The organism is uncultured Bradyrhizobium sp., from assembly GCF_936943645.1.
GTDB lineage: Bacteria > Pseudomonadota > Alphaproteobacteria > Rhizobiales > Xanthobacteraceae > Bradyrhizobium.
Window position 1 is genome coordinate 1 of the sequence record NZ_CAKZJO010000050.1, and the last position, 54,588, is coordinate 54,588.

General features: G+C 65.0%; 57 protein-coding genes (1 of these 57 only partly in view). 24 read left to right on the top strand and 33 right to left on the bottom strand.

Features of this window, described 5'->3' with window-relative positions; all coding sequences use genetic code 11:
* Window positions 1-104 precede the first annotated feature (104 nt).
* Window positions 105-995 (top strand): crotonase/enoyl-CoA hydratase family protein, encoded by an 891-nt coding sequence (locus Q0743_RS08895; protein WP_298241167.1) that lies wholly within the window; start codon window positions 105-107, stop codon window positions 993-995.
* Between the two features lie 33 nt (window positions 996-1,028).
* Here the strand turns inward: Q0743_RS08895 and Q0743_RS08900 are convergent, their stop codons facing one another.
* From Q0743_RS08900 to Q0743_RS08915, 4 genes are all read right to left on the bottom strand, one after another.
* Window positions 1,029-3,074, bottom strand: a complete 2,046-nt coding sequence (locus Q0743_RS08900) for a nitrate- and nitrite sensing domain-containing protein (RefSeq protein WP_298241168.1) — start codon at window positions 3,072-3,074, stop codon at window positions 1,029-1,031.
* 111 nt (window positions 3,075-3,185) lie between these two features.
* Entirely contained in the window at window positions 3,186-4,163 is a 978-nt protein-coding gene (locus Q0743_RS08905) for an NADPH:quinone oxidoreductase family protein (protein WP_298241169.1), read from the bottom strand.
* Window positions 4,163-4,771, bottom strand: a complete 609-nt coding sequence (locus Q0743_RS08910; protein ID WP_298241170.1) for a 2-hydroxychromene-2-carboxylate isomerase — start codon at window positions 4,769-4,771, stop codon at window positions 4,163-4,165. The genes Q0743_RS08905 and Q0743_RS08910 overlap by 1 nt, the downstream gene beginning before the upstream one ends.
* Before the next feature lie 142 nt (window positions 4,772-4,913).
* On the bottom strand, window positions 4,914-5,615 hold the full coding sequence (locus Q0743_RS08915; RefSeq protein WP_298241171.1) for a glutathione S-transferase N-terminal domain-containing protein: 702 nt from the start codon (window positions 5,613-5,615) through the stop codon (window positions 4,914-4,916).
* A 145-nt stretch (window positions 5,616-5,760) separates the two neighbouring features.
* On the opposite strand from Q0743_RS08915, the gene Q0743_RS08920 reads away from it, so the two are divergent.
* The gene (locus Q0743_RS08920) at window positions 5,761-6,783 is read left to right on the top strand and encodes a methionine synthase (protein WP_298241172.1); all 1,023 of its coding nucleotides are present in this window, start codon (window positions 5,761-5,763) and stop codon (window positions 6,781-6,783) included.
* 16 nt (window positions 6,784-6,799) lie between these two features.
* Here the strand turns inward: Q0743_RS08920 and Q0743_RS08925 are convergent, their stop codons facing one another.
* From Q0743_RS08925 to Q0743_RS08935, 3 genes are all read right to left on the bottom strand, one after another.
* Window positions 6,800-7,417, bottom strand: coding sequence for a hypothetical protein (locus tag Q0743_RS08925; protein WP_298241173.1), 618 nt, complete (start codon window positions 7,415-7,417; stop codon window positions 6,800-6,802).
* A gap of 107 nt (window positions 7,418-7,524) precedes the next feature.
* Window positions 7,525-8,052 (bottom strand): xanthine phosphoribosyltransferase, encoded by a 528-nt coding sequence (gpt, locus tag Q0743_RS08930; protein WP_063195254.1) that lies wholly within the window; start codon window positions 8,050-8,052, stop codon window positions 7,525-7,527.
* Window positions 8,053-8,094: 42 nt separating this feature from the next.
* Window positions 8,095-8,832, bottom strand: coding sequence for a molybdopterin-binding protein (locus Q0743_RS08935; RefSeq protein WP_097658358.1), 738 nt, complete (start codon window positions 8,830-8,832; stop codon window positions 8,095-8,097).
* Between the two features lie 282 nt (window positions 8,833-9,114).
* On the opposite strand from Q0743_RS08935, the gene Q0743_RS08940 reads away from it, so the two are divergent.
* The 6 genes from Q0743_RS08940 to Q0743_RS08965 all read left to right on the top strand — a co-directional run bounded on the left by Q0743_RS08940 (window position 9,115) and on the right by Q0743_RS08965 (window position 14,514).
* The gene (locus Q0743_RS08940) at window positions 9,115-10,533 is read left to right on the top strand and encodes a circularly permuted type 2 ATP-grasp protein (RefSeq protein WP_298241174.1); all 1,419 of its coding nucleotides are present in this window, start codon (window positions 9,115-9,117) and stop codon (window positions 10,531-10,533) included.
* 4 nt (window positions 10,534-10,537) lie between these two features.
* The gene (locus Q0743_RS08945; RefSeq protein WP_100176763.1) at window positions 10,538-11,482 is read left to right on the top strand and encodes an alpha-E domain-containing protein; all 945 of its coding nucleotides are present in this window, start codon (window positions 10,538-10,540) and stop codon (window positions 11,480-11,482) included.
* Window positions 11,483-11,528: 46 nt separating this feature from the next.
* A complete protein-coding gene (locus tag Q0743_RS08950) occupies window positions 11,529-12,371 on the top strand; it encodes a transglutaminase family protein (RefSeq protein ID WP_298241175.1) in 843 nt (280 codons plus the stop codon).
* A 66-nt stretch (window positions 12,372-12,437) separates the two neighbouring features.
* Window positions 12,438-12,845: a carboxymuconolactone decarboxylase family protein gene (locus tag Q0743_RS08955; RefSeq protein ID WP_298241176.1), complete on the top strand. Its 408-nt coding sequence runs from the start codon at window positions 12,438-12,440 to the stop codon at window positions 12,843-12,845.
* Between the two features lie 81 nt (window positions 12,846-12,926).
* Window positions 12,927-13,685 carry a proteasome-type protease gene (locus tag Q0743_RS08960; protein WP_298241177.1) on the top strand — a complete coding sequence of 253 codons (759 nt, stop codon included), beginning with the start codon at window positions 12,927-12,929 and terminating at the stop codon, window positions 13,683-13,685.
* Between the two features lie 70 nt (window positions 13,686-13,755).
* A complete protein-coding gene (locus Q0743_RS08965; RefSeq protein ID WP_298241178.1) occupies window positions 13,756-14,514 on the top strand; it encodes an SDR family oxidoreductase in 759 nt (252 codons plus the stop codon).
* Window positions 14,515-14,723: 209 nt separating this feature from the next.
* Here Q0743_RS08965 and Q0743_RS08970 read toward each other — a convergent pair whose 3' ends face one another.
* Window positions 14,724-15,962 carry an MFS transporter gene (locus Q0743_RS08970; RefSeq protein ID WP_298241179.1) on the bottom strand — a complete coding sequence of 413 codons (1,239 nt, stop codon included), beginning with the start codon at window positions 15,960-15,962 and terminating at the stop codon, window positions 14,724-14,726.
* Between the two features lie 162 nt (window positions 15,963-16,124).
* On the opposite strand from Q0743_RS08970, the gene Q0743_RS08975 reads away from it, so the two are divergent.
* Window positions 16,125-17,393: a nucleoside transporter C-terminal domain-containing protein gene (locus tag Q0743_RS08975; protein WP_298241180.1), complete on the top strand. Its 1,269-nt coding sequence runs from the start codon at window positions 16,125-16,127 to the stop codon at window positions 17,391-17,393.
* Window positions 17,394-17,414: 21 nt separating this feature from the next.
* Here the strand turns inward: Q0743_RS08975 and Q0743_RS08980 are convergent, their stop codons facing one another.
* Both Q0743_RS08980 and Q0743_RS08985 read right to left on the bottom strand, forming a co-directional pair.
* Window positions 17,415-17,753 carry a hypothetical protein gene (locus tag Q0743_RS08980; RefSeq protein WP_298241181.1) on the bottom strand — a complete coding sequence of 113 codons (339 nt, stop codon included), beginning with the start codon at window positions 17,751-17,753 and terminating at the stop codon, window positions 17,415-17,417.
* Window positions 17,754-17,991: 238 nt separating this feature from the next.
* Window positions 17,992-18,519, bottom strand: a complete 528-nt coding sequence (locus Q0743_RS08985) for a cupin domain-containing protein (protein ID WP_298241182.1) — start codon at window positions 18,517-18,519, stop codon at window positions 17,992-17,994.
* 186 nt (window positions 18,520-18,705) lie between these two features.
* On the opposite strand from Q0743_RS08985, the gene Q0743_RS08990 reads away from it, so the two are divergent.
* On the top strand, window positions 18,706-20,835 hold the full coding sequence (locus Q0743_RS08990; RefSeq protein ID WP_367184867.1) for a tetratricopeptide repeat protein: 2,130 nt from the start codon (window positions 18,706-18,708) through the stop codon (window positions 20,833-20,835).
* 209 nt (window positions 20,836-21,044) lie between these two features.
* Here Q0743_RS08990 and Q0743_RS08995 read toward each other — a convergent pair whose 3' ends face one another.
* A complete protein-coding gene (locus Q0743_RS08995) occupies window positions 21,045-21,332 on the bottom strand; it encodes an usg protein (protein WP_028177340.1) in 288 nt (95 codons plus the stop codon).
* A 375-nt stretch (window positions 21,333-21,707) separates the two neighbouring features.
* On the opposite strand from Q0743_RS08995, the gene Q0743_RS09000 reads away from it, so the two are divergent.
* Both Q0743_RS09000 and groL read left to right on the top strand, forming a co-directional pair.
* Entirely contained in the window at window positions 21,708-22,022 is a 315-nt protein-coding gene (locus Q0743_RS09000; RefSeq protein WP_014494241.1) for a co-chaperone GroES, read from the top strand.
* 48 nt (window positions 22,023-22,070) lie between these two features.
* A complete protein-coding gene (groL, locus tag Q0743_RS09005) occupies window positions 22,071-23,711 on the top strand; it encodes a chaperonin GroEL (RefSeq protein ID WP_298241184.1) in 1,641 nt (546 codons plus the stop codon).
* A 125-nt stretch (window positions 23,712-23,836) separates the two neighbouring features.
* Here the strand turns inward: groL and lepB are convergent, their stop codons facing one another.
* Window positions 23,837-24,586, bottom strand: a complete 750-nt coding sequence (gene lepB / locus Q0743_RS09010; protein ID WP_298241185.1) for a signal peptidase I — start codon at window positions 24,584-24,586, stop codon at window positions 23,837-23,839.
* A 128-nt stretch (window positions 24,587-24,714) separates the two neighbouring features.
* Window positions 24,715-25,554, bottom strand: a complete 840-nt coding sequence (locus Q0743_RS09015; RefSeq protein WP_298241186.1) for a LysR family transcriptional regulator — start codon at window positions 25,552-25,554, stop codon at window positions 24,715-24,717.
* A 131-nt stretch (window positions 25,555-25,685) separates the two neighbouring features.
* On the opposite strand from Q0743_RS09015, the gene Q0743_RS09020 reads away from it, so the two are divergent.
* The 4 genes from Q0743_RS09020 (at window position 25,686) to Q0743_RS09035 (ending at window position 29,291) form a co-directional block, all read left to right on the top strand.
* Entirely contained in the window at window positions 25,686-26,279 is a 594-nt protein-coding gene (locus tag Q0743_RS09020) for a cysteine hydrolase family protein (RefSeq protein WP_298241187.1), read from the top strand.
* Between the two features lie 11 nt (window positions 26,280-26,290).
* A complete protein-coding gene (locus Q0743_RS09025) occupies window positions 26,291-26,920 on the top strand; it encodes a glutathione binding-like protein (RefSeq protein ID WP_298241188.1) in 630 nt (209 codons plus the stop codon).
* Window positions 26,921-27,029: 109 nt separating this feature from the next.
* The gene (locus tag Q0743_RS09030) at window positions 27,030-28,385 is read left to right on the top strand and encodes a caspase family protein (RefSeq protein ID WP_298241189.1); all 1,356 of its coding nucleotides are present in this window, start codon (window positions 27,030-27,032) and stop codon (window positions 28,383-28,385) included.
* A gap of 81 nt (window positions 28,386-28,466) precedes the next feature.
* Entirely contained in the window at window positions 28,467-29,291 is an 825-nt protein-coding gene (locus Q0743_RS09035; protein WP_298241190.1) for an SDR family NAD(P)-dependent oxidoreductase, read from the top strand.
* Between the two features lie 61 nt (window positions 29,292-29,352).
* Here the strand turns inward: Q0743_RS09035 and Q0743_RS09040 are convergent, their stop codons facing one another.
* Window positions 29,353-30,441, bottom strand: a complete 1,089-nt coding sequence (locus Q0743_RS09040; protein ID WP_298241191.1) for a tlde1 domain-containing protein — start codon at window positions 30,439-30,441, stop codon at window positions 29,353-29,355.
* A 657-nt stretch (window positions 30,442-31,098) separates the two neighbouring features.
* On the opposite strand from Q0743_RS09040, the gene Q0743_RS09045 reads away from it, so the two are divergent.
* Window positions 31,099-31,620 (top strand): FecR domain-containing protein, encoded by a 522-nt coding sequence (locus Q0743_RS09045; RefSeq protein WP_298241192.1) that lies wholly within the window; start codon window positions 31,099-31,101, stop codon window positions 31,618-31,620.
* A 58-nt stretch (window positions 31,621-31,678) separates the two neighbouring features.
* Window positions 31,679-33,565, top strand: a complete 1,887-nt coding sequence (locus tag Q0743_RS09050; protein ID WP_298241193.1) for a CHASE2 domain-containing protein — start codon at window positions 31,679-31,681, stop codon at window positions 33,563-33,565.
* A 209-nt stretch (window positions 33,566-33,774) separates the two neighbouring features.
* Here the strand turns inward: Q0743_RS09050 and Q0743_RS09055 are convergent, their stop codons facing one another.
* The 4 genes from Q0743_RS09055 to Q0743_RS09070 all read right to left on the bottom strand — a co-directional run bounded on the left by Q0743_RS09055 (window position 33,775) and on the right by Q0743_RS09070 (window position 37,408).
* Window positions 33,775-35,277, bottom strand: coding sequence for a glycosyltransferase family 39 protein (locus Q0743_RS09055; RefSeq protein ID WP_298241194.1), 1,503 nt, complete (start codon window positions 35,275-35,277; stop codon window positions 33,775-33,777).
* Window positions 35,278-35,284: 7 nt separating this feature from the next.
* Window positions 35,285-36,418 (bottom strand): glycosyltransferase family 2 protein, encoded by a 1,134-nt coding sequence (locus tag Q0743_RS09060; protein ID WP_097658314.1) that lies wholly within the window; start codon window positions 36,416-36,418, stop codon window positions 35,285-35,287.
* Between the two features lie 260 nt (window positions 36,419-36,678).
* On the bottom strand, window positions 36,679-36,882 hold the full coding sequence (locus Q0743_RS09065) for a hypothetical protein (protein ID WP_298241195.1): 204 nt from the start codon (window positions 36,880-36,882) through the stop codon (window positions 36,679-36,681).
* 145 nt (window positions 36,883-37,027) lie between these two features.
* Window positions 37,028-37,408, bottom strand: a complete 381-nt coding sequence (locus tag Q0743_RS09070) for a hypothetical protein (protein WP_298241196.1) — start codon at window positions 37,406-37,408, stop codon at window positions 37,028-37,030.
* A gap of 119 nt (window positions 37,409-37,527) precedes the next feature.
* Between Q0743_RS09070 and Q0743_RS09075 the strand changes: the two genes are divergently transcribed.
* Together Q0743_RS09075 and Q0743_RS09080 are read left to right on the top strand one after the other, a co-directional pair.
* Window positions 37,528-38,349 (top strand): DUF72 domain-containing protein, encoded by an 822-nt coding sequence (locus tag Q0743_RS09075; protein WP_298241197.1) that lies wholly within the window; start codon window positions 37,528-37,530, stop codon window positions 38,347-38,349.
* 8 nt (window positions 38,350-38,357) lie between these two features.
* Window positions 38,358-38,819, top strand: a complete 462-nt coding sequence (locus Q0743_RS09080) for a DUF488 family protein (RefSeq protein WP_298241198.1) — start codon at window positions 38,358-38,360, stop codon at window positions 38,817-38,819.
* A 177-nt stretch (window positions 38,820-38,996) separates the two neighbouring features.
* Here the strand turns inward: Q0743_RS09080 and Q0743_RS09085 are convergent, their stop codons facing one another.
* From Q0743_RS09085 to Q0743_RS09115, 7 genes are all read right to left on the bottom strand, one after another.
* Entirely contained in the window at window positions 38,997-39,911 is a 915-nt protein-coding gene (locus Q0743_RS09085) for a PhzF family phenazine biosynthesis protein (RefSeq protein WP_298241199.1), read from the bottom strand.
* 201 nt (window positions 39,912-40,112) lie between these two features.
* Entirely contained in the window at window positions 40,113-40,328 is a 216-nt protein-coding gene (locus tag Q0743_RS09090) for a hypothetical protein (RefSeq protein ID WP_298241200.1), read from the bottom strand.
* A gap of 144 nt (window positions 40,329-40,472) precedes the next feature.
* Window positions 40,473-41,780 (bottom strand): adenylate/guanylate cyclase domain-containing protein, encoded by a 1,308-nt coding sequence (locus Q0743_RS09095; RefSeq protein ID WP_298241201.1) that lies wholly within the window; start codon window positions 41,778-41,780, stop codon window positions 40,473-40,475.
* Window positions 41,781-41,809: 29 nt separating this feature from the next.
* Window positions 41,810-42,985: an ABC transporter permease gene (locus Q0743_RS09100; RefSeq protein WP_298241202.1), complete on the bottom strand. Its 1,176-nt coding sequence runs from the start codon at window positions 42,983-42,985 to the stop codon at window positions 41,810-41,812.
* On the bottom strand, window positions 42,982-43,914 hold the full coding sequence (locus tag Q0743_RS09105; protein WP_298241203.1) for an ABC transporter ATP-binding protein: 933 nt from the start codon (window positions 43,912-43,914) through the stop codon (window positions 42,982-42,984). The genes Q0743_RS09100 and Q0743_RS09105 overlap by 4 nt, the downstream gene beginning before the upstream one ends.
* Window positions 43,911-44,699, bottom strand: a complete 789-nt coding sequence (locus Q0743_RS09110; protein WP_298241204.1) for an efflux RND transporter periplasmic adaptor subunit — start codon at window positions 44,697-44,699, stop codon at window positions 43,911-43,913. The genes Q0743_RS09105 and Q0743_RS09110 overlap by 4 nt, the downstream gene beginning before the upstream one ends.
* Window positions 44,696-45,382 (bottom strand): TetR/AcrR family transcriptional regulator, encoded by a 687-nt coding sequence (locus tag Q0743_RS09115; RefSeq protein ID WP_298241205.1) that lies wholly within the window; start codon window positions 45,380-45,382, stop codon window positions 44,696-44,698. Before Q0743_RS09115 ends, Q0743_RS09110 begins: the two co-directional genes overlap by 4 nt.
* A 99-nt stretch (window positions 45,383-45,481) precedes the next feature.
* Between Q0743_RS09115 and Q0743_RS09120 the strand changes: the two genes are divergently transcribed.
* Genes Q0743_RS09120 through Q0743_RS09130 form a run of 3 tightly spaced genes read left to right on the top strand, consistent with a single transcriptional unit; the run spans window position 45,482 to window position 46,704 of the window.
* The gene (locus tag Q0743_RS09120; protein ID WP_298241206.1) at window positions 45,482-45,817 is read left to right on the top strand and encodes a helix-turn-helix transcriptional regulator; all 336 of its coding nucleotides are present in this window, start codon (window positions 45,482-45,484) and stop codon (window positions 45,815-45,817) included.
* The gene (locus tag Q0743_RS09125) at window positions 45,814-46,278 is read left to right on the top strand and encodes an SRPBCC domain-containing protein (RefSeq protein ID WP_298241207.1); all 465 of its coding nucleotides are present in this window, start codon (window positions 45,814-45,816) and stop codon (window positions 46,276-46,278) included. The genes Q0743_RS09120 and Q0743_RS09125 overlap by 4 nt, the downstream gene beginning before the upstream one ends.
* Window positions 46,279-46,290: 12 nt before the next feature.
* Entirely contained in the window at window positions 46,291-46,704 is a 414-nt protein-coding gene (locus Q0743_RS09130; RefSeq protein WP_298241208.1) for a GFA family protein, read from the top strand.
* 29 nt (window positions 46,705-46,733) lie between these two features.
* Here the strand turns inward: Q0743_RS09130 and Q0743_RS09135 are convergent, their stop codons facing one another.
* The 4 genes from Q0743_RS09135 to Q0743_RS09150 all read right to left on the bottom strand — a co-directional run bounded on the left by Q0743_RS09135 (window position 46,734) and on the right by Q0743_RS09150 (window position 50,085).
* On the bottom strand, window positions 46,734-48,014 hold the full coding sequence (locus Q0743_RS09135; RefSeq protein ID WP_298241209.1) for an alpha-glucosidase/alpha-galactosidase: 1,281 nt from the start codon (window positions 48,012-48,014) through the stop codon (window positions 46,734-46,736).
* 19 nt (window positions 48,015-48,033) lie between these two features.
* Window positions 48,034-49,059 (bottom strand): alcohol dehydrogenase AdhP, encoded by a 1,026-nt coding sequence (adhP, locus tag Q0743_RS09140; RefSeq protein WP_298241210.1) that lies wholly within the window; start codon window positions 49,057-49,059, stop codon window positions 48,034-48,036.
* Between the two features lie 135 nt (window positions 49,060-49,194).
* On the bottom strand, window positions 49,195-49,605 hold the full coding sequence (locus Q0743_RS09145) for a DUF2000 family protein (protein ID WP_298241211.1): 411 nt from the start codon (window positions 49,603-49,605) through the stop codon (window positions 49,195-49,197).
* 90 nt (window positions 49,606-49,695) lie between these two features.
* On the bottom strand, window positions 49,696-50,085 hold the full coding sequence (locus Q0743_RS09150; protein WP_298241212.1) for a DUF4189 domain-containing protein: 390 nt from the start codon (window positions 50,083-50,085) through the stop codon (window positions 49,696-49,698).
* A 181-nt stretch (window positions 50,086-50,266) separates the two neighbouring features.
* Here Q0743_RS09150 and Q0743_RS09155 point away from each other — a divergent pair, with 181 nt between their 5' ends.
* Window positions 50,267-50,758 (top strand): avidin/streptavidin family protein, encoded by a 492-nt coding sequence (locus Q0743_RS09155; protein ID WP_298241213.1) that lies wholly within the window; start codon window positions 50,267-50,269, stop codon window positions 50,756-50,758.
* Between the two features lie 172 nt (window positions 50,759-50,930).
* Here the strand turns inward: Q0743_RS09155 and Q0743_RS09160 are convergent, their stop codons facing one another.
* The 4 genes in view from Q0743_RS09160 to Q0743_RS09175 are tightly spaced (at most 10 nt apart) and all read right to left on the bottom strand, a layout consistent with a single transcriptional unit that may run on beyond the window.
* Window positions 50,931-52,535: a molybdopterin-binding/glycosyltransferase family 2 protein gene (locus Q0743_RS09160; protein ID WP_298241214.1), complete on the bottom strand. Its 1,605-nt coding sequence runs from the start codon at window positions 52,533-52,535 to the stop codon at window positions 50,931-50,933.
* On the bottom strand, window positions 52,532-53,233 hold the full coding sequence (locus Q0743_RS09165) for an XdhC family protein (RefSeq protein WP_298241215.1): 702 nt from the start codon (window positions 53,231-53,233) through the stop codon (window positions 52,532-52,534). Before Q0743_RS09165 ends, Q0743_RS09160 begins: the two co-directional genes overlap by 4 nt.
* Window positions 53,234-53,235: 2 nt before the next feature.
* Entirely contained in the window at window positions 53,236-53,559 is a 324-nt protein-coding gene (locus tag Q0743_RS09170) for an XdhC family protein (protein WP_097658284.1), read from the bottom strand.
* Window positions 53,560-53,569: 10 nt separating this feature from the next.
* A protein-coding gene (locus Q0743_RS09175) for a VWA domain-containing protein (RefSeq protein ID WP_298241216.1) crosses the window boundary here: on the bottom strand, window positions 53,570-54,588 show its 3' portion. Its footprint extends 184 nt past the window's final position; 1,019 of the gene's 1,203 nt are visible here — the last part of the coding sequence; the start codon falls outside the window, past its right edge; the stop codon is at window positions 53,570-53,572.

Genomic DNA, 54,588 nt, shown 5'->3' on the forward strand with positions numbered 1-54,588 from the left:
ACCCCGCTCGCGCGTCGCGCGATCGACCCTCCCCTCCAGGGGAGGGTGAAGAAATCAGCCTCTGCCGTCTGCGCAGCGAAACGAATAAAGGAAGGAAACCCACCATGGCGTATGAGACGATCAAGTACGAGGTCGCCGAGCAGATCCTCACCATCACGCTGAACCGGCCCGACAAGCTCAACGCCTTCAACGCGCAGATGCAAGCGGAGCTGATCGACGCGTTCGACGCCGCCGACAAGGACGACAACGTCCGCGCCATCATCGTGACAGGCGCAGGACGCGGATTTTGCGCCGGCGCCGATCTCTCCTCCGGCGCCGACACGTTCGACCGCGACGCGCGGCGCGGGCCGGTGAAGCGCCTCGCCGACGGCAAGGTGGACTACAGCGATCCGCAGGTGCGCGACGGCGGCGGCCAGGTGACCTTGCGCATCTTCAAATGCCTCAAGCCCGTGATTGCCGCGGTGAACGGCCCGGCGGTCGGCATCGGCGTCACCATGCAGCTCGCGATGGACATCCGCATCGCATCCGAGGCCGCGCGCTTCGGCTTCGTGTTCTCCCAGCGCGGCATCGTGCCGGAGGCTGCCTCGAGCTGGTTCCTGCCGCGCATCGTCGGCATCTCGCAGGCGCTTGAATGGTGCTATTCCGGCCGCGTCTTTCCGGCACAGGAGGCACTCGCCGGCCGCCTCGTCAGCAAGGTCGTCGCTCCCGACGATCTCCTGCCGACCGCCCGCGCGCTGGCCAAGGAATTTGCCGCGAAAACCGCGCCGGTCTCGGTCGCCCTGATCCGCCAGATGATGTGGCGCATGATGGGCGCCGATGATCCCATGGAAGCCCACAAGGTCGACAGCCGCGGCATCTACGCCCGCGGCCGCTCCGACGACGTCAAGGAAGGCGTGGTGTCGTTCCTGGAGAAGCGGCCCGCAGAGTTCAAGAACAAGGTCTCGAGCGATATGCCGGATTATTTCCCCTGGTGGTCGGAGCGGGACTACAAGTAACGAGCCCGCCCAGGTGGCGTAGGCGAAAGAGGCCTACGCCGCCTTGATGGCGCGAATGAAGGTCTCGACGAACTGACGCATGTTCTCCGACTGACGCGTCAGCTCCTCGGAGGCATCGAACACTTCGCCGGCGGCAGCGCTGGACTCGCTCGATCCGACTTTCACACCCTGGATGCTCTGCGAGATCTCGCCAGTCCCTCGTGCGGCCTCCTGAACATTGCGGGCGATTTCCCGCGTGGCCGCGTCCTGCTCGACGACCGCGGCGGCGATCGACGAGGCGATCTCGTTGATCTCCTCGATCGTGGACGTGATGCCGTGGATCGCGCTCACGGCCTGTCCGGAGCTGGTCTGGATGGCGGCGACCTGATCGCGAATGTCGTCGGTCGCCCTGGAGGTCTGCTCAGCGAGGCTCTTCACCTCGCCCGCCACGATGGCAAATCCCCTGCCCGCCTGCCCCGCCCGCGCCGCTTCGATCGCCGCGTTCAAGGCCAGCAGATTGGTCTGCCGCGCGATCTCGTTGATCAGCTGGAGCACGTCGCCGACCTTCTCCGCCGCCGACGAGAGCCCCTGCACGGTTTCGTTGGTGCGCCGTCCCTCGGTGACGGCCTTCTCCGCGATCTGCGCCGACTGCGTCGCGCGCCGTCCGATCTCCGCAACCGAACTGGACAATTCCTCGGTGGCCGCAGCGACGGTCTGCATGTTCGCCGACGCAATCTCGGTCACGCCCGCCACGCTGGCCGCTTTGTCGCTGGTCTGGCCGGCGGAACGCCTCATCCCGCCCGCGGTCGCCTCCAGCTGCGACGATGCGGAAATGACGGTCTCGATCACTTCGGTCACGTCGACGTCAAAGCGGTCGGAGAGCTCGTCGATGCGCGTCGCGCGCGCGGCCTGTTGCGCAGCAGCCTCACGCTCTCTCGCGTTCAGCTCGACACTTCGAACCAGGCTGTCCTTGAAGAACTGAACCGCGCACGCCATCGAGCCGATCTCGTCCGTGCGGTCGGTGCCCTCCACCTGCTGGTCCAGCTTGCCGTCGGCAAGATGCGTCATGGTGCCGGCGAGCCGCCCGATCGGCACGGCAATGCCCCGCGCCATGATCGCCGCGGTCAACATGCTCGTCAGCAGGGCGAGCAAGGACAGCGCCGTCACGAGACCGAGGCTGAGAGTTGCTTCGGACTTTTTCTTCGCCATCAGGCCGGTGAGCTCCGTCACCAGGCCGTCCTCGATCTTCTTCAGCAGATCGATCCGAGCCGTGGCGGCATCGAACCAGGATTTGCTGCCGAGCGAGCCGAACTCGCCCGCAAGCCCGCCGCGCTCGACGACCTTGCGCATGCCGTCGAACTTGTCGATCGCAGGCCCCGAAAATTCCGAGCTGAACAGATCCCTCGCGTGAGGCGAGGCCACCGCGCGGAAGGCGGCAAAGAAGCTGTCCTGCGCGGCTGCAAGGCCAATCGCCCTGACATAGGCCTGCGGCTCGAAACGTCCGGCGGCGATCGCACCGGCGACGGTCGCGCGTTCCAGGCCGGCGCGTTCCTTGGCCTCCACCAGATTGGCGTGGGCGGCAATCGACCGCGAGATCTCGTCATCCGTTGCGAGCTTGGAAATGCCTGATGTCACCGTGATCAGACGCCCGACGATCTCCGTCAGGGCACCGGTCGCCGCTGCGGGAGCGATGGCCTGCCGATCGATCTGCGCGCGCAGTGAATCAAGGCGTCCCAAGCTCTCGGTTGCCGCCTGACTTGCAGAGGCGAGCCGACCGCGGCCTTCGCTCGTCAGATCCGCCAGCGCACCCAGCGCCATCGCGCGGCCCGCGTCGGTGCGGCCGCGCTGCTGCTGGAGCTCGGCGCCCAATTGCGTGCCCTTGCTGCTCAGAAAGGTCAGGGACAATCCGCGTTCGCGCTGCAGCTCGTGGACCAGGCCGCTCAACTTGCCGACGCCGTCGACGACCGGCTGCATCGCCACCATTTCAGAACGCACGGCCCATTTGGCGGAAATATCGTACAGGGCGAGCGCAGCGAGCGTCGCGAGAGGCAGCAGCGCCGCCAGCGCGATGCGATGAATTATTCTTATATTCCTGAACATCATCCGAGTTCACGATTGCGTACTCGTGATAGGATCGGACTGGTAAAGAAAACGCCTTATACGAGTGAGAAAAAGATAGGCGACGCCTGCTCACGAATGCGGCAAGGCCGATCAGTCCATCGTCAGCGCTACACGCCCGATCGCCTTGCGGTCGATCAAGAGCCGCATCGCCTTTGCATAATCCTGCAGGGGCAGACGGTGTGAAACGTTGGGGCGCAGCTTGCCTTCCTCCGCCCATTGCAGCAGCGCATTCAGACGCAGCTGTCCGAGCGCAGGGTTCTTTCGTACCGCTTCGCCGGCACGTACGCCGAGCACGCTCGCACCCTTGATCAGCAGGAGGTTGGTCCTCGCCGAACCGATGCCACCGGTGAAGCCGATCACCAGGAGCCGCGCGCCCCAGGCGATGCAGCGCATCGAGTCCTCGAAGACCTGGCCGCCGACGGGATCGAACACGACGTCCGCGCCGCGCCCGTCGGTGATGCGCTTGACGGCATCGCGAAACGGCTCGCGGTCGTAGCGGATGAGATGATCGGCGCCGCGCGATTTGGCGATAGCGAGCTTCTCGTCGCTGGAAGCGGTGGCGATCACGGTCGCGCCCAGCATCTTGCCGATCTCGACGGCCGCCAATCCCGTGCCGCCGCCGGCGCCATGCACCAGCAGCACTTCGCCCGGCTCGACCCGGCCGCGATCGATCAGCGCGTGATAGGCCGTGCCATGACCGGCGAGATAAGTCGCAGCTTCCGCGTAGTCGAATGTCGAGGGCTTGGGGGTCAGCTGCGACGGCGTGACGACGGCTTCGTCCGTGAATGCGCCATGACGCATCTTGACGATGACCTTGTCGCCGACGGCAACACCTTTCGCCTCGGTGCCGATCTCCGTGACGTCGCCGGCGGCTTCCATGCCGGGCGTGAACGGCAATTCCGGCTTGAGCTGATATTGCCCGGCGGCCATCAGCACATCGGGGAAATTGAGGCCCGCGGCCCGGATCCTGACCCGCACCTCGCCCGGCTTCAGGGTGCGCGACGGATATTCTTCCAGGCGCAGGGTCTCGGGCTCGCCGAGCGCGTGGCAGACGACGGCGCGCACCATCAGGCCGCGCTCGCCTTGCTGCGCAGAAGCGCCTCGCGGATCAGCGGCAGGCGGTCGTTGCCGAAATACATGTCGGTCTTGTTGACGAAGATCGTCGGCGAGCCGAAGCCGCCGCGGGCGACGACCTCTTCGGTATTCGCCTTGAGTTGATCCTTGATCCCCTGCTCCGAAATGCCAGCGAAGAACTTTGCCGCGTCGATGCCGACCTTCCTGCAGATCTCGGCCAGCACGGCGTCCTGCGAAATGTCCTTGTCCTCGCCCCAATAGGCCTCGAACACGGCCGTCGCGAACGGCACCATGTCTTTGCCGAGCCAGATGCAGCCCCGCATCGCCTTGACGCTGTTCACCGGAAACACCGTCGGCGGCATCTTGATCGCAAGGCCGGCCGAGCGCGCCCAGTCCTGAAGGTCCTTCTTCATGTAGCGCGCCTTCAGCGGCACCGGCTTCTCGCGCTGCGCATAGACGCTCGGATTGACCGTGTTGAAGATGCCGCCGACCAGGATCGGCCGCCAGACGATCTCGGCGCCCGCCTCCCTGGCGAGCGGCTGGATGTTGTGGAAGGCGAGATAGGTCCAGGGGCTGGAGCAGTCGAAGAAGAATTCGATCATGGCGTTTCCTTATGTGTCTTGTCTTGCCCCGCCCTCTCCCCGTCATTGCGAGGAGCTCTTGCGACGAAGCAATCCAGAATCCCTCCGCGGAAAAACTCTGGATTGCTTCGCTTCGCTCGCAATGACGGGGAGAGAGCGGTGCCTACTTCCTTCCCAGCACTTCCTTAGCCCGTTGCCCAAACATGATCTTGCGTGATTCCTCGTCGAACGGCTCCTTGACGAATTTTCCGATCGCAAGCCCCGCCTGCACCTGCGGCCTCGCCCGCACCTCGGCGTACCAGCGTTTGACGCTCGGATAGTCGTCGAGCGTGAAGCCTTGCGCCTTGTGGGTCATGGTCCAGGGGAAACAGGCGATGTCGGCGATGGAATAGTCGCCGGCGACATAGGCGCCGGTCTTCTTCAGCTGCCGGTCGAGCACCCCGTACAACCGCGCGGCCTCGTCGCGATAGCGCTCGATCGCGTAAGGAATCTTCTCGGCGGCATAGAGCGCGAAATGGCCGTGCTGGCCGAGCATCGGCCCGAGGCCAGCCATCTGCCACATCACCCACTGGATCGCAGTGGAGCGGCCGCGCAGATCGGTGGGCAGGAAGCGGCCGGTCTTCTCCGCCAGATAGATCAGGATCGCGCCGGTCTCGAAGACCGAGAACGGTCCGCTGCCGTCGGCGGGATCATGATCGACGATCGCGGGAATGCGATTGTTCGGGGAGATCGCCAGGAACTCGGGACTGAACTGCTCGCCGGCGCGGATGTTGACGGGCTTCACCGTATAGGGAAGCCCGAGCTCCTCCAGCACAATCGAGATTTTCCAGCCGTTCGGCGTCGGCGCGTAATAGAGGTCGATCATGACCTGTCCCTTGGCACTTCCCTTGGGGTCTTCCCTGGCATTTCCTGTCGCCGCCGCCGGAATAGAGAGCGACTTTCGTTGTTCTGTACCTCGACGTTAGGACATGGCAGGAAGGGGCGCAACATCACCTGCCGGGAGGGCCGCCATGCTGTTTCCAACCACGATCGCCGGCTCCTTGCCGAAGCCGGAATGGCTCGCCGAGCCGAACATGCTCTGGGCGCCCTGGAAATCCCAAGGCGACGAGTTGCTGCGCGCCAAGCGCGACGCGACGCTGATCTGGCTGAAGATCCAGGAGGACGCCGGCATCGACATCCTCACCGAGGGCGAGCAGGCCCGTCAGCACTTCGTCCACGGATTCCTGGAGAAGATCGAAGGCATCGATTTCGCCCACAAGGTCGAGATGGGCATCCGCAAGGATCGCTACAAGGCGATGGTGCCGCAGGTGGTCGCCCCGCTCCGCCTGAGGGATCGCGTACACGCCTTCGAGGCCCGCGTGGCACGCACGCACACCAAGAAGAAGCTGAAATTCACCCTGCCCGGCCCGATGACCATCATCGACACCATTGCCGATCGCTATTATGGCGATCGCGTCAAGATGGCGTTTGCCTTCGCCGAGCTGCTCAACGAGGAAGCCAAGGCGCTGCAGGCCGACGGCGTCGATTTCGTGCAGTTCGACGAGCCCGCCTTCAACGTCTACATGGACGAGGTCAACGATTGGGGCATCAAGGCGCTGGAGCGCGCCGCGCAGGGACTGACCTGCACCACGGCCGTGCACATCTGCTACGGCTACGGCATCAAGGCCAACACCGACTGGAAGGAGACGCTCGGCGCGCAATGGCGGCAATACGAGCAGATCTTTCCGGCGATCGATGCGAGCCCGATCCAGCAGGTCGCGATCGAGTGCCGCAATTCCAAGGTGCCGCTCGACCTGCTCGCGCTTCTGAAGAACAAGGTCGTGCAGGCCGGCGTGATCGACGTTGCCAGCGACACCGTCGAGACCGCCGAGGACGTCGTGAAGGTGATCGACGCGGTGTCGAAATTCGTGCCCAAGAGCAACATCATCGCCACTACGAATTGCGGCATGGCCCCGATGCGGCGCGAGATCGCCGAAGCCAAGCTGATGGCGCTCGGCGCGGGCGCCTCGCTGGCGCGGGAGAAGCTGGGATGATCCGAAGGCGGGTCCGCTAGTCCAGCGCGCTCGGATGCTGCGTCGGCTGATAGCCGGCGCTGAACGCCCGCAGTGTGGACGGGGGCGTCAGCAGCATCGGGCTCTCTAGCTCGCACTCGGCGCGGGCATAGCCGGCGGGCGACCACAGCAGCGGCTGGCCCTGTCTCATCAGGAAGCTCTCCTCGCCCTGCTGCACCATCGCGCCGTCGGGCAATTGCGCTGGTGGCATCGGCAAGTCGTGCAGCCGCTTCTTGCCGCGATCGAGCCGCTCCCGATGCAGTTCGGCGTCCATCGCCTTCGCACTCACCTTGCTCGTACCGTTCCCCTTGTCCCAGGACGCGCGAAACCGGTTGGCATCGTCGCGGCGGCAGAAGAAGCAAGGTCGGTGTCCCGCCGCAAAGGCGGTGGCTTCGTCGAGAAAGAACAGCTCGGTCCAGCTCCGCCGCGCCATCACCGGGCGCCGCCAGCCGCGGAATTCGCACAGGCAAATGATCCAGGCCGGTGACGACCAGCGCTTTTTCAGCAGCGTCTTGGTCGCGGGATCATGGATGATACCGCGATTGCCGGTGAACATGCCGCGATGCGGCGTGGCGATGATCTCGCCGGTGGGCGTGACGCGGTTTTGCAGGGGCATGGTGTCTCAACCCGTCATTGCGAGGAGCCCTTGCGACGAAGCAATCCAGACTATCTCTGCGGATGCATTTCTGGATTGCTTCGCTTCGCTCGCAATGACGGCGGATATCACGCCGCCCCATCCCGCAGCGGCGGGTGGTAGGACAGCGCGGTGTCCCAGGGAAAGAAGATCCAGGTGTCCTGCGAGACTTCGGTGATGAAGGTGTCGACCAGCGGACGGCCCTTCGGCTTGGCATAGACGGTGGCGAAATGCGCATCGGGCAGCATCTCGCGCACCAGCCTGCCGGTCTTGCCGGTGTCGACGAGGTCGTCGACGATCAACAGTCCCTTGCCGGTGCCGCCGCCGAGCTTCATCGCCTGCTCCGAAATGCCCTTGAGCACCTGAAGCTCGCCCTGCTTGTCGTGATCGTAGCTCGCGATGCAGACCGTATCGATCACGCGCACGCCGAGCTCGCGCGCCACGATCGCGGCCGGCACGAGACCGCCGCGGGTGATCGCGATCACCGCATGAAACGGGCCGACTTCGTTCAGCCGCCAGGTCAGCGCCCGGCAGTCGCGGTGGAACTGGTCCCACGAGACCGGAAAGGCCCTGCCCGCCCGCTCCTGCGCACTCAGTTCCGGTGCTTCACCAGCCATTGTCGTCTCCTGCTTCGCACAGCGCCCGGCGCGCCGGGAGCTTTAGCGGGTGATGTTCAACCCCGCCAGCATGTCCTTCACGGCCGCCATAGCAGCCGCCAGCTTCTCCGGATCGCGCGAGCGCACCACCAGATTGGTGTTCGGCTTCTGCTCCTCGTCCATGAAGGGATAGCTGCCGATGATGGTGTCGGGATGGGCGGCGGCGATCGCCCGCAAGGGGCTGCCGATGTCGCCCTCGCGCGCATTGGCGCGCACGGTGTCGGAGAGCATGCGCACTCCCGATTTCAACTTGGGCGCGACGATGTCCATCATCGCCTGCATGATCGAGGGTACGCCCGCCATGACGATGACGTTGCCGATCTTGAAGCCGGGGGCGAGGATGGTCGCGCTCTGGATCAGCTCGGCACCATCGGGGATGCGGGCCATGCGCAGGCGGGCCTCGTTGAGGTCCTGCTCGCTCCAGCGCTCGCGGAAGCGGGCGACCACCTCGGGGTGGTGGTCGATGCCGACGCCGAACGCCTTGGCGACGCTGTCGGCGGTGATGTCGTCATGGGTCGGCCCGATCCCGCCGGTGGTGAAGACATAGGTGTAGCGATGCCGCAGTGCATCCAGGGCCGCGATGATGTCGGGCTCGTCGTCGGAGACGACCCGGACTTCCTTCAGATCGATGCCGATATTGGTCAGGTATTCGGCGATGAAGCCGATATTCTTGTCCTTGGTCCGGCCGGACAGGATTTCGTCCCCAATGACCAGAATGCCCGCCGTGACGATCTCGCTCATGCCTTAAGTCCCTCACCTGTGGCGCCGACTTTGCCGGGGTAACGCGTTGAAGTCACGCGGTTTTGCTGCCGAAATAAGCAGTCCTCAGCCATTTTTTCAGGCAGGCCGCCGGCCGTCCCCGGCAAACGCCGCCAGTCCATGCTTATCGCGCTGGCCCGGCCCTTGCTACCTCCTACGGAAGTCATGCACTCTCACGGCATGGCCACAGGACGTTGCGGTCTCCACCAAGGACCAAACGACCTGACCAATGGCGCAACGCCCCGGGGAGAACAGTCGGGATCTATGGCAGTCGCGTTTGATGAAATGAATATTCCCGGCGGGGATCTTCGCCCCGCCTATCAGGAGCTGGCGCGCTGGCTCAAGGAGACCCCTCCCGAGGCGCTCGAATATCGCCGCCAGGAGGCCGAGCTGCTATTCCGCCGGATCGGCATCACCTTCGCGGTCTACGGCGATTCGGAGTCAACCGAGCGGCTGATCCCCTTCGACGTGATCCCCCGGATCATGTCCGGCAAGGAATGGTCGCTGCTGGAAAAGGGGCTGAAGCAGCGCGTCAAGGCGCTGAACATGTTCCTGCGCGATATCTATCACGGCCGCGACATCCTCCGCGCCGAGATCGTGCCCGACGATCTGATCTTCCAGAACCCAGTGTTCCGCCCCGAGATGAACGGCCAGCAGGTGCCGCACGATGTCTACGTGCACATCGCCGGCATCGATATCGTCCGGGTCGACGCCGAGGACTTCATCGTGCTGGAGGATAACGCGCGCACGCCGTCCGGCGTCTCCTACATGCTGGAAAACCGCGAGATCATGATGCGGCTGTTTCCGGATCTGTTCGCCCGCCACCGGGTGGCGCCGGTCGAGCGCTATCCGGACGAGTTGCTCGCCGCGCTGCGCTCGGTCGCGCCGCTCAGCGCATCCAGCGAGCCGACAGTCGCCCTGCTCACGCCGGGCGTCTACAACTCCGCCTATTACGAGCACTCCTTCCTCGCCGACAAGCTCGGCATCGAGCTCGTCGAGGGCCGTGACCTCATCGTCAAGAACAACGAAGTGTTCATGCGGACGACGGAAGGGCTGAAGCGGGTCGACGTGATCTATCGCCGCGTCGATGACGACTTCCTCGACCCCCTCACCTTCCGTCCCGATTCCGTGCTCGGCGTGCCCGGGCTGATGTCGGCCTATGCGGCCGGCAACATCACGCTCGCCAACGCGGTCGGCACCGGCATTGCCGATGACAAGGCGATCTACTCCTACATGCCTGACATCGTGAAGTTCTATCTCGGCGAGGAGCCGATCCTGAAGAACGTCCCGACCTGGCGCTGCCGCGAGCCGAAGGATCTCGCTTATGTGCTGGACAACTTAAGCGAGCTCGTCGTCAAGGAAGTGCACGGCTCCGGCGGCTACGGCATGCTGATCGGACCTGCCGCGACCAAGGCCACCATCGAAGCGTTCCGCGAGAAGCTCAAGCGCGAGCCGGAGGGCTTCATCGCCCAGCCGACGCTGGCGCTTTCGACCTGCCCGACCTGCACGGCCTCGGGCCTCGCGCCGCGCCACGTCGATCTCAGACCCTTCGTGCTCACCGGCAGCAAGCGGACCACCGTCGTGCCGGGCGGACTGACACGCGTCGCGCTGAAGGAAGGCTCCCTGGTCGTGAATTCGAGCCAGGGCGGCGGCACCAAAGACACCTGGATCCTGGACGAGTAGCTCGATGCTGTCGCGTACCGCCGAAAACCTCTATTGGCTCGCCCGCTACGTCGAACGGGCCGAATATCTCGCGCGCACCATCGATGCGACGCTGCGCGTCACCGCGCTTCCCGCCGCCTATATCGGCAAGACCAACGAATGGGACTCGGCGCTGCTCACCGCCGGCGTCGCCGCCAGCTTCTATCAGAAATATGAAGAGGCCAACGAGCACAACGTCGTCGACTATCTCTCCTTCTCCGTGGACAATCCGTCCTCGATCAGGAACTGCATCGAGGCGGCGCGTCTGAATTCACGCTCGGTCCGCACCGCGCTGACCAGCGAGATGTGGGACACCATCAACTCGGCCTGGATCGAGTTGCAGGAGGTCTGGAGCAAGGGCACGTCGACTCGCGAGGATCTGGCCAAGTTCCTGCGCTTCGTGCAGGAGACCTCGCTGCGCTTCGACGGCTCGGCCTACCGGACCATGCTGCGCAACGACGCCTACTGGTTCTCGCGCCTCGGCCTGCACCTCGAGCGCGCCGACAACACCGCGCGCATTCTCGACGTGAAGTATCACGTGCTGCTGCCGGAAGAGGAGCATGTCGGCGGCCCGCTCGACTTCTATCAATGGAGCTCGATCCTGCGCTCGGTCTCGGCGCTGACGGCCTATCACTGGGTCTACCGCGAGACGCTGAAGCCGTGGCTGGTCGCGGACCTGCTCATCCTCAACGGCACGCTGCCGCGCTCGCTGGCGAGCTGCTACGACAATCTCGTGCGCAATCTCGACCAGATCGGCGTCGCCTATGGCCGCCAGGGCCCGGCCCAGCGCCACGCCCGCGGCATCCGCAACCGGCTGGAACACAGCAACATGAACGACATTTTCCAGCATGGCGTGCATGAATTCATTCAGGAATTCATCACGGACAATTCCAGGCTGGGCGAAATCATCACGAAGCAGTATTTGATCTGACCCGGTGCTGCGCACCGCCCGGAACGACGCCAGAACGACGGTCACCATGCGCCTGCGAATTCTGCACACCACGACCTATCGCTACGAGCCGTCGGCCACGAGCGTGATCCAGATCCTGCGCATGACGCCCGGCAGCCATGACGGGCAATATGTGGCGGAATGGCAGATCGACGTCTCCACCGACACCAAGCTCGACATGCATGAGGACGCCTTCGGCAACGTCACCCATGTGCTGTCCTGCGGGCCTGTCGGCGACATCCAGATCACCGCCGAAGGGCTGATCGAGACCCACGACACCGGCGGCGTGCTGCGCGGCGCCGACGAGCGCTTTCCGGCCGGCATGTTCCTGCGCGCCACCGACCTCACCTCCGTCAACCCGGCGATGGCGGCGGTGGCGCGCCAGTTGCGCAGCGAAGCCGAGAGCGACACGCTCGGCTTCCTGCATACGTTGATGAGCGAGATTGCCGATCACATGACGTTCGACGAGGACCCGACCAACAGCGGGACCTCGGCGGCGGAGGCATTCGCGCTCAAGCGCGGCGTCTGCCAGGACTACGCACACATCTTCATCGCCTGCGCCCGTGTCGGCGGCGTGCCGGCGCGGTTCGTCTCCGGTCATTTCCTGCGCGCGGACGGCATGCTGCATCAGGATGCCGGGCACGCCTGGGCGGAAGCCTTCGTGCCCGATCTCGGCTGGGTCGGCTTCGATCCCGCCAACGGCATCTGCGCCACCGACGCCCATGTCCGCGTCGCGATCGGGCTCGACTATCTCGGCGCGGCCCCCGTGCGCGGCACCCGTTATGGCGGCGGCGCGGAGACGCTGACGGTGGCCGTGAAGGTCGACCAGGCCGGCCGCGGCGGGCAATCGCAGTCGCAGTGGCAGAGCTAGGCGCCGCCGTCCGGCCTATCGGACGTGCTACACTCGCGGGATCAGACCTGTTCCCGCGAGGACCCCATGGCGACTGTCAAACTGCTTTCGGACGATGAACTCTCCAGCGAGGCGCGCGCCGTCTTCGACGATATCCGCAAGGTGCGGAAGTCGGACTTCGTCAACAATTTCTGGCGTGCGCTGGCGCATGATCCGAAGACGCTGCGGCGGACCTGGGAGAGCATCAAGGAGGTGATGGCGCCGGGCGCGCTCGATCCCAAGGTCAAGGAGATGCTCTATGTCGCGGTGTCGATCGCGCATGGCTGCAGCTATTGCATCCACTCCCACACCGCCGCCGCGCGGGCCAAGGGGATGAGCGAGGCCGAATATGGCGAGCTGCTCGCCATCGTCGGCATGGCCGCGGAGACCAACCGCCTGGTCACCGCGCTCGGTGTGCCCGTCGATGCGGCGTTTCTGGTCGATACAGCCGACTGAGGTTCTGCCCCGGGAATCGGGGGTTGGAGCGGCCGGCGAAATTGGCTAGTAATTCCGCGCAAACGCGTTCGGGGACTGGAAATGACCTATTGTTGCGGAATCCTGGTTCGGGACGGTCTGGTGATGATCGCCGACACCCGCACCAATGCCGGTCTCGACAATGTCTCGACCTTCCGCAAGCTGCACATCTTCTCCAAGCCCGGCGATCGCATCATGGCGATCGCCAGCGCCGGCAACCTCGCGATCAGCCAATCCGTGCTCTCCACACTGACCGAAGGCCTGGAAGACCCCAACACGGGCGAGCTCGAGACGCTGATGAACGCGCCGACCATGTTCCAGGCGGCCCAGCGCATCGGCCGGGCCATCCGCGCCGTGCATGCCACCGAAGGGCCGGCGCTGAGATCCGAGGACGTGTCCTTCGACGTTTCCTTCCTGTTCGGCGGTCAGATCAAGGGCGCGCGCATGCGCCTGTTCATGGTCTACACCGCCGGCAATTTCATCGAGTGCACCACCGACACGCCCTACCTGCAGATCGGCGAGCACAAGTACGGCAAGCCGGTGCTCGACCGCGCCATGCATTACGACGTCGAGCTCTACGAGGCGCTGAAGACCGGGCTGATCTCGATGGATTCGACCATGCGCTCGAACCTCGGCGTCGGCCTGCCGATCGACGTGCTGGTGGTGCGCAGCGACGCCTGCGAGGCCGACCTCAACCACCGCATCGAGGCGGGTGAGCCCTATTTCCACGATCTGCGCTCGCGCTGGTCGGCGGCGTTGCGCGCGGCGCATCAGAACATTCCGCGGCCGCCCTACAAGAACGAAAAAGAACCCAAAACCTGACAGCTACAAGACCTGACAACCACAAGACCTGACAACCAAGAGACCTTGAAGAGAGAAAAGGCAGGAAACGATGAGTGAAGCAAAGAAGATCGCCGTGGTGACGGGCGCCGGCACCGGTGTCGGACGCGCCGCCTCGCTGGCGTTGATGAACATCGGCTTCACCGTGGTGCTGGTCGGGCGCCGGCTCGACATGCTCGAGGAGACCGCAAAGCTCGGCCCCGCCGGCAAGAGCCTCTGCGTCACCGCCGACATGACCAAGCCGGATTCCATCGCCGCGCTGTTCGACAAGGTGAAGGCGACCTATGGCCGGCTCGACGTGCTGTTCAACAATGCCGGCATGGGCGCGCCGGCCGTGCCGTTCGAGGATCTCAGCCTCGAACAGTGGCAGGCGGTGGTGAACACCAACCTCACCGGCCCGTTCCTGTGCACCCAGCACGCCTTCCGCATCATGAAGGACCAGAGCCCGCGCGGCGGCCGCATCATCAACAACGGCTCGATCTCGGCGCACGCGCCGCGGCCGTTCTCGGCGGCCTATACCTCGACCAAGCACGCCATCACCGGCCTCACCAAGGCCTCGAACCTCGACGGCCGCATGTACGACATCGCGGTCGGCCAGGTCGACATCGGTAACGCCGCGACCCCGATGACCGATCGCATGGTCAACGGCCCGGGCGTGCTGCAGCCCGACGGCACCACCAAGCATGAGCCGCGCATGGACGCCAAGGCCGTCGGCGATGCCGTCGCCTACATGGCCGGCCTGCCGCTCGATGCCAACGTGCTGACCATGACGGTGATGGCGACCAAGATGCCGTTCGTCGGACGGGGTTAAGTAAAAAACGCGAAAACAACCCCATGCACAGTAGGCGTCAAGAGGCGCCTGCTGTTGCTCGGCAGCGGGGGTGGCACGAGTTAAGTCCCCGCGCTGTCTCAACAATCGTCATTGCGAGCGCAGCGAAGCAATCCAGGATATTTCCACGGAGGGATTCTGGATTGCTTCGTCGCAAGGGCTCCTCGCAATGACGGGGAGAGAGCGGAGGCCTACTCCAAACTCTCCACCTTCCGCAGGCTTGGAAACAGCTTCATCCAGAGCAGCGCTACTCCGACGGTGGCGACGCCGCCGAGCACGGCGGCCGGCATGGCGCCAAGCAGCGCGGCGGCCACGCCGCTCTCGAACTGGCCGAGCTGGTTGGAGGCGTTGATGAACAGGAAGTTCACCGCACCGACGCGGCCGCGCATCTCGTCGGGCGTTGCGAGCTGCACCAGCGAGAAACGGATCACGACGCTGATCGTGTCGGCCGCGCCGAGCACGGCGAGCGAGAGCACCGACAGCCACATCCAGGACGACAGCGCAAACACGATGGTGGCGAGGCCGAACACGATCACGGCCTGGAACATGCGCAGGCCGACATGCCTGGAGATGGCGTGACGCGCCAGCACCACGGTCATCAGCAACGCGCCGACGGCGGGCGCAGCGCGCAGCACGCCGAGCCCCACAGGGCCGGTCTGGAGGATGTCGCGCGCATAGATCGGCAGCAGCGCCGTGACGCCGCCGAACAGCACCGCGAACAGATCCAGGGAGATGGTGCCGAGGATGGCCGGGTTGCTGCGAATGAAGCGGACGCCGGCAAAGATGTTGTCGGAGTCCGTTCCCTCTTTCGCGATGGCCTGCGGGCGCGGCCGGATGAAGCCGGTCAGGATCATCCCGAAGATCCAGAACAGCACCATGATGGCATAGGCGAGATGCGGTGCGACGGCATAGGCGAAGCCGCCGAGCGCGGGCCCCGTGATGGTTGCGACCTGCGCCGCACCGCTGGAGACGGCGGTGGCACGCTGCAGCGAGCCCTGCGGCGCGATCAGCGGCAGCAGCGCTGCCGTGGTCGGGCTCTCGAACGCCCCGGCGATCCCGAGCAGGAAGGTCGCGATGAAGATCTGCACCTCGCTGACCACACCGAGATAAGTGATCACGGTGAGATAGAGCGCGGTCGCGGCCTCCACGAGCTGGCAGAGCTGGACCACGCGCTTGCGCTCGAAGCGGTCGGCGGCATGGCCGGCGACGAACACCAGGAGCGCGGTGGGCAGGAACTGGACGAGGCCGACCATGCCGAGATCGAAGGCCGATCCGGTGAGATCGTAGATCTGCCAGCCGATCGCGACCGCCGCGATCTGGCTGGAAAAACGCGACAGGCTGCGCGACAGCAGGAAGAACAGGAACGCGCGGTGCGCAAGAAGCGCGCGGGCGCTGACCGGCGGATGTCCGGATACTGGCTGCTCTGGCATCGCCTTTCGGGTCACCCTCGGACCGCTCTCCCCCTTCGACGTGGACGGGGCCCCGCGTGACCGAGGTCGACCCGCTTGTCAACAGTGGGGCGCTTCCGGCTGCTCCCGGCATTGCCTTTGCAGCGCGGGCGCGGCCATAATCATTGAGGGTTTGGGGACATCATGCTGCGCTTGCAATCGGCACTCGGCATTTTCGCATTGCTGTTGATCGCCTTCGCGCTGGCGGAGAATCGGCGCGCCGTGTCGCTGCGCCAGGCCGCGGTCGGCCTGCTCGTCACCTTCGCCACCGCGATCGTGCTCCTGAAGCTGCCGGTCGTCGCGCACGCCTTCGGCGCCATCAACGACGCCGTCGGGGCGATCTCCGCGGCCTCCCGCGCCGGCTCCGCTTTCGTGTTCGGCTATGTCGGCGGCGGCACCCTGCCCTTCGACGTCAAAGTGCCCGGCGCCGACTTCATTCTGGCGTTCCAGGCGCTGCCGATCGTGCTGGTCATGAGCGTGCTGACGACGCTGCTGTTCTACTGGCGCGTGCTGCCGCCTGTTGTCCGCGGCATGGCCTGGCTGCTGGAGCGGACGCTCGGCGTCGGCGGCGCGGTCGGCCTGTCGACCGCCGCCAACATCTTCCTCGGCATGGTCGAGGCGCCGCTGTTCGTGCGGCCCTATCTGGCACAGATGACCCGCAGCGAATTGTTCCTGGTGATGACCGGCGGCATGGCGGGCATCGCCGGCACGGTGCTGGTGCTCTATGCGACGCTGCTCGCGCCCCTCATCCCGGATGCCGCCGCGCATTTCGTGATCGCGTCCGTGCTCGGCGCACCGGCCGCGATCCTCATCAGCCTGATCATGGTGCCCGAGACCTCGGACAAGCGCACCGGCGGCATGCTGGGAGATCCCCGGGTCGCCAGCGATCCCGAGATGGAGGTGTCCGGCACGATGGACGCGATCGTGAAAGGCACCAGCGCGGGGATCGAGTTGCTGATCAACATCGTCGCCATGCTGCTGGTGCTGGTGGCGCTGGTCTATCTCGTCAACGCCATTCTCGGCCTGCTGCCGAACATTGGCGGCGCCGCGATCTCGCTGCAGCGCCTGCTCGGCCTTGTGATGGCGCCGGTGTGCTGGCTGATGGGACTGCCGTGGGACCAGGCCGTCACCGCCGGCAGCCTGATGGGCACCAAGACCGTGCTCAACGAACTGATCGCCTATGTCGACTTCTCGAAGCTGCCGCCCGGTACGCTCGATCCGCGCTCGCGCCTGATCATGCTCTATGCGATGTGCGGCTTCGCCAACTTCGCCAGCCTCGGCATCATGATCGGCGGCTTAGGGGTGATGGCGCCGGAGCGGCGCGAGGAGATCAACACGCTCGGACTGAAGTCGATCGTATCGGGGACGCTGACGACGTGCTTGATGGGGGCGGTGGTGGGGGTGTTGAGTTAGGTACGAACTGTCTGAATCTCGTCAGTTCGTCCCAAATGCATCTGCGAATTCCTGGCAAGCGGAAAGCAGATGGCGACGATTCAACCCAATATTCCCCCAGCCAAGCGCTCCGCTGAATTTTACAATGACGCGGTCCGGGTGCTTCGGATTCAGTCTTGCATCTGTCGTCCACGATAAGCGGTCAAGTTTGACCTGGACAATTTCCAATCGTTCACAGGCTGATGCAATAGACGCAAAAAGCGCTTGCGCTTCGTCAAACGAAAGGTCGACCGACGAAGCTTCTCCCGCAGTGCAAAGGAGTTCAAATGTCGGGTGACGATAATACAGAAGTAGACCGCCTGAGAGTGCAATGTCGACCATGTTCTATTAACGCCCGAAAAGCCATTGCAAACGCGAAAAGCCAGTAGCCGCGATGGAGCGCAGCGTAGTCCGGGAAAGTGCGCACCGTCGCGTGCAGCGGCCCCGGATTACGCTGCGCTCCATCCGGGCTACGAAGAAACCCTCCCCCGTCATTGCGAGCGGAGCGAAGCAATCCAGAAATGCATCCGCGGAGATAGTCTGGATTGCTTCGCTCCGCTCGCAATGACGAGGAGAGAGTCTACGCCTTCAGCTCCACCGTCTTGAACTCCGCCGGCAGGATCACCTCCAGCAACTCGACGTCGTCGGAATAATCCAGGATCATGTGCTTGATCTTCGGCGGCTGGGTCCAGGCGCTGCCTTCCTTCATCAAGGTCTCGCCCTGCCCGTCCATATAGGTCTTCACCCAGCCCTTGAGCACGTAGACCATCTGGAATTCGACGTTGTGAAAGTGCAGCTTGGAGACCTCCGCCGGATCGCAAGGGCCCTGCAGGCGGATCACATGCGCTTGCGCAAGACCTCGGGTCGCGTCGGCGATGCCGAGGTCGCGGTACTTGGCGTAGGCGCGCAGGCCGTCGGCCTTGAAGTCTTCCTCACGGTGATGGCTGATCGCGATGCGCTGCCTCGCCCGGGTTGGCTTTTTTGGAGCCGCGAAGGGCGCCTTCGCTTTCACCGCCTTGCGGGCCGGCGAGCGTGCCGCGGCCTTGACGCCGCTGCGCTTCTTCACCGCAGTCTTCGTGGCGGGTCGTGATGCCTTTTGCTTGGCCATTGTCTGCCTCCCTGATCTCTGCCGCGCCCGCCGGACGGGTTCGGCCCGGGCGCAGACTAGCCAGTCCTGGACGAGGCAGCAATTGCGGTCGTAGCTTGTCCGAAGCTGTCGTCGCGAATGGCCCTCGTCTCGTATTCGTTTTCTCGCTGAATTAATCTTGCAGGGAGATTCTGGGGGACTTGATTCATGGGCGGCAGCGTAGGTCAGCGTGCATTTCAGAATGCCCGGCTTCAAAAGCGGCAGAAGGCCGAAGTGCTGCCAATGCTCGGGCACGCTCTCCAGCTGCACAAGATGGGGCTGTTGCCGGAAGCGAAGACCGCCTATCGCCAGGTCCTTCAACTCGCGCCCAACCAGATCGTCGCGCTGCACATGCTCGGCATCCTGGAGTCCGATGCCAAGAACTATGAGCAAGCCGAAAGCCTGCTGAGCCGGGCGGTCGCCGCTGATCCGCGATCCGCCGATGCCCATATGAGCCTCGGCATCGCTCTCAACGGCTTACGGCGTCACGACGAGGCCTGCGCGAGCTATCGAAAGTCCCTCGCCCTGCGGCCTAACCACGCCGTCACGTTGTCCAATCTCGGCAACGCGAGCGTAGCCCTGGAGCTGCACGAGGAAGCGCTGCGCAGCTACGACAAGGCGCTCGCACTCGACCCGAACCTTGCCGAAGCCCATAACGGCCGGGGTTGGGCGCTCTGCCGTCAGCGCAGCTATGACGAGGCCGTCGCAAGCCTGAACCGCGCGCTGTCGATCAAGCCCAATTACGCGGCGGCGCTCGCGAACCGCGCCACCGCCTTGCGGGAACTTCAGCGATTTGACGAAGCCCTGGCGGACGGCAACCGGGCCATCGCGCTGGCACCCGACGAGGCCAACGGGTGGCTCGCAAGGGCCGGTGTGCTGCTCCAGATCCAGCAGATTGCCCAGGCTTCGCACGATTGCGAGCAGGCCCTCGCGATCGATCCCGGCTCCATTCAGGCTCACCTGGTGCTGGGCCTCTGCCTCGCCGGACTTGGCCGGGTCGACGATGCGCTCGCCAGTTTCGACAGGGCGCTCGACATCCAGCCTGACCTGCAGAGCGCAATCTCCAACAAGATCTTCACGCTCGACTTTGCAGGGGACGCCACCGTCGAGCGGCATCAGCAGGCGCGGCAGGTGTGGTGGGACCGCGTCGGCGCGAAGATCGCTTCAGAAACGGCGAGACCGCACGACAACGGCCGCGATCCGGATCGCCGCCTGGTGCTCGGCTATGTCTCGTCGGATTTCAACGCGCATTCGGCCGCGTTGATCTTCAAGCCGGTCCTTCAGCACCATGACCGGACACAGTTCGAGATCGTGTGCTACGCCTGCTCGGCGAAAGTGGATGCGGCGACCGGCGAATTTCGTGAGATCGCCGATCGCTGGCGCGATGCCTCGCAATGGACCGAAGATCGCCTCGCCGACGAGATCCGCGCCGACGGCATCGATATCCTGATCGATCTGTCCGGCCATACAAGAGGCAACCGCCTCGGTGTATTTGCGCGCAAACCGGCACCGATCCAGGTCCATGGCTGGGGCCACGGCACGGGCACCGGCCTGCCGACGATCGATTATCTGATGTCGGACCCGGTCGCGATTCCCCGGGATGTCCGGCATCTGTTCGCAGAGACCATTGTCGACCTGCCATGCTTCGTGACGCTGGCGCCGCTGCCGGACGGGATTACGCGGGCACCGACGCCGGCGATCTCGAACGGCTTCGTCACCTTCGGCGTCTTCAACCGCATCAGCAAGATTTCCGACGAGGCCGCGGAAGTCTGGTCCAGGATTCTCGAGGCGGTGCCGGGTTCGCGACTGCTGATCAAGGACGTCGCGCTGGACGACCAGATGGTCCGCGAAAATTTGCTGGCGCGGTTCGCGGCTTGCGGCTTGCCGGCCGAACGCGTCGAGCTGCTTGGGGCCACCTCGCGCGGCGAACATCTGGCATCGTTCAATCGCGTCGACATCTGCCTCGACCCGTTCCCGCAGAATGGCGGCGTCAGCACCTGGGAAGCCCTGCAGATGGGCGTGCCGGTGGTCGCAAAACTCGGCAACAGTCTCCCCAGCCGTGCGGCCGGCTCCATCCTCACCGCACTCGGCTTGCCGGACTGGGTCACCGATAGCCGCGAGGCGTATATCGACATCGCAACGAGCTGGGGCTTGCAGATCGAAGAGCTCGAGAAGTTGCGCCGCGAACTGCCCGACAGGATCCGGGCAACGGCCGCCAGCAACCCCGTCTCATACGGGCGCGCGGTGGACGAGGCTTATCGCGCGATGTGGCAGCGCTATTGCAGCAGCGGTGGTTGATTGCCCCTCGGGCGATTACGCGGACTGCGCGTTCGCTCGACGCAGCGGCAATGGAGATATCGTAGGGTGGGCAAAGCGACTTGTCCGCCGAAGCTCAATGAGCGAAGGCGGAAGCCTGCCCACCACCTTTTTCAATCGGAGGCAGATGGTGGGCACGGCGCAAGAGCGCCTTTGTCCACCCTACAGGACTTACAGGACCGGCTTTCTGCTCAATGCAGCCGGAACACGCCGTCCACGGCGCGCAGCTCGGCCGGCTTGATCAGCTTGGAATGCGCTACGGTGACGGAATGGAGCGGACCGTCGAGCTTCTCCTGCCAGAACGCCAGGAAGTCCTTCAGGGCGGGGAATTTCGGAAACATATCGTAGTTCTGCCAGACATAGGTCTGGAGCAGCGAGGGATGGTCCGGCATCCGGTAGAGAATTTGTGCCGTCGTCAGCCCGTAGCCCAGCATCTGTTTCCGGAAGTCCTCGGAAACGCCCCCACTCCGCAAGCCCATGCCAACCTCCTTTGCAGGAGCGCATTGAGGGGTGGCTTGATCGGTGCCCCGGGGAGCCACCCGGAAACGATGCGCTCACATGAGAGAAATGTGACGCAAACTGACAATCCATCTCAAGCCCAAAAGTTTAACAAGCTGTTGAAATTCAATGCTTTAGCAGCACAGGAGGCTCCGTGCTAATACGGTCATGAAGACCGGTTAACGATGGTAAAGAGATTCTGGCAGGCCGGCCTTTGGAGCGCCAAATTTTCTGCTAGAAGCCCTTGCCCCCGCAAATTTCCTGTCCTATTTCAGCTCCGCCGGCGCTAGCACTCGCGGGCGCCGATTGCTAACACTTTGAAATCATCAACTCGTGCAAATGCTTAGGAGAGCTGCATGAAATTCCGTCCGCTTCACGACCGCGTCGTGGTCAAGCGCATCGACGCAGAAGAGAAGACCGCCGGCGGCATCATCATCCCCGACACTGCCAAGGAAAAGCCCTCCCAGGGCGAAGTCGTCGCCGTTGGCCCGGGTGGCCGCGACGAAGCCGGCAAGCTGATCCCGATCGACCTGAAGGTCGGCGACCGCGTGCTGTTCGGCAAGTGGTCCGGCACCGAGGTCAAGATCGACGGCGTCGATCTCCTGATCATGAAGGAAAGCGACATCATGGGCGTCCTCGACGTCCCCGCTTCCAAGAAGAAGGCGGCTTAAGAGCCCCTCTCCTCCCTCCAGTCAAACATCATCCAAGGAAAACTCCAGATGGCAGCCAAAGAAGTCAAATTCTCGGTTGAAGCGCGCGACAAAATGCTGCGCGGCGTCGACGTTCTCGCCAACGCGGTGAAGGTCACGCTCGGTCCGAAGGGCCGCAACGTCGTGCTCGACAAGTCGTTCGGCGCTCCCCGCATCACCAAGGACGGCGTCACCGTCGCCAAGGAGATCGAGCTCGACGACAAGTTCGAGAACATGGGCGCCCAGATGGTGCGCGAAGTCGCCTCCAAGTCCGCTGACGCGGCCGGCGACGGCACCACCACCGCCACCGTGCTCGCCCAGGCGATCGTGAAGGAAGGCGCCAAGTCGGTTGCCGCCGGCATGAACCCGATGGACCTCAAGCGCGGTATCGACCTCGCGGTCGAGGCCGTGGTTGCGGACCTGCAGAAGAACTCGAAGAAGGTCACCTCGAACGAGGAGATCGCCCAGGTCGGCACCATCTCGGCCAACGGCGACCAGGAGATCGGCAAGTTCCTCTCCGACGCCATGAAGAAGGTCGGCAACGAGGGTGTCATCACCGTCGAGGAAGCCAAGTCGCTCGAGACCGAGCTCGACGTCGTCGAGGGCATGCAGTTCGACCGCGGCTACATCTCGCCCTACTTCGTCACCAACGCCGACAAGATGCGCGTTGAGATGGACGACGCCTACATCCTCATCAACGAGAAGAAGCTCTCCTCGCTGAACGAGCTGCTGCCGCTGCTCGAGGCCGTGGTGCAGACCGGCAAGCCGCTGGTCATCGTCGCCGAGGACGTCGAAGGCGAAGCCCTCGCGACCCTGGTCGTGAACCGCCTGCGCGGCGGCCTGAAGGTCGCGGCCGTCAAGGCTCCGGGCTTCGGCGATCGCCGCAAGGCCATGCTGCAGGACATCGCGATCCTGACCGGCGGCCAGGCGATCTCGGAAGATCTCGGCATCAAGCTCGAGAACGTCACGCTCAACATGCTCGGACGCGCCAAGAAGGTGATGATCGACAAGGAGAACACCACGATCGTCAACGGCGCCGGCAAGAAGGCCGACATCGAGGCGCGCGTGGCCCAGATCAAGGCGCAGATCGAGGAGACCACCTCGGACTACGACCGTGAGAAGCTCCAGGAGCGTCTCGCCAAGCTCGCAGGCGGCGTCGCGGTGATCCGCGTCGGTGGCGCGACCGAGGTCGAGGTGAAGGAGCGCAAGGATCGCGTTGATGACGCGATGCATGCGACCCGCGCGGCTGTCGAGGAAGGCATCGTCCCGGGCGGCGGCGTCGCCCTGCTCCGTGCCTCCGAGCAGCTCAAGGGCCTGCGCACCAAGAACGACGACCAGAAGACCGGCGTCGAGATCGTGCGCAAGGCGCTGTCGGCTCCCGCCCGCCAGATCGCGATCAACGCCGGTGAAGACGGCTCGGTGATCGTCGGCAAGGTGCTGGAGAACAAGTCGTACAATTACGGCTTCGACAGCCAGACCGGCGAATATGCCGACCTCGTCAAGAAGGGCATCATCGACCCGACCAAGGTGGTCCGTACCGCGATCCAGAACGCTGCCTCGGTGGCCGCGCTCCTGATCACCACGGAAGCCATGGTCGCCGAGCTGCCCAAGAAGGGCGGCGCCGGTCCGGCGATGCCCCCGGGCGGCGGCATGGGCGGCATGGACTTCTAAGCGTCCAACGATCTCAAGAACGACGAAACCCCGGCAGCGATGCCGGGGTTTTTGTTTGGGGGATGCTCTCTCCCCGTCATTCCGGGGCGCGCCCGCTTGGGCGCGAGCCCGGAATGACAGCAGGCCTACCGCACCTTCCCCAGCCGCTCGAAGCGCGGCTCGCCGTCTTCGTCGAGCGACCAGAAGATCCGCGTCACCCTGCCGACGAGGTTGTCCATCGGCACGAAGCCGAACGTCGACATCATGCGGCTGTCGGTGGAATTGTCGCGGTTGTCGCCGAGCGCGAAGAAATGGCCCGGCGGCACCGTGAAGACGCTGGTGTTGTCGAGGTAGCCGTTGTCGTCGCAGTCGTTGGTCACGTAGGACGCGCCGTTCGGCAGCGTCTCGCGCCAGCGCTTGACCTTCGCGTCCTCGTCGCCTCCGCAGGTCGAACCGGCGGGCCGCGCTTCCAGGGCGACGCGCGTCACCGGGCGGTCGTTGAGGATGAGCTGGCCCTGCCGCATCTGGATGCGGTCGCCGGGCAGCCCGACCACGCGCTTGACGTAGTCGACCGAATTGTCCTTCGCGGTCCGGAACACGACGATGTCGCCGTATGCGGGGTCGGCGGCGAGAATACGGCCCGAGATGAAGGACGGCGCGAACGGAGTGGAGTAGCGGCCGTAGCCATAGGCATATTTGGCGGCGAAGACGTAGTCGCCAACCATCAGCGTCGGCGCCATCGAACCCGAGGGGATGCTGAACGGCTGATAGAGCACGAAACGAAACAGGATCAGCGGCGACCACAGCACCGGGACCAGCAGGATCAGGATGACAATCGCTTTCCAGTCCCGCGCTTGCGCCCGCGAGGGCCGGGTCGTTTCCGAAAGAATGGTCATGCACCTGCCCCGATCAAGTCTCGTCGCGAGATTAAGCAACCCTGGCGCACGCGCAATCCCGGCTCCGTGATCTTGGTCGCACATCGCGCAGGCTGCGTTCAATGTGCAGGCCTGGACCTCCCCCGTGGTCAGCCAGGCGAGGCATCCTTGAAGCAGTGCCTGACCCAGTCGATCGTCACGCGCGTCGCCGCGTCGCGCTTGAGATGGTTCTGCACGAGCAGCCACACGTCGCGCCGCTTCGACAGCAGCGTGGCGCGCAGACCGCGGTCGGCAAGCAAGGCGGTGCAGCTGTGCTCGGGCAGCACGCCGACGGCCTGATGCGACTGGATCATCGTCCTGATGATGCGGACATTGTCCGTGATGCAACGGACGTTCGTCAGCCGCTTGGCACGCAGGAACTGCGCTTCCGGGATCGTGTCGAGCTCGTCCGGATAGACGCAGGCGATCGGCTCGCCTCCGGTGCGGTCGGCAGGCTCGAAGTAATACAGCCTGACATCGCCGAGCTTGGAGATGGTGAAGTCGCCCTTCTCCGGCTTGCGCAGGCGGATGGCGAGGTCGGCCTGCCAGCGCGAGAATTTGACGTTGCCGCTGGAGGTGAGGAATTGCAGGGTCAGGCCGGGATGATCGCGCAGGAAGCTGCTCGTCCGCGGCGCCAGCAACTCCTCGGCGACCGCATTGGTCGAGGCGATGCGAAGGCGCCCGACCGGGCCCGGCTGGCTCTCCTTGATGCGATCGATCGCGGCGGCATGGGCGGCCATCGCGCCGACATGTTCGAGCACCGCCTCGCAATGGCGCGTCGGCCGTCGCAGCCCGTCCACGGCGTCGAACAGCGGCACGCCGAGATCGCGCTGGATGCGCGCCAGACGGCGGCCGACGGTGGTCTCGTCGATGCGCAGCCGCGCGCTGGCGCCGGCATAGGTGCCCTCGTCCCTCACCGCGGCGATGATGCGCAGATCGTCCCAGTTCATGGGGACCGAGCCTAGCAGGCCATGCTGCCGCCTGCAATTCTGCAGCCATATGCTGCAATAGTCCTGCACAATGGCAGGACGCGGCTGCGCTAATGTCGCGCCATCCGATACGCCAGAAGGCCCTGACCAGCATGACCGCTCCCAAGACCCTGCTCGAACTCGCCGGCGCTGATCTCAATCCGCCGAAGCTCCATGAAGCCTGCCTCGTGCTGATCGACATCCAGAACGAATATTGCGCCGGCCCGCTGGCCCTGCCGGATGCGCAGCCGGCGATCGCAGCAGCCGCGCGCCTGCTGGCGCGGGCAAGGGAGAGCGGCGCTGCGATCTTCCATGTCGCGCACAAGGGCCGCGCCGGCGGCCTGTTCGACCGCGAGGCCGCGCGCGGCGCGATCGTCGAGCGCCTGGCACCGCTCGCGGGCGAAGCCGTGATCGAGAAGGCGCTGCCGAACGCGCTCGCGGGCACCGACCTGCAAGCCCGGCTTACCGCCACCGGACGCAAGAACATCGTTCTGGCCGGCTTCATGACGCACATGTGCGTCTCCTCGACCGCCCGCGCCGCGCTCGATCTCGGCCTGCGCACGACGATCGCAGCCGACGCCTGCGCCACCCGCGACCTGCCCGACGGCCGCGGCGGCACGCTCGACGCCCGAACGATTCACGAAGTCGCGCTGGCCGAGCTTTCTGACCGCTTCGCGATCATCACGCAGAGCGATGCGTTGACCTGACGGAGCCGATCATGCTGCAACTCTATTTCTTCCCGATGGCCTGCTCGCTCTCCAGCCGCATCGCGCTGATGGAGGCCGGCATCGAGGCGCAATATCATCTCGCTCATATCTGGACGAAGAAAATCGTGGACGACGGCAGCGATTTCCGCGGCGTGTCGCCGAAGGGCGCGGTGCCGGTCCTGGTGCTGGAGAACGGCGAGCGGCTGACCGAGAGCGCCGCGGTGTTGCAATTCATCGCAGACGCGAAGCCGAAGGCCGGTCTTGCGCCCGATCACGGCGATCCCGATCGCTATCGGCTGCAGGAATGGCTGAGCTTCATCGGCGGCGAGATCCACAAGGCGTTCCTGTTTCCAACCTTCTGGTACAAGGACGAGGGCTCGCTGGCCAAGCCGCGCGCAAGGATCACGCAGACCCTGGCGGTGCCGGCTGCGCATCTGGCGGAGCACGAGTTCCTGGTCGGTGATCGCTTTACCGTCGCGGACGCTCATTTGACCTGGGCGCTGCTGCTGCTCCGCCCCGCAGGCGTGGACGTCGCGCAATGGCCGTCCCTGGCGTCCTACCTCGCGCGCATGCAGGCGCGCCCCGCCGTGCGGGAGGCGATCGCGACCGAGCTGGCGCTGCGCAAAACCCTCGCGGCGTGACAGGATGCCACGGCGGGCTGCACCGAGGGTTCCATCGCGAAGGCATTGCCGGCCGCGCGGCATGCGCTAAGCTGGGAGATATTTTTTCAATATTTCCCGGACGGCTCCCATGTGCGCTTTTTCACGCCTTCACCTGCCCGGTTTCTCTCTGGTTTTGCTCGCCGGCTGGCTCGGCCTTGGTCCCGCATCTGCCGAGACGCGCGTCGCGCTCGTCATCGGCAACGGCGCCTATGCTTCGACGGCGCAGCTTCCGAACCCCTCGCACGATGCCGAGGACGTCGCGGCCTCGCTGAAGCGGAGCGGCTTCGAGGTGATCCAGGGAATCGATCTGCGGCAGTCCGACATGCAGGACCTCACCATCCGCTTCGCACGCGCCGCAAGCCGCGCCGACGTCGCCATGTTCTACTACAGCGGCCATGCCATGCAGTACAACGGCGTCAACTATCTGATGCCCGTGGACGCCGTGCTGGCGGATGAAGCCGACCTCAAGCGCTTCGTGCGCGTCGACGACATCATCAACGACCTGCAACAGGCCAAGAACCTGCGCATCCTCGTGCTCGATTCCTGCCGTGACAATCCGCTGGCCGAAACCCTGAAGCGCTCGGCCGGTGCGACGCGTGCCGCCTCGATCGGGCGGGGCCTGTCGAAAGTCGAGGCGCCGCGCGGCACGATCGTGTCGTTCTCCACGCAATCAGGACAGGTTGCCGCCGACGGTGTCGGCCGCAACAGTCCCTACACGACGGCGTTCCTGAAGCACATCGAGGAGCCGCACGAGATCGGCGACGTCTTCCGCGACATCAGCAGCGACGTCTACGACGCGAGCGGCAAGGCGCAGCTGCCGGAGCTGTCGCTGTCGATCATCGGAAAATTCTATCTGAACGGACCAGTGTCGGTCACGGTGGCGCCCGCCGCGCCGCAAGCCGCGCCGAAGGCCGATCCTTGCTCGGCTGCGGAGGCCCATTGGAAGGCCGCGGACGGGATCGGCACGCTGGCGGCCTTCGAGGACCATCTCGCGCGCTTTCCGAACTGCATCTTCGCCACCCTCGCCAAGGCGCGCGCCGAGGGATTGAAGCAGAAGGTCGCGTTGGCGCCGAGCGGCAACGCGCGAACCACCGGCAGCAAGGATTTCGACGGCAATTGGGACGTGACGCTGAACTGCCTGCCGACCGGCAAGGCGCAGGGGTTCACAAGGCCGCTGGTCGCCACGGTGACCAACGGCGTGTTTCACGCCGAAGCCCAGGGCAGAGACGGCGTCAACCGGCTGGAGATCGACGGCCAGATCCCGGCCGACGGCAAGACGACCTTGAGCGCGCGCGGCACGACGGGCGCGAGCACCTACACGCTCAACAACCTCGCGCCCGGCTCGCCATACGCCTTCACGGTCGATGCGCAGTTCGATCGCACCCGTGGCAGCGGCAAACGCAACGAGGCGCGCGCCTGCAATCTTGTTTTCGTCAAGCGCTGATCGTGCGATATCACGCAATGCGGGCAACGGGGGCGGCCCCGCCCCCGCAACACGCGGACATCTCACGACAGGAACAAGATCATGGCAACGCATGACGGAACGAAGATTCTTGCCGGCAAGATCGCCCTGGTGACCGGCGCAGGCCGCGGGCTTGGCCGCGCCTTCGCGGAAAAACTCGCCGCCCTCGGTGCCGACGTCGCCATCCACGGCATGCGCGAGAACGGGCCGGCGGAATATGGCGAGGGCACCACGCTGACCGCGGTGGCCGCGGAGATCGGCAAGGAATTCGGCGTCCGCAGCCAGCGCGTGCTCGGCGATCTCACCAAGGGTGAGGACATCGCGCGCGTGATTGCCGAGACGGAACGCGCGCTCGGCCCGATCGACATCCTCGTGCACAATGCCGGCGGCGACATCGCGGCCGCCGGTGGCAAGCCCGATCCGAACGACGCGGTCCACATCAAGGAAGCGGATGTGCGCGCGGTGCTGGAGCGCAATCTGCTCTCGACCATCCTGACCTGTCAGGCGGTCGCGAAAGGCATGATGGAGCGGCGGGCCGGCCGCATCGTCACGCTCGGCTCGGTCGCCGCCTTCAAGGGACGCACCCAGGGCTCGATCTATGCGGTGTCGAAGGCGGGCGTCACCCACTACACGCGGTGCCTCGCCGACCAGCTTCGCCCCTACGACATCGCCGTCAACTGCATCGCGCCGGGCGACACCCGCACCGGCCGCTTTCTCGGCACGCGCGCGGTGGACCCTGGCCGGATGGTCGAGACCGGCACGCTCGATCGCATCGCCACCGTCGACGAGGTCGCGCGCGTCGTCGAGTTCTTCGCAGGGCCGATGGGCGCCTTCGTCTCAGGCCAGGTGCTGCGGGTCGACGGCGGCGGACAATGCTGGCCGGGCTGACGCGCAAAAAGAAAAGGGCCGCTGCGAAGCGGCCCTTTTGCATCGTCTCGATTGATTGAGCTTACTCGACCCGCGCCAGCACCGCGAGCTTGCGGATGCCCTTGTTGCGATAGGCGTCGAGGAACGCGTAATAGTCCTTGAACGACACGCAACCGTTGGAGTCGCCGTTCGGCCCGAGCATGAAGGTGTGGGCGAGCAGGCCGTCGCGGCCGTAGATCGCGCTCTCGCCGCCGATCGGGGTCAGGCGCAGCGCCGGCACGCCGTGGAACAGCGCCTCGCGCGGCTTCAGCGTGTAGATGTGCGGCGGGGTCACGCCGCGCATGCGCGTGCGCTGTGAGCGCGGATCGTCGAGATTGGAGCCGAGGCCGGAATGCGCCTCGAGCTTGGTGCCATCGGGCAGATACACCGTCTTGGCCGTGATGTCGTAGACCGCGGTGTCGCGCTCATAGGGCGGCGCGCCGCCGAACATCGGGTTCTGCTCCTTCGGCGCGATGGCCGAGGTCACGCTGGCATCGGCCGAGGCATAGGCCAACAGCCCGCCGGACGGCTCACGCTTGCCCCAGAGCTTTTCCACCATCGACTGGCGCGGCCCGGTGATCGACATCACCGCGGCCTTGGCGCGGTCCGCAAATGACTTCTTCGCCTCGGGTGCCGGCACGATCTGCGCGGGATCGGCCGAAGCGAGCTGCATATGGGCATCCGGAGCGTGCTTGGCCTTGTCCGCAGCCTTGTCGGTCGTCTTCTCGTTCGTCTTGGCCGGGGCCGGCTTCAGCGCCTCCGCGACCTTCGCGATCACGCTCTGCTTCGGCGGATCTTTCACCACCGCAACCTGGGTCGCAGGCGCCGCGCTCGCTGCGTTCGACGCCACACCCTGGGTCGCGGCCGCGGCAAAGCGCTCGTTGAACATCTCGCGCGAGATCGGGGCGGCGACCTGCAGCCGGTCTGGCAGCAACGCGAAAGCTTCCTTGATGGCGTCGCCGGCCTCGCGCAGCGCGACCTTGGGCGCACGCTTCACCACCGGCTCGTCGTAGCCGAGGCTACCGACGGTCGGATAGACGCTCGCGCCGAAGACGTTGCTGTAGATGGTCCAGCCGGCGCACATCACGACGCAGCCGATCGCCGCGGCGCCAAGCCAATTGGTCGTGCTCATTTTGCGGGAAGGCTTCCGAAGAGAATTCTTGCCAGGATTCTTGCCAAGATTCTTGGACTTCCGTGCCGCGTTACTATGCGCAGCGATACTCGTACTCATTCGCCTTGCGTCCAGGACGGTGTCACTCAGTCCCCCTTCAAAGTGCCGCTGGTCACGATCCGGGAACAGCATTTCGCAGAGGGTCGGAGCGTCATTAAGGCGACTTTTAGTTAAATGCGGATTAAGTTCAGGCGTATGTAGGGCAACTCGTTAACGCTGTCTCATTCTGAGAAAAAATCCCGCAGAACTACGGACTTAGACGCGTCTGTTAACCATAATTCTCGGCCGGATCGGCGCATTCAGCGGACCTCTCCGGCCCCCTCTTAAGCGCATCCAACCAAGTCCTTTTCGTGGTCATCAATGCCCGGAAGATACCGGAGAAGGGTTGTGCGAGGCTGGTGCGCGGGAGTCCTCAGCATGGCACGAGGGCTCGCCCCACATCACACTTCGCGCACAGAGCGCTACGGTGCCCTGACCGAAAGTTGATCGCGCCGATCTGGAAAAGGCCATGCGAAGAAAATAGCTCCAGACTCGGCACTTTTCGGCAGCCTCTGCGTGTGATACGGTACCGTATCAACATCGCCTTGAACTGTGCCAAGCACGCAAATGGAGGCTGGCATGAGTGGGGTCGCGCGCGCTGGGCTTTTGGCTCTCGTATGGTCGTCCTTGTTGATGGGATATGCGGCCGCGCAGCCCGCCAATGCAGGTTGCACGTCGTCGATTTCAGCCGCGAGCACGCAAGTCTGGCGCTGCGACAATGGCATCACCATCGTCGCAGAAAACGGCGCCCGATTTGAACTAAAGGACGCCAACCGCGACGGACATATAGACTCCGTCGAGTTGAGCAGCAGAGCCCTGCTGGTCGAGGTGCCCAAGAAGCCCCGCGGCAATCCCTTCAAGGTGCTGACCCCGCAGGCGATTGCCGCGGTGCGCGGCACAAGATGGGCGGTCGACGTCGCTGAGACCAAAACCTCCGTTTTCGTCGCTGACGGCCGTGTCGGCGTGAGCCGACGAGCTCGGGGGCGCGGCGTCGTACTTGGCCCCGGCGAAGGCGTCGACGTCGAAGCGACCGGCCCGCTGACCGTCAAGACATGGGGCCAGCCGCGCGTCGACGCGCTGATGGCAAGGCTTGGGCAATAAGGCTTGGTCGATAAGGCTGGGTCAACAGGACTTAAAACAAAGAAGATTGCAGTACGTAGTGACGAGACGCGTTCAGATCCTGGTGGCACTCGCCCTCACCGCGTTGTGGGGCGCCGGCATCTATGCCGCGCACGCAGACGGCCATCTGCGCTTTCTCGACCGCCTCGAAGCGACACTGACCGATTGGCGAACACAGGTCCGCGGCGTGCAGCGTCCGCCCGATCTCGTTACCATCGTTGCGATCGACGATACCGTCGTGAAGCGCGGCGGCAGCTATCCACTGCCGCGCGCCGATCTCGCCCGGGTCGTCGACACCATCGTGCAGTTCAAGCCGAAGGTCGTCGCGATCGATCTCCTCCTGGTCGATCGTAGCGCCGCGATCGGCGACGCAACGCTGGCCAACACGCTGGCTACCGGGCCCATGGTGCTGGCCGCGGCGGCGATCTTTCCCAGCGCCAGCGAAACCGTGGAGCCGAGCAGCGCGGGCCCCCTCGCCGTGCTGCCGCAGGCCGAACGCTTCCTGCTGCCGTTGCCGGCGTTCGCCGACCACGCCGATGTGGGCGTCGTCAACGTCGCGACGGGGCAGTCGGGCTCACCGCTTTCGGTACCGATGCTGTTCCGGACGCACGACAAGGTCGAGCTGTCATTCCCCTTGCGGGTCGCCACCCGCGCGCTCGACAAGCCGCTGACGATTGCCTCGGATCACCTCATGCTCGGCGAGCGCGCGGTGCCGACCGACGCCGATTTCGCGCTGCCGATCACCTATTACGGTCCGCGACGCACCATCCGCACTGTCAGCGCGCAGAGCGTCTTCGACGGCACGCTCGATCGCGCGGCGATCGAGAACCGGATCGTCGTGATCGGCGCCTCGGTCGCCGGCGGCGGCGACTTCTATCCCACACCGTTCGATTCGCTGATGCCCGGCGTCGAAGTGGTCTCGACCGCGATCACGCATCTCGTTGCCGGAGACGGCGTCGTGCGCGATTACAGGGTTCATGTTGCCGACGCGCTCGCTGCAATCCTGCTGCCGATGCTGCTGGTCGGCTTGCTGGCCTGGCGGCGCAGCGCGCTCGGTATCATGGCGGCGGCCGCGGTAATGATTGCCTGGGCCGGCCTCAACGCGCTCGCCTTCACGCATGGCGTCTGGCTGAATGCGGCAACGACGCTCGCCGCCGCCGTGCCGCCGGTTGCGGTCTTTGCGGGCGTCCAGCTGTGGGTCGGAGGCCGCCGCACGCAGTATCTCGCAGCCAAGAGCAGGTCGCTCGCCCGGTTGCAGGCGCCTGCGGTGCAGGAGTGGCTGGCGCGAGATCCGAATTTCCTGTCCAAGCCGGTCCGGCAGAACGCAGCCGTGGTCTTCATCGACCTCTCCGGGTTCACGGGCTTGAGCGAACAGACCGATCCTGACGCGATCCAGGAGGTTTTGCAGGCATTTCACGCGTTGATCGACAGGACCGCGGTCGATTGCGGCGGCACGATCACGGGCTTTCTCGGTGACGGCGCCATGATTCTGTTTGGGCTTCCGGGCGCGATGCCCGATGATGCGGCGCGCGCGCTGAAATGTGCGATCGACCTGCATCGCGGCGTCGAACAATGGATCGCCTCGCTGTCTCCCGCCATCGGCGATCGGCTGGGCTTCAAGATCGGCGCGCATTTCGGCGAGATCGTCGCCTCCCGTCTCGGCGAAAGCCACCAGCACATCACCGCGACAGGCGACACCGTCAACGTCGCGAACCGGCTGATGGAGGTCGCCGTCCAGAACGATGCGCGGCTCGCGCTGAGCGATACGCTGCTGGATGCCGCCGACTTCCACGGGGCCCCCGACGGCGTTCTGTCGGGGCCCCTCCTGGCCCACGTCCGCGGTCGCTCAGGCGTCGTGACCGTGTGGTTCTGGCGCGATCAAAACGGGCCTGCGCAAACGGCGGCCAAGGCCGAGGCGATTGACTGATGGTCGTTGCTATCGCCTCAGCACTCCGCCGTCGTCCCTGCCTAGTGCGCAATTGCGCACGGGCGCAGGGACCCATACCGCGTGATCCATCGATGAGCACAGCTAGCCGTACCGACTAAAAAAGCCCACGAGCAGTCTTCGCCAAACTCCTCCCTGGGGGTATGGGTCTCCGCCTTCGCGGGGACGACACCATGGAAGCAGTGAGGCCGCTACCTGGCTTCCGGCGGCGGCGAGCGGTCGAGCACGTCGCCCCTGGCGTCCTCCAGCAGATCGATGCCGTACGTCTCGACCACGAGCGGGCCGCGCTTGCGCTGCAATTGCGCAACCTGCGTGACTTTCGCAAAGAGATCATTGAGCGCGGGGTGACCGCCCGCGCGCAGCTCGTCGACATAGAGCAGCTTGCCCGCAAGCAGCTTTGGATCGGGCTCGGCCATATTGACCCAGCGGATGCGCTGGTTCTGCTGCAGGACGCAGGTGCCGCGCGGCAAATAGAAGGCGAGCCAACCCGTGGTGCCGTAATCCTGCGCGAGCACGCAGGTCGCGCCATGACGCACGCGCTCGGCTTCGATCCCCGCGGCGAGCTCGCGCCAGCCGACGCCGACACTGCGCACGGTCGCGTCGCGGCGATAGAAGGACAGCCAACCGGTATTGGCCTGCACGACCAGCGCGATGAACATCACGACGCCCGCGGGCGCAGCCCAGCGCAGGCAGAAGTCCACGAGGCGACGCGCACGCGGCCCCCACTGCGCGAGGCTGACGGCGGCGCCCGCGGCGAGGACGAAGGGCGGATAGACCGGCGCGAACCAATTGGCCTCGACGCGGGCATGCAGCGAATGCCAGACGAAATAGGCGACGATGGTCCAGAACAGCGCCTCGATCAGCACGCGCGAGGCCAGCGCGCCGGCACGTTGCCAGGTCAGCGCATGCAATCCCATGGCGCCGAGAATGAAGACCAGCGGGGTCGCGAACGCGATCTGGGTCGGGATCAGCTCGGCGATGAAGACCGGACGGAAGTCTTCGATCCTGGCGCGGCCGAGCTGCTTGGCGAACGAGACCCATTGATGATCCGCGTTCCAGAGGATCACCGGCGAGAACAGCGCCAGCGCAACGAGGCCGCCGAGATAGGGCCAGGGCGAGAGGAACCAGCGCCGCAGTTTCGGCACGCAAGCAAGCCAGATCAGGATCGCAGCGCCAAAGAACATCGCGGTGTATTTCGACAGCAGCGCCGCGCCGACGGCAGCGCCGACTGCGAGCCACCAGGCGCCGCGGCCGGTCTCGAGCACCTTGGCGAGGAAGAACAGCACGAAGCTGGAGGCCACCAGCAGCGGCGCATCCGGCGTCACGATCAGCGTGCCGACGGAGGCCAGCAGCGTCACATTGAGCAGGATCGCGCTGGTCGCCGCGACGCGTACCCCGCCGAACAGGATCGCCGCAGAGCGGTAGATGGCATAGCTCATCGGCAAGCCAAGCAGGATAGAGACGAGGCGGACGCCGAGCTCGGTATCGCCAGCGATCATGGTGCCGGCACGGATCACATAGGCGACCATCGGCGGATGATCGTAGTAACCGCCCGCCAGGTTCTTCGACCACATCCAGTAATAGGCTTCGTCGAAGGTGATCGGCGTGACGGCGGCGGCGACCAGCCGCAGGGCCACCAGCGCCAGAATCACCAGCGCGGTGTTGCGGACGATCCGCGCGTCGGCTCCGGCCATCTTCCGGCTATTTCTTGCGCCAGACGAACAGGCCTGACATCGCGTAGTTCCACACCACGCCCATCAGCGCACCGGCCATGCCGGCCAACCACCAGATCGGCTCCTGGTCGTAGACCGAGAAGGCGACGCCGACATTGGCGAGCAGCCCGACGCTGCACACGATGTAGAAGGCGATCAGGCCGCGCAGCAGGGCAAAACCCTTCAGCCGCTGGTCGCGATAGGTGAGGAAGTTGTTGAGGACGAAATTGCTGGTCATCGCGACGATGGCGCCGGCGGCCTGCGCCTCCGCGAACGGCGCCTTGAACAGCTGAAGTCCGATGAACAGCGTGGTGAGATGCACGACAAGGCCGATGCCGCCGACCATCGCGAACAGGACGAAGCGCAGCGAGACGATGTCGTTGGTCAGCTTGGCGAGCACGAGGCCGAGGAAATCCAGCGCGACCATGGAATCGAGCTTGCTCTCGCCGTGCTGGCGGGCGCCGAAGGTGTAGGGAATCTCGACGGCCCGCAGGCCGCCATGTGCGGTCGCGACGAGGTCGAGCAGGATCTTGAAGCCGTGCACCGACAGTTTCGGCGCGAGCTCTTCGAAACGGTCGCGGCGCACCATGAAGAAGCCGCTCATGGGATCGGCGATCTCGACCCGCAGCATCTTCCTGGCGACCTCGGTCGCCAGCGCACTGGCGCCGGCGCGCTGCTTGTTGAAACCTTCGCTCTTGTAACCCTCGATGTAGCGGCTGCCGACCACGAGATCGGCCTCGTCGCTGGCGAGCAGCAACAGCATCTTCGGCAACTGCGTCTCGTCGTGCTGGAGGTCGGCGTCGATCACGGCCACGAAGGGCGCGCTGGAAGCCAGGATACCCTCGATGCAGGCGCCCGACAGGCCGCGGCGGCCAATGCGGCGGATACAGCGCACGCGACTGTCCTGCTGCGCCAGGGCGCGCACGACGTCCCAGGTGCCGTCGGGCGAATTGTCGTCGACGAACACGACTTCCCAGGCGACGTTGGCGAGCGTCGCCTCCAGCCGCCGGTACAGCACCGTGACGTTGTCGCGCTCGTTGAAGGTCGGGACGATCACCGACAGTTCCGGGCCCTCTTGAGCCTGAGGCGGATGGTCGGAGCCGGGTCTGATCGCTTCATTCATGACGGCAGCGTATATCCGCCGCGTCCTGCGCTGCCAAGTTCTCGCGCTGCCAAGCCGGGAGATCTGTGGGAATCGACCCAAAAGGGGTCCCAAAATGCCAACGACCCCGGAACGGCGGGCCGCGCGTACATCCGGCGCAGGCCTTAAGCTATTCCAAGGTCGTCCCAGCGCCGGAGTTTTTCGCTCAACGTCGCCGTTAAAGGCTAAATAGGAACGCCGGGACAGCTCCGCAAGGGGCCGGAAACCGGAATTCTTGTGCCTTATTGGTTCGGCACCTCCCGGATGATCGGGCCCCGCGGCGCCGGCGCAGCGGGGGCTACGGGAGCCACAGCCGGGGCCGGCTCGACCTTTGCCGGTTTGGGCGGCTTGCCGTACTGGCCGATCGGCCCGAACACGACGGCGACCGCAAGCACGATCGCCGCGACGATCGCGCCCAAAATGCCACCCATCGACTCAGACGCCATGAAACCCATCCCTCATCCAGATACGCCCCATGATACCACGGATGCGCGCAGAGCCGGAAGGGCCCAGGGCCAATAGCGAATGGCGAGTAGCGAATGGAGAAGGCCGCCCTCTTGCCCTATTCGCTATTGGCCATTCGCCACTCCCTCATTTCGTTGGCGGCCTGTGCTTGACGAAAGCCGACACGATATCCTTCTGCGCGGACTCCACCGCCCTGTTCGCGGTCGCGAGATGGGCGCCGGCATCAATGTTCGGGTATTGCGTGGTGAGGTAGTCGAGCAGCGCCACCCGGTAATATTGCCGCTCCGACGGACAGGCGCCCGCAACCGAGCGGCCAAAATCCTGTTCCGTCATTCCCTGATTGCTGTCACGCGAATATTCCCGCGCCAGGCAATGCCAGTAATCGTCGCGGCCCTGCTGGGCGAGCTTCTGTGCGCCCTTGGCATCGTCATCAGCCGCCATGACTGAAGACATCATGGCAGCAGATGTCATCATGACGAGCGCAGCTCCCAGCATCGGCATCCGCATCTTGTTCTCCCTTGTCGCAGATTGCATCACGCAAGCTTAGACTGGAGGCGAGAACTGGCCAATCACATCTCGTTTGACTAGGATGAGGCCTTCCCTCCCCCGTCGATGCGAGATCATCCGTGGCCAAAGCAAAAACCGCGTCCAAAAAATCCGGCAACATCTTCATCGGCATCGGCGGCTGGACCTTCGAGCCCTGGCGCGGCGTGTTCTATCCGGAGAAGCTGACGCAGGCGAAGGAGCTGTCTTACGCAGCCTCGAAGCTGACCTCGATCGAGATCAACGGCACCTATTACGGCTCGCAAAAGCCCGAGAGCTTTCGCAAATGGGCGAGCGAGGTGCCGGACGGCTTCGTGTTCTCGGTGAAGGGACCACGCTTCGCCACCAACCGCCGCGTGCTCGCCGAGGCCGGCGATTCCATCAAGCGGTTCTATGACTCCGGCGTGCTGGAGCTCGGCGATCATCTCGGGCCGGTGCTGTGGCAGTTCGCGCCCACGAAGAAGTTCGACGGCGCCGATTTCGGCAAATTCCTCGAGCTGCTGCCGCGCAAGCTCGAGGGGCGCGCGCTGCGTCACGTCGTCGAGGTCCGCCACGACAGCTTCTGCACGCCGGATTTCATCACGCTGATCCGCGAATTCGAGACGCCCGTCGTGTTCGCCGAGCACGGCAAATATCCTGCCATCGCCGACGTCGCCGGCGATTTCGTCTATGCGCGGCTGCAGAAGGGCAATGACGAGATCAAGACCTGCTACCCGCCGAAGCAGCTCGATGCCTGGGCCGAGCGCTTCAAGGATTGGGCCTCGGGCGGCGAACCCGACGACTTGCCGAAGGTTGACAAGGCCAAGCCCAAGAAGGAACCGCGCGACGTGTTCGCCTACGTCATTCACGAGGGCAAGGTGCGCGCCCCGCACGGCGCCATGGAACTGATCGCGCGGGTGAGCTGAGGTGGCCCATGGCAAAGGCGAAAAAGCTGTTCACCATCGGCTATGAGCAGACACCGCCCAAGGCGGTGCTGGACGAGTTGGAACAGGCCGGCGTCAAGCTCGTGGTCGACGTGCGCGCGGTGACGTCGTCGCGGCGCCCGGGCTTCTCCAAGAAGCAGCTTGCCGCAGGGCTCGACGAGCGCGGCATTTCCTATGTCCACCTCGCCGCCCTCGGCACGCCGAAGGAAGGCCGCCTCGCCGCGCGCAGCGGGCAGTACGATGTGCTGGAAAAGATCTTCTCAAAGCATCTGAAGGCACCTGAGGCCAGGGAAGCCATGGACGAGCTTTCGGCACTGGTGAAGAAGGCGGGCCCGGTGTGCCTGCTCTGTTACGAGCGCGACCACACCCACTGCCACCGCCAGATGATCGCGGAGATCATCGAAGAACGCGATGGGGTCGCGGTGAAGAATCTGGCGGGGCGGCAGGTATAGCCCTCATTGGCGCCGGTTCTAACCGTAGCCGTCATCCTGAGGTGGCCGCTTCTTCAGCGGCCCTCGAAGGACGACGGCGTGCCCGAAGGCTGCATCGCGGCCGCCCATCCTTCGAGGCTCGCAAGAGCTCGCACCTCAGGATGACGGGTCTCGCTTGAACTTGTACTGAGAGAGCGCCTACCCCTCCCCTGCAAGTCCAAACGTCCCCTCCATCATCTGCACACATTGCCCGCCGACATGGGCGGAGACGATCTTGCCGTCCTGCTTGCGCACGCGCGTCAGCAGGATGCTCGGCCGCCCCATGTCAAAGCCTTGGCCGACCGTGAGCTTGAGCTCGCCATCGCGCACGGGATCGAGATCGGCGAACAGTGCGGCCGCGGCAACCGTGGCGCTGCCGGTGGCCGGATCCTCAGCGTAGCCGCCGGCGCCGCGCATGAACATCCGCGCCTGGATCTCGCTCGGCGCCTCCGCCGCGGGCACATCGCGCGTATAGAACCACACCGAGACGGCGCCGTCGCGCGGCAAGAGCCTGCCGAAGGCCGCCGCGTCGGACCTGGCCCGCTTCAGCGCATCGCGCGACGCCACTTCCGCGACCACGAAGGGCGTTCCGACACCGATGACCTGGGGGGCGTGGCGATCGGTCCTGATGTCATCGGCATTCAGTGAGATGCAGGCCGCGACGTCTTTGGCGGAAAGCTGCGCAAGCCGCGACAGCGGCTGCGGCGCGGTCAGCTCGGTACTGACCACCCTTCCCTGCTCCCTGAAGATGTCGACCGGCACGAGACCCGCGATTTCCTCGAACAGCAGGCGCGGCTTCGGCTCCTTCGCAAGGCTCGCCAGCACGAAGGACGTGCCGACATTGGGATGGCCCGCGAACGGCATCTCCCGGACCGGCGTGAAGATGCGCACCTCCGCATCATGGGCCTTGTCGCGCGGCGGCAACACGAAGGTGGTCTCGGAATAGTTGAACTCGGTGGCGATCGCCTGCATCTGCCTGGACGAAAGCCCGCCGGCGTCGAGCACCACTGCGAGCTGGTTGCCGCCGAAGGCGCGATCGGTGAACACGTCGACGGTGATGTAGCGGCGCTGCATCGTCACTTCCCCATGCAAGTCGCGGCCGATAGCCGGCCGCATCGCGCGGCAGTCTACAAGCCGAAAACATCGCTCGTCATGCCCCAAAATTCGGAGCAATCGGAGCAATCGCGAATGACGTTTTGGAAGCGAGCAGGCTGCAGTCATTTCTCGATGTCGGGCTGGCGGATTCCGCCAGCCCGGCATCGCTCGGCGCGATCGTCAGTAAGCGTAGGAGTACCCCGTGTTCGGCAGACACGGTGGCTGCGTGTAGGGCGCAGAGGCATACGCGCCTTCCGCCGGAGCCCTGACACAGGTGTCGGTCATCGCCTGCGTGACGGCAGCGCGAGGCGGGGCAGCGTGGCGCACCGTTGCGGCCTGGGTCTGGGTGGCGGCTGCGGCGATAAGGACCGCCGCGACAAGGGTCAATCGGGTCATTGGCTTTCTCCGGGGTGAAAAGTGAAAGCCGAGACATTCGGCTTCCACAGTGCAATACGCGAAAGCTACCCCTGATATTTCATCACGCGCCTTCACCGAAGCGCGACCCCGTTCAACGAAATGCGACTCACCTGTGAAGGCGCGCTACCCCAATTGAAACACCGCCACCTTCTGCTCGTAACCGCGTACGGAGACCTCGCCGAGCGCGACAGCGTCGCTGCCGGCCTCGCCCAGCGCCTCGCGCACGGTCGCGGAAATCAGGAGCTGCGAGCCGAACTCCTTGTTCAGCGCCTCCAGCCGCGAGGCGAAGTTCACGGTGTCGCCGATGACAGTGTATTCCTTGCGCCGGGGCGAGCCGATATTGCCGGCAACCACCTCGCCGAAATGAATGCCGATGCCGATACGCAGCGGCCAGCTCGTCTGCGCGTTGATGCGGTCCATCGCACGCAGCATCTCGCGGCCCGCGGCAACCGCGCGCTGCGCAGCATCGGAGGCTTCCAGCGGGGCACCGAACAGGGCGAGAAAGCCATCGCCCAGAAACTTGTTCACGATGCCGCCCTGACGATCGAGGATGTCCACCAGCACCGCAAAGGCGCCGTCGAGCCGGTCGACCACTTCCTGCGGACTGCGCGATTGCGCCCCCGCCGTGAAGCCGCGGAAATCGACGAACATCACCGCGACGCGGCGGACGTCACCGCCGGCGCTGGTTCCTGCCGCCATCAACCGTTCCACCACCTGCGGCGAGACGTGCTGACCGAACAGGTTCGTCACCCGGTCGCGCGCGGTCGCCGCCGCAATGCTCGCGGCGAACTGGCGGCGGAGCTGAGCGCCGACAGCGCCCGCCAGCGCACCACAGATCAGGATCACGACGCTGCGCACGGCGTGGAAATAGACCAGGGGATCGCCCGCCTCGTCGGCCGCGTTGTAGTGCAGCGCAACGGACAGCAGCCCGGCAGCGGCCACAAGGCCGGTGAACGCAGAGAGCCAGAAGTCCAGCCGCAGGGTCGAGAGGATGATGAAAATGAAGTACATCAGCGGCACGGCGAAGCCGAGAGCCTGGCTCGGGCCCATGGTGCGGGTTTGCAGGATCAGGATCACCGTGGGCAGCGACGTCTCGATCAGCGTGCCGATGTAACGCCGGATCACCGGCAGATCGCGATCGAGCCGGAGATTCTTCCTGATCTGGGTGTGGACCCAGACCTCGAAAAGGATGAAGCCGCCGAGCAGGCCGTAGACCTCGACCAGCCCCTCCGTTCCGCGCCACACCCGGTTCACCACGCTGGGGTCGATCAGATAGATCGCGGTCAGCAGCACCATCATGATGCAGCCCGTCATGATCAGCGCCCGTACCCGCAACAGCTCGGTGCGCAGCACTTCCCGCGTCAGCTCGCGCTCGAAATCCTCCGACAGCACGGCGTGGTGCCGCGTCCTCCTGCTCGCAAACCTAACCATTCTGCCCCTCGATTCCGGGGCATTGTGCCTCAATCCAGCGTGCGGCGGAAGCGCGTCACGGCGATGGTCATGGCGACCAGCATCAAGGCGACCAGGGCCAGCGTGTCGAAGCGCAGATTCTGCATGGTCGCGCCCTTCAGCATGATGGCGCGGACGATCCGCAAGTAATGGGTCAGCGGCAGGCATTCGCCGACATATTGCGCCCAGGCCGGCATGCCTGCGAACGGGAACATGAAGCCGGAGAGCAGAATGCTCGGCAGGAAGAACATCATCGACATCTGCATGGCCTGGAGCTGGTTCTGCACCACCGTCGAGATGGTGTAGCCGATCGACAGATTGGTGGTGATGAACAGCGTCGAGAGCAGCGCCAGCAGGAACAGATTGCCGAGCACGGGGACGCCGAACAGGCCGACGCCGATGCCGATGATGAGGAAGGCCTGGAGGAACCCGACCAGCACGTAAGGCACGATCTTTCCGAACATCACCTCGACCGGCTTGATCGGCATCGACAACAGGCTCTCCATGGTGCCGCGCTCGACCTCGCGCGTGACCGACAGCGCGGTGAAGATCAGCATGGTCATGGTGAGGATGGTGCCGACGAGACCCGGCACGATGTTGAGGCTGGAGGACGCCGCCGGATTGTAGCGGGCATGCGCGCGGATCTCGAACGGCATCTCAGGGGGATCGCCGATATAGAGATCGTGCTTGAGCGCGGTCTGCACGATCGTGCCGAGCGAGCCCATCGCCGCGCTGGCCGCCACCGGATCGGTCGCATCGGCCGCCACCAGCAGGGCCGGCTTGTCGCCGCGCCGCACCGCCCGCTCGAATCCGCGCGGAATCTCGACGCCGAACAGGACCTTGCCGGATTTCAGGAGATTATCGAAATCGTCGACGTCGTGCACCTCATAGAGGAAGCGGAAATAGGCGGTGTTCTCCAGCGCCTTCAGAATCGAGCGGGCGAGATCGGAGTCCTCCTGAAGCAGCACCGCGCTCGGCAGGTGATGCGGCGTGGTGTTGATGGCATAGCCGAACAGCATGAGCTGCATCACCGGCAGCATCACGATCATCGCAAACGACACGCGATCACGCTTGAGTTGAATGAACTCCTTGACCAGCATCGCATAGGAGCGCCGCAGGAAACCGAAGCGCTCGCGAATGGCGTGGACTGGGGCTGGGCCTTGAGCCGGGCGATCGACGGCACTCATTGGAAATTGTCCTTGGAGCGCCCCATCAGCTCGATGAACACGTCTTCCAGCGACGGCGACGATTGCTGCCAGTGCAGACCGCTTCTCTGCCGCCACGGCGCGATGCTGGCTTCGAGCGCCGCAACGTCGCGGCCGGACACGTGCAGCGAGGTGCCGAACGGCGCCACCATGTCGACCCCGGGCTTGCCGGAGAGCTCGGAAGTGAGGCCGTTGAGGTCCTCGCCCGTCACGGTGTAGGTTGTCAGCGCGGATTTCGCGATCACCTCCTCGACGGTGCCGTGCGCCAGTAGATGGCCGTAGGCGATATAGGCGATCTCGTGACAGCGCTCCGCTTCGTCCATGTAGTGGGTGGACACCAGCACGGTGAGGCCTTCGGCGGCCAGCGCGTGAATCTCGTTCCAGAAGTCGCGCCGCGCCTTGGGGTCGACACCGGCGGTGGGCTCGTCCAGCAGCAGCAATTGCGGATTGGGCAGCGTGCAGGCCCCGAGCGCCAGCCGCTGCTTCCAGCCGCCCGAGAGCTCGCCCGCGAGCTGCTCCTCGCGCCCGGAGAGCCCGAGGCGCTTGATCATGTCGCGGGCGGCGCCTTGCGCATCGGCCAGACCGTAGAGCCGCGCGACGAATTCGAGGTTCTCGCGCACGGAGAGATCCTGGTACAGGCTGAAACGCTGGGTCATGTAACCGACCTGGCGCTTGATCTTCTCGGCATCTTTCAGGATGTCGTAGCCGAGGCAGGTGCCCTCGCCGCTGTCAGGCGTGAGCAGCCCGCAGAGGATGCGGATGGTCGTGGTCTTGCCGGAGCCATTGGGCCCGAGGAAGCCGTAGATCGAACCGCGCCTCACCTGCATCGACAGATCATGCACGACTTCGCGGCCGCCGAACGATTTGCTCAGGCCCTTGACGTCGATCGCGATGCCGTTGCCAGCGCTCATCGCTTGTCCGCCACCGGGGTCTTCGGATTGAGGTAGACGTCGATCGGCTGGCCGACCCGCAGCGCGTCAGGGCGCGAAGGCCGCGCCTGGATCAGATAGACCAGCTTGTTGCGCTCATCGAGGCTGTAGATGACCGGCGGGGTATATTCGGCCGAGGTCGCGATGAAATAGATCTTCGCGGTGAGATCGGCCGCACAATTGTCGCAGGAGATGCGCACGGTGTCGCCGGTCGCGAGCTTCGGCAGTGCGGTCTCCGGCACGAAGAAGCGCAGCTTCATGTTGCCGGGCGGCATGATCGACAGCACCGGTCGTTGCGCCGCCACCATCTCGCCCTCGCGGAAATAGATCTGCTGAATGGTGCCGGCAACGGGCGCAAAGCCCTTGCGCCGCGCCATCCGCGTTTCCGACGTCGCCACCCGCGCTTCCGCGACGCGCAAGGCGGACACCGCGGAATCGAGATTGGCCTGCGTGCCCGATCCGGTCTTGCTCAGCGAGGCCGCGCGATCATAGGTCTGCTGCGCATTCGCCAGCGTGGCCTTGTTCTGGTTGAGATCGGCAAGCTGAAGGTCGTCGTCGACGGAATAGAGCTGGTCGCCGACCTTGACGTCATCGCCCTCGCGCACGCCAAGCTTCGTCACCCGTCCCGCCTCATCGGGACTGACATAGATCATGTCGGCCTCGACCCAGCCCTGGAAGCCAGGATCGCGCTTCTCATTGCACCCGGCGAGGCCGGCTGCGAGGACGACGACCAATGCAAATGCAGCAAGTAAGCGTGACGACCTCATGTCGTCCTCCGTTCGCCAAAGATCAAATCGAGGTGGACGCGCAGCATGTCCTGCGCGTCGAGCGGCGCGTGCCGTGCAAACAGGCTCTGCCAAATCACCGCGATCATCGCGGGCGCGACCAGGATCTGCGGATAGCGCCCGAGATCCTTTTCGCGGATCTCGCCGCGGGCGATGCCGAGTTCGATCAGGGCGCGCATGGCGGCGATCCCGCGCGAGACGACCTCACGGTAATAGAAATCGGCGACGGCCGGAAAACGCGGCCCCTCCGCCACGATCAGCCGCACCAGATCGCCACGCCTGGTGCCGATGACCTCTTTCAGGAAGTTGCCGGCAAAGACCTCGATGAGGTCGCGGACCGAGCCGGTCGGCGGCGGCAGCGCGGTCAGCCGCTCCACCACCGGCACGATCACGATCCGCACCAACTCCTCGAACATCGATTCCTTGTCCTTGAAGTGCAGGTAGATCGTGCCCTTCGCCACGCCTGCGCGCTTGGCGATGTCGTCGAGGCGCGTGGCGGCAAAGCCGCGGGCGATGAACTCCTCCATCGCTGCCTCCACGATCGCCGCGCGCCGCTCCAGCGCGCGCGCCGCACGGTTCGACGCGGGCAATTGACCGCCGGCCGCGGGCGCATGCCCTCCACTCTCTGCAGACGGCTTGGCTGGTCTGGTCGACTTCTTCGTCATGTTGAATAATTGACTGACTAGTCAGTCATAGTCAAGACGATTGTTCAGGTTTAATAAATTAGTACTTGCTAATGAATTAGTATCTGCTAATTAATCGACATGATCGAAGCTGCTCCAAACCCCGTCAACACCGTCATGCGTGCCCTCGCCGACCCGACGCGGCGCGCCGTGTTCGAGCGCGTGTTCGAGAGCAAGGAGATCAGCGTCGCCGAGCTGACGCGCGGCAGCGGCGTCACCCAGGGTGCGATCTCGCAACACCTGAAGTCCCTCAAACAGGCCGGCCTCGTCGCCGAGCGCGCCGAGGGCCGCAACGTCTACTACCGCGCCGCGCCGCAAGGGCTCGAGCCCCTGGTCACCTGGATGGACCATTACGGCGTGTTCTGGCGCGAGCGCTTCCAGAATCTGCGTGACCTCTTGAAGGAGATCGATCCGTGAGTGCAGTTGCTTCCAAGGTCCAAACTCTGAACATCGTCATCGACGAGGTCTTCCCTCATGCCGTCGCGACGATCTGGAAGGCGCTGACCAGCGCCGAGCTGATCGCGCGCTGGCTGATGCCGCCGACCGGCTTCGAGGCCGTCGAGGGCAACGCCTTCACGTTCAAGACCAACCCGGCGGGCGTGTGGGACGGCACGATCCATTGCCGCGTTCTGGAGGTCGTGCCGAACCAGCGCTTCGCCTATGCCTGGAAGGGCGGCGACGAAAGCAACACCGGCTACGGCTCGGCGCTCGACACCGTCGTCACCTGGTCCCTTACCCCGGTCGAAGCAGGCACGCGCGTGCGCGTGGTGCATTCGGGCTTCGCGACGCCGAAGAACGACACGGCTTATCGCAACATGAGCAACGGCTGGGTCAAGGTGCTGCAGCGGCTCGATACCATCGCCGGCGAAGACAGCTGAGGACGCATCGCGATGGACAAGCCCTATACCGGCGGCTGCGCCTGCGGCGCGATCCGCTATTCGATTCCGGGTGAGCCCCTGTTCAGCAATCATTGTCAGTGCCGCGACTGTCAGCGGGAGAGCGGCAGCGGCCACGGTTCCTACGCGACCTTCGCGCGGACCGGCATCACGGTCACCGGCGAGGCCCAGCACTGGGACATGGTCGGCGACAGCGGCAATGTGAAGACGCGCAGCTTCTGCCCGCAATGCGGCGTCGCGGTTTACATGACCTTCGCGGCCATGCCCGACATCTTCACGATCCGCGCCGCGAGTCTCGACGAACCCGCGCGCTACAGGCCGCAGGCGGTGACCTACGTTGCGCGCGGACAAGGCTGGGATCATATCGATCCCAGCCTGCCGAAATTTACAGGTATGCCGCCGGCGTGAAACTGAACGCGCTGAGGATAGTCGGCGGCTCAGATGCACGCGCGGATGTAGGGTCGATTGATCTCCCATAGCTCCTCGAGCAAGCCCCGCGCCGCCTCTTCGGAATGGACGACGGGATCGAGCAGCAACGCCTGCAGCGCAATCTCCTTGGATGCATGCATGGCTGCTTCCACCGCCATCTGCTGAACCTGAACTTGAACCGCCATCAGTTTGGCCACGCCGTCGGGCAGCGGCCCGAGGGAGACAGGGTGGATGCCGGCGGCATCTACCACGACCGGCACCTCGACCGCGGCATCGGCCGGCAGGTTCGGGATCACCTGTCGATTATGAACGACGGCGGATTCGACGAGTTGCTTGCGGTTGTGAACGATGGCGGCGATGATACTGGTCGCACGCTCCCCCGAGGGCACCGACCACCAGTCCGGCACATCGGTACGCCCGGCGAGCACGTCATCGATCAGCCGCGTCAGCTGGGCGCGTTCGCGCTCGTCCCAGTCGTAATTGTAGCCTCCCTCTCCGGCCTCCCAGCCGAACGAGAGATACTCACCAACATGACCATCGCCGCAGCCGAGCCAGTAGCCAAAGGCATGCAATAGCTTGCGCGTCAGGGGTGAGAAGGTGGGATCGAAATCCCGCTCCTTCTCGCGCAACAGCGGATAAAGGTCCTCGCCTGTCTCCCGATTCCGAATTTCGGTCAGGCACTGGAAATGATTGAGGCCTGCGCCCCACACATCCACCTGATCCTCCCGCATCCCGAGGATTCGGGCGACATTCCCGCGGGCAAGAAATATTCCGTGGCAGAGGCCGACGCTGCGAATCCTGCTGTAGCGCCCAAGCGCCAGGATGATGCGGCTTTCCGGATTGGAGAAGTTGATGAAGCTCGCGCGCGGGCAGCGGAGCTCCATCTCGCGCACGAAGTCGAAGACCACCGGCAAGGTGCGCAGCGTGAAGAACAAGCCGCCGGGTCCACCGTTCTCACCCAGCGTATGACGGATGCCAAACTTGCGTGGAATTTCGAAATCGAGCCGCCACAGCCGATTGCGATCGATCGCGGTGGAATGCACGACGAACTCGGCACCGTCGAGCGCCGCGCGCCAATCCGTCGTGGCCTCGATGGCATAACCGGCGCCGGATCTCTCGTTGAGCAGTTTCGCGAGCTGCCTCGACCGGTCGAGCCGGTCGAGGTTTCGCCCGACCAGAACCAGCGTCGAACCGGCCAGATCGCGGGTCGAGAACAGGTCCCGAAACATGCTCATCCCGAAGGATGCGCTGCTCGCACCCAGAAAGACGATCTTCGTTGGCCGGGCCACGCTCTGCTCCTGACGGAGACTAACCGAAATCGAGCACCATGCGGCCGTCGATCTTGCCGGCCTTCATCCGATCGAAGACATCGTTGATTTGCGCGAGCGGCACCTTCGTCACCTCGGCCTTCACCTTGCCGTCCGTGGCGAATGCGACGGCTTCGTCGAGGTCGCGCCGCGTGCCGACGATCGAGCCGCGCACCGTGATGCGCTTGAGCACGACGTCGAAGATCGGCGTCGGGAATTCGCCCGGCGGCAGACCGACGAGACTGACGGTGCCCTTCCGGCGCACCATCTTCAGCGCCTGGGCGAATGCCGGGGTCGAGACCGCCGTCACCAGCACGCCATGAGCGCCGCCGCCGGTTGCGGCCAGCACCTTGTCCACCGCATCGGCCGCAAGCGCGTTCACGGCGAGATCGGCGCCCGTCTCGCGGGCGAGTTCGAGCTTGTCCTCGGCGATGTCGACGGCCACGACCTTGAGCCCCATCGCCTTGGCGTATTGAACCGCGACGTGGCCGAGCCCGCCTACGCCTGAGATCACCACCCACTCGCCGGGCCTGGCCTCGGTCTCCTTCAAGCCCTTGTAGGTGGTGACGCCGGCACACAGGATCGGCGCAATGGCGGCGAAATCGACGCTCGCCGGCAGTTTCGCAGCAAAGGCAGCCGAGGCGATGACGTATTCAGCGAAGCCGCCGTTCACGCTGTAGCCGGTGTTGTGCTGGTGCTCGCACAGCGTCTCCCAGCCGGTCTCGCAATATTCACAGGACATGCAGGCGTCATGCAGCCAGGCGACGCCGACGGCATCCCCCACTTTCAGATTCTTCACCCCGGGCCCGAGCGCCGCAACGATACCCGCGGCCTCATGGCCGGGAATGAAAGGCGGGACCGGCTTCACCGGCCAGTCGCCGGAGGCTGCATGCAGATCGGTGTGACAGACACCGCAGGCCTTGACCTTGACCAGAACCTCGCCGGGACCGGGCTGCGGCACCGGCACGTCCTCGATCACCAAGGGCTTGCCGAATTGCTTGACGATTGCGGCTTTCATGGTCGGCATCAGTCTGCTCCTCTGCGTGTTGCGAGGCAGAATAGCGACGCCGCCCGGTGCTCCTTTGATAGGGGTCAAACAGCACAAAGTTTGCGCAAGACCGGCCTCATCATGACACCACGATGACGCCGCGCGGAAGGCCCGTCAGCTATGGAACTTGAGGCCGTCGATGACCTTGTCGATCACCTTGCGCTCGGCGCGCATGGCGATGCCGACGAGATTGAGATCCGCGCGCGCCACTGCCCTCACCGCCTCGCGATTGGCGGCATCATGCGTCGTGCTGAACATGTCCTCGGTATAGACCGCCGGCTTGACGTTGCGCGCGAGCGCGCGGTCCAGCGCACGCGACAACGCAGGGCCGTCGGCGCCATAGATCAGGATCGGCTGGCCGATCAACGCATGATATGTCGTGCCCGAGGCGTCTTCATAGGCCTCGCCGACACATTCGGGAAAAGCCGCAGCGATGCCGCTGGAGAGGAAGGACGCGACGTTGAGCTTCTGCCAGGCCTGAAGATCGGCGCGGATCACGATGGCGATCTTGGTGTCGAATTGCATCTGTTCCTTCCACTGTCATTCCTGAATTGCCGGGCTCGATGCTACGCATCGCCCCGGAATGACAGCAAGAAGAATCGGCGCAGGACGGAATCAACCCTTGGCGTCACAGGCCCAGGCGCGGATCACGCATTCCTTGCCGCCGTATTTGTAGCATTCGCGCGTGGCAGCGTTGAGCGAGGCGGAGATCTTCGGCTTGACCGCATAGCCATAGGCGCCGCAGGGATTGGCGAGATCGACCGACATCGCCGCGCAAGCGCGTTTCATCGTCACGGTGGTGCAATCACCCTTGCACTGCTTCTGCGCCGCGGCGCGGGCGTCGTGCTCGTGGCCGTAATCGAAGGCCTGGCCATAAGCGCCGCACTTGCCGACCGCGAACGCGCCGGCGGCATGGGCTTCAGTGATGTAGCGGGCACCGGCGACACAAACCGACAGCGCAAAGAAAAACATCGCGCAACGGCGCGCGACGACGTTCGAAGCCATGGAAAAACCCCTCCCCCCAAGGCAGGTGGAGGAACTCTAAGCGGCGGTCGTTTCCAGATGGTGAACGGGCAGTTGAAAGGCGATGCCGGACTAGTGACGGCATCAATACACTTTATGGTTGTATTTTTTAATCGCATAATTTAAGGTCGTCAAGCTGCAAGCTCGGCCAAAGGAGGCAACCATGCGTCCAACCAAAACAATGCTGCTGGGAATGATCGCGTCGGCCTGTCTGATCGGACTTCCACCCGCGCATGCGCAGGCGGTGAACTGGACCTGGACCAACCAATATGGCTCGACCCTGGCCATCACCAGCTTCAATTCGAATACCGGCGCGATCGCGGGGACCTACACCAACAACGCAGCGAACAGTTGCGACGAGGGCAAGCCGCAAGGCGTGTCCGGCTGGCTGGCCTATGGCAACACCGGCACGGCGATCAGCTTCTCGGTGAATTTCCTCGGCTGCGGCTCGACCACGGTCTGGACCGGACAGCTCAACAACGCGACTGGATTCCAGGGACTGTGGTATCTGTCCCTCGGCGAGGCCGTCGCATGGAACGGCATCAGCGCGGGCGCCGACACCTTCACATTCTCGAGCGGCGACAAGGCCCTGCTGACGAAGAGCGGCATCGACCTGAAGGCCGCCAGCGAGAAGCTGTCGAATACCAGGAAGTAGGCGAACGCGGCGCGTAGCGTGGATTCGCTCGCGGCCGCGCGAAGCACAGTGTCGTGGGGTGGGCAAAGCGAAGCGTGCCCACGATTTGCGACTGCGGGGAGAGATGGTGGGCACGGCGCTATGCGCCTTTGCCCACCTACGGCACTACCCGCCCTACGGCATCACGGCACCTTCATCCCCGCCTTGCCGCTTCCAGCGCCTGCGGCGTGTCGATGTCGAGGAAGGCGCTCTCGCCGTCGACAGGCACCTCGGCCACGGCCTCGGTGTGCTTGGCGATCAGATGACGCGCGCCGACGTCGCCGTCGAGGGTCATCAGCTCCTTGAAGAAGCGGCGCGACCACAGCACGGGATTGCCGCGGCGCCCCTCGCTGACCGGCACGACAATGAGATTGCCGCGATCCGGCGCAAAGCCGTCGATGAGACGGTCGATCAGGCCGGCATCGATCAGCGGCATGTCGCCGAGACAGACTAAGGCGCCATCACACGTCTCCGGCACGGCGGCGATGCCCGCCTTGACGGAACTCGCAATGCCGCCGGCAAAATCAGGATTCCTGACGAACCGCACCTTCAACCCCTGAAGCGCCTGCTCGACCAGCTCAGTCTGGTGGCCGGTGACGACGATCACCTCGGACGCCTTTGAAGCGAGTGCCTGCTCTGTCGCGATCCGCACCAGCTTCTTGCCGTCGAGCTCGGCGAGCAGCTTGTTCGGCCCGCCCATCCGTGTGGAGCGTCCCGCCGCGAGCACGATGGCGGCGACATGGCTGTTACCCTCGGTCTCCGCTGTCGCGCGCGGCTGCGGCCGCGTCACGATCTCCATCAACAGGCCGCCAACGCCCATGCCCATCAGCTCGGAGCGCGTCACCTTGATGCCGGCGAGCAGCCGCATCAGCACCCAGTCAAAGCCATTCTCGACCGGCGAGCGCGCGCAGCCCGGCGCACCCAGCACCGGTACGCCCCCGGCCCTTGCGATCAGCAGGAGATTGCCGGGATCGACCGGCATGCCGAAATGCTCGATCTCGCCGCCGATGCCGGTGACGGCCGCGGGGATCACGTCGCGGCGATCGGCGATCGCGGAGGCCCCGAACACGATGACGAGCTCGGCGCCAAGCGCGAGCAATTCCTTGATCGCGGCCGACAGCGCGGCTTCGTCATGCTGGACCCGCCGCTCGGCGATGATGCCGGCACCGGCCGGTGCAAGCCGCTCGGCGGTGACGCGCAGCGTCTTGTCGATCACCTTGGAGGACAGGCCCGGCAGCAGGGTCGAGACGACGCCGACACGCTTGATCACGTAAGGCGCGACCTTCAGAACGTCCTTACCCGCCGCCTTTACCGCGGCATCGCGCAAGTCGCCTTCGACGCCGAACGGGATGATCTTGACGGTGCCGACCATCTCGCCCTCGACCACCGGCTTGTAGGCGCTGAGCGTCGCAAAGGTGATGGCCTCGTCGATGTTGTTGATGCGGTCGACCGCGGCGCGATCGATCACCAGCACGCCCGGCTGAGCGGCGAACAGATTGGCGCGGCCGGTGAAGGCGCGCTCGACATGGATGCCTTCGCCCCCGACGGCCAGCGCGATGCTGGCGGCCGCGACGTCCTCGGAGACGTCGCCCGCCTCCATGCGCACCACGACGATGTCCTTGATGCCGGCGCGCGTGAGCTGCTCGACCTCGGCGGGGCCGATGGTCGTGCCCTTCTTCAGCACCAGCGGGCCCTGGCGCAGGGTGTGGACGGTCACCCCGCCGATCGCATCCTTAGGGGTCGCCGGGCCGAATTTCATGCCGCTTCTTCTTTTTCCTTGGGAGGCAGGCGGAGCACCGCCGTGATCTCGGCCATGATGGACACCGCGATCTCGGACGGGGAGACGGCGCCGATCGCAAGCCCGATCGGTGCGTGGATGCGCGCGATGTCGCTTTCCTTCGCGCCCTGCGCCCGCAGCCGGTCGCCGCGCTTGGCATGCGTCTTCCGCGAGCCGAGCGCGCCGATATAGAAGCAGCCGCGCTCGAAGGCATGCAGTAACGCCGGATCGTCGATCTTGGGATCGTGTGTCACCGCGACGAACGCCGTGTAGGCATCGACATTGAGCGGCGGCAGCGCCGCATCAGGCCATTCGGCAACGAGCGGAATGTCGGGAAAGCGCTCGGGGCTCGCAAACGCCGTGCGCGGATCGACGACGGTGACGTCATAGCCGAGCGAGCGCGCCAGCGGCGCCAGGGCCTGGCTGATATGGACCGCACCGATGATGACGAGCTTTGCGGTCGGCGCGTAGACGTTGAGGAACAGCTTCTTGCCGCCGGCCTCGACATTGGCGCTCTTGCCCATGCGAAGCTGCTTTTCCAGCTCAGTGCGGAGCGGATCCTTGGCGAAATCCGCGGCTTTCACCAAGCGCTGCTCGCCGCTCTCGGTGTCGGTCACCAGGATTGCCGGCCGGCGCGCGGCGCGCTCGGCGTTGAGTTCGTGCAGGATTGCGAGCTTCACGGCTAGCCGACCTTCTCGACGAAGACGCGGATCGTGCCGCCACAGGACAGCCCGACATTCCAGGCGGTCTCGTCGGCGACGCCGAACTCCAGCATCCTGGGCTTGCCACTCTGGATCACGTCCATGGCCTCGGTGACCACGGCGCCCTCGACGCAGCCGCCGGAGACCGAGCCCAGGAACGTACCCTCGTCGTTGATGACGAGGCTCGAACCGGCCGGGCGCGGTGCCGAACCCCAGGTCTCCACGACAGTCGCCAATGCGACGCCATGGCCGGCCTTCTGCCAGTCCTCCGCCGCCTTCAGAATATCCTCGTCGCGATCGAGCATCGGTGGCCTCTCAAGCTGCGGAGCGGATCAGGCTGCGGTGATGCGGCGGCAGCGGCCGGGAGAGCGTCGTGATCAGTTCCTGGATTGAACTCAAATTATGCACGGGGCGGAATTCGTCAACGTGCGGGAGCATCATTTTGATGCCCTGGGCCTTGGCTTCGAAGCCACCGAACCTGAGCAGCGGATTGAGCCAGATCAGCCGGCGGCAGGAGCGGTGCAGCCGGTCCATCTCGAAGGCGAGCTTGGAATCGGCCTCCCGCTCCAGCCCGTCGGAGATCAGGAGCACGATGGCGCCCTGGCTCAGCACCCGCCGCGCCCACAATTTGTTGAAGTTGTGCAGCGAGGCCGAAATCCGGGTGCCGCCGGCCCAGTCCTCGACCGAGGCCGAGCAGCTCGCCAGCGCCTCGTCGGGATCGCGCTGGCGCAGCGCGCGGGTCACGTTGGTGAGGCGGGTGCCGAACAGGAACACCGAGACGCGTTTGCGCGCGTCGGTCACGGCATGCAGGAAATGCAGGAACAGGCGGGTGTACTCGCTCATCGAGCCCGAGATGTCGAGCAGCGCCACGATCGGCGCCGGCTTCTCGATCCGCCCGAGGCGATGGATGTCGATGATGTCGCCGCCAGTGCGCAAGGATGCGCGCAGCGTGCGGCGCAGGTCCAGGCGCAGCCCGCGCGGATCGGACCGGTAGCGGCGCGTCAGGAGCTCGGCCTGCGGCAACCTCATCCGCTCGATGGCGCGCAGCGCCTCGGTGATCTCGGCCGCGCTCATCTGCGCAAAATCCTTCTTTTGAAGGATTTCCTTGTCGGAGACCGACAGGCGCAGATCCTGCTCCTGGTGCTGCGGCGTCTCGGTCATGCGCGGCTGCGACATCGCCTCCTGCACGCGGCGCGCGCCGGCTTTCGGCTTCTTCTTGGCCTCATCCGGCAGCGGCACCGAATCCAGCATGTGCTTCCACTCTTCCGACGCGCGGAAGAACAGGTTGAAGGCCTGGCTGAAGATCAGCGCATGCTCGTGGCGCTTGACGAAGA

What these genes read in the sequence shown, in the direction of transcription:
- Q0743_RS09100 (WP_298241202.1), bottom strand. Translation starts at nt 42,985, where the DNA reads ATGAGTGCCGTCGATCGCCCGGCTCAAGGCCCAGCCCCAGTCCACGCC.
- Q0743_RS09015 (WP_298241186.1), bottom strand. Translation starts at nt 25,554, where the DNA reads ATGAACTGGGACGATCTGCGCATCATCGCCGCGGTGAGGGACGAGGGC.
- Q0743_RS09155 (WP_298241213.1), top strand. Translation starts at nt 50,267, where the DNA reads ATGCGTCCAACCAAAACAATGCTGCTGGGAATGATCGCGTCGGCCTGT.
- Q0743_RS08915 (WP_298241171.1), bottom strand. Translation starts at nt 5,615, where the DNA reads ATGATCGACCTCTATTACGCGCCGACGCCGAACGGCTGGAAAATCTCG.
- Q0743_RS08900 (WP_298241168.1), bottom strand. Translation starts at nt 3,074, where the DNA reads ATGTTCAGGAATATAAGAATAATTCATCGCATCGCGCTGGCGGCGCTG.
- Q0743_RS09040 (WP_298241191.1), bottom strand. Translation starts at nt 30,441, where the DNA reads ATGAGCACGACCAATTGGCTTGGCGCCGCGGCGATCGGCTGCGTCGTG.
- Q0743_RS08910 (WP_298241170.1), bottom strand. Translation starts at nt 4,771, where the DNA reads ATGATCGAATTCTTCTTCGACTGCTCCAGCCCCTGGACCTATCTCGCC.
- Q0743_RS09120 (WP_298241206.1), top strand. Translation starts at nt 45,482, where the DNA reads ATGATCGAAGCTGCTCCAAACCCCGTCAACACCGTCATGCGTGCCCTC.
- Q0743_RS09145 (WP_298241211.1), bottom strand. Translation starts at nt 49,605, where the DNA reads ATGCAATTCGACACCAAGATCGCCATCGTGATCCGCGCCGATCTTCAG.
- Q0743_RS08970 (WP_298241179.1), bottom strand. Translation starts at nt 15,962, where the DNA reads ATGCCAGAGCAGCCAGTATCCGGACATCCGCCGGTCAGCGCCCGCGCG.
- Q0743_RS09045 (WP_298241192.1), top strand. Translation starts at nt 31,099, where the DNA reads ATGAGTGGGGTCGCGCGCGCTGGGCTTTTGGCTCTCGTATGGTCGTCC.
- groL (WP_298241184.1), top strand. Translation starts at nt 22,071, where the DNA reads ATGGCAGCCAAAGAAGTCAAATTCTCGGTTGAAGCGCGCGACAAAATG.
- Q0743_RS09110 (WP_298241204.1), bottom strand. Translation starts at nt 44,699, where the DNA reads ATGAGGTCGTCACGCTTACTTGCTGCATTTGCATTGGTCGTCGTCCTC.
- gpt (WP_063195254.1), bottom strand. Translation starts at nt 8,052, where the DNA reads ATGGCTGGTGAAGCACCGGAACTGAGTGCGCAGGAGCGGGCGGGCAGG.
- Q0743_RS09170 (WP_097658284.1), bottom strand. Translation starts at nt 53,559, where the DNA reads ATGCTCGATCGCGACGAGGATATTCTGAAGGCGGCGGAGGACTGGCAG.
- Q0743_RS09065 (WP_298241195.1), bottom strand. Translation starts at nt 36,882, where the DNA reads ATGGCGTCTGAGTCGATGGGTGGCATTTTGGGCGCGATCGTCGCGGCG.
- Q0743_RS09060 (WP_097658314.1), bottom strand. Translation starts at nt 36,418, where the DNA reads ATGAATGAAGCGATCAGACCCGGCTCCGACCATCCGCCTCAGGCTCAA.
- Q0743_RS08960 (WP_298241177.1), top strand. Translation starts at nt 12,927, where the DNA reads ATGACCTATTGTTGCGGAATCCTGGTTCGGGACGGTCTGGTGATGATC.
- Q0743_RS09085 (WP_298241199.1), bottom strand. Translation starts at nt 39,911, where the DNA reads ATGCAGCGCCGCTACATCACCGTCGACGTGTTCACCGATCGCGCCTTC.
- Q0743_RS08935 (WP_097658358.1), bottom strand. Translation starts at nt 8,832, where the DNA reads ATGAGCGAGATCGTCACGGCGGGCATTCTGGTCATTGGGGACGAAATC.
- Q0743_RS09095 (WP_298241201.1), bottom strand. Translation starts at nt 41,780, where the DNA reads ATGGTTAGGTTTGCGAGCAGGAGGACGCGGCACCACGCCGTGCTGTCG.
- Q0743_RS08925 (WP_298241173.1), bottom strand. Translation starts at nt 7,417, where the DNA reads ATGCCCCTGCAAAACCGCGTCACGCCCACCGGCGAGATCATCGCCACG.
- Q0743_RS09150 (WP_298241212.1), bottom strand. Translation starts at nt 50,085, where the DNA reads ATGGCTTCGAACGTCGTCGCGCGCCGTTGCGCGATGTTTTTCTTTGCG.
- Q0743_RS08905 (WP_298241169.1), bottom strand. Translation starts at nt 4,163, where the DNA reads ATGGTGCGCGCCGTCGTCTGCCACGCGCTCGGCGAGCCCGAGACCCTG.
- Q0743_RS09055 (WP_298241194.1), bottom strand. Translation starts at nt 35,277, where the DNA reads ATGGCCGGAGCCGACGCGCGGATCGTCCGCAACACCGCGCTGGTGATT.
- Q0743_RS08975 (WP_298241180.1), top strand. Translation starts at nt 16,125, where the DNA reads ATGCTGCGCTTGCAATCGGCACTCGGCATTTTCGCATTGCTGTTGATC.
- Q0743_RS08995 (WP_028177340.1), bottom strand. Translation starts at nt 21,332, where the DNA reads ATGGGCTTGCGGAGTGGGGGCGTTTCCGAGGACTTCCGGAAACAGATG.
- Q0743_RS08895 (WP_298241167.1), top strand. Translation starts at nt 105, where the DNA reads ATGGCGTATGAGACGATCAAGTACGAGGTCGCCGAGCAGATCCTCACC.
- adhP (WP_298241210.1), bottom strand. Translation starts at nt 49,059, where the DNA reads ATGCCGACCATGAAAGCCGCAATCGTCAAGCAATTCGGCAAGCCCTTG.
- lepB (WP_298241185.1), bottom strand. Translation starts at nt 24,586, where the DNA reads ATGACCATTCTTTCGGAAACGACCCGGCCCTCGCGGGCGCAAGCGCGG.
- Q0743_RS09105 (WP_298241203.1), bottom strand. Translation starts at nt 43,914, where the DNA reads ATGAGCGCTGGCAACGGCATCGCGATCGACGTCAAGGGCCTGAGCAAA.
- Q0743_RS09160 (WP_298241214.1), bottom strand. Translation starts at nt 52,535, where the DNA reads ATGAAATTCGGCCCGGCGACCCCTAAGGATGCGATCGGCGGGGTGACC.
- Q0743_RS08955 (WP_298241176.1), top strand. Translation starts at nt 12,438, where the DNA reads ATGGCGACTGTCAAACTGCTTTCGGACGATGAACTCTCCAGCGAGGCG.
- Q0743_RS09070 (WP_298241196.1), bottom strand. Translation starts at nt 37,408, where the DNA reads ATGCGGATGCCGATGCTGGGAGCTGCGCTCGTCATGATGACATCTGCT.
- Q0743_RS08990 (WP_367184867.1), top strand. Translation starts at nt 18,706, where the DNA reads ATGGGCGGCAGCGTAGGTCAGCGTGCATTTCAGAATGCCCGGCTTCAA.
- Q0743_RS09130 (WP_298241208.1), top strand. Translation starts at nt 46,291, where the DNA reads ATGGACAAGCCCTATACCGGCGGCTGCGCCTGCGGCGCGATCCGCTAT.
- Q0743_RS09115 (WP_298241205.1), bottom strand. Translation starts at nt 45,382, where the DNA reads ATGACGAAGAAGTCGACCAGACCAGCCAAGCCGTCTGCAGAGAGTGGA.
- Q0743_RS09080 (WP_298241198.1), top strand. Translation starts at nt 38,358, where the DNA reads ATGGCAAAGGCGAAAAAGCTGTTCACCATCGGCTATGAGCAGACACCG.
- Q0743_RS08940 (WP_298241174.1), top strand. Translation starts at nt 9,115, where the DNA reads ATGGCAGTCGCGTTTGATGAAATGAATATTCCCGGCGGGGATCTTCGC.
- Q0743_RS08920 (WP_298241172.1), top strand. Translation starts at nt 5,761, where the DNA reads ATGCTGTTTCCAACCACGATCGCCGGCTCCTTGCCGAAGCCGGAATGG.
- Q0743_RS09090 (WP_298241200.1), bottom strand. Translation starts at nt 40,328, where the DNA reads ATGACCCGATTGACCCTTGTCGCGGCGGTCCTTATCGCCGCAGCCGCC.
- Q0743_RS09020 (WP_298241187.1), top strand. Translation starts at nt 25,686, where the DNA reads ATGACCGCTCCCAAGACCCTGCTCGAACTCGCCGGCGCTGATCTCAAT.
- Q0743_RS08950 (WP_298241175.1), top strand. Translation starts at nt 11,529, where the DNA reads ATGCGCCTGCGAATTCTGCACACCACGACCTATCGCTACGAGCCGTCG.
- Q0743_RS08965 (WP_298241178.1), top strand. Translation starts at nt 13,756, where the DNA reads ATGAGTGAAGCAAAGAAGATCGCCGTGGTGACGGGCGCCGGCACCGGT.
- Q0743_RS09025 (WP_298241188.1), top strand. Translation starts at nt 26,291, where the DNA reads ATGCTGCAACTCTATTTCTTCCCGATGGCCTGCTCGCTCTCCAGCCGC.
- Q0743_RS09000 (WP_014494241.1), top strand. Translation starts at nt 21,708, where the DNA reads ATGAAATTCCGTCCGCTTCACGACCGCGTCGTGGTCAAGCGCATCGAC.
- Q0743_RS08985 (WP_298241182.1), bottom strand. Translation starts at nt 18,519, where the DNA reads ATGGCCAAGCAAAAGGCATCACGACCCGCCACGAAGACTGCGGTGAAG.
- Q0743_RS08945 (WP_100176763.1), top strand. Translation starts at nt 10,538, where the DNA reads ATGCTGTCGCGTACCGCCGAAAACCTCTATTGGCTCGCCCGCTACGTC.
- Q0743_RS08980 (WP_298241181.1), bottom strand. Translation starts at nt 17,753, where the DNA reads ATGGTCGACATTGCACTCTCAGGCGGTCTACTTCTGTATTATCGTCAC.
- Q0743_RS09035 (WP_298241190.1), top strand. Translation starts at nt 28,467, where the DNA reads ATGGCAACGCATGACGGAACGAAGATTCTTGCCGGCAAGATCGCCCTG.
- Q0743_RS09030 (WP_298241189.1), top strand. Translation starts at nt 27,030, where the DNA reads ATGTGCGCTTTTTCACGCCTTCACCTGCCCGGTTTCTCTCTGGTTTTG.